Genomic DNA, 56533 nt, shown 5'->3' with positions numbered 1-56533 from the left:
CACGGGGTAGGTGACGTAGATCGACTCGCCCACCATCGCAGGGCGCTCCTCTCCCATGATCTCGATACGTAGCGCCACGCGGTACTGCACTCCGCCGTCGTCGCGCATCGTCGCCTGCGTGACGGTGGCGGCCAGGCGCACCTCAGCGCCGACCGGCACTGCCGACGTGAAACGCACCTTCTCCAGGCCGTAGTTGGCGCCACGACCGTGGTCCGTGATCACCATCAGCTGCTTCAGCAGGAACGGGACCAAGGACAGCGTCAGGTAGCCGTGCGCGATGGTCCCGCCGAACGGACCGTCTGCGGCGCGTTCCTCGTCGACGTGGATCCACTGGTGATCACTGGTGGCGTCGGCGAACGTGTTCACCCGGTCCTGCGTCATCTCCAACCAGGGCGTGGCACCCAGATCGAGGTCGTGGACCTGGGACAACTCGGCAACCGTGATCTCCAACATGGTGGACAGCCTGAGGCATGCTCCACCCCGGCGTCGCGACACCTCGACTGCGCTCACTGTGGATGCCCACACCTTGCTGGTCGAAGGCGCCGTCCCGTTCCCGAGGCACCGGGCTAGTTTCGACGGCATGCGGGTGGGGTGGATCGGCCTCGGGGAGATCGGCATGCCGATGGCTGAGCGACTCGGCGCCGACCACGAGCTCGTCGTCTGGAACCGGACGCCGGAGCGGATGGCCGGATTGGCCGCGGCCGGTGCCGGCACGGCAGGCTCGGCGGTTGAGCTCGCGGAACGGGTCGAGGTCGTGCTCACGTGCATCGACACGCCGGAGGGTCTGGACGAGGTCCTCTTCGGGGACCGCGGCATTGCCTCCGCGGCCCGTCCGCCCCGGCTCGTGATCGACCACTCGACGATGCATCCGGCCGTCTCCTGCGACCAGGCCAACCGGCTCGCCGAGGCGGGCATGGCGTTCGTCGATGCTCCCGTGTCCGGCGGGCCCCGCGGGGCGCGAGCGGGCACGCTCGCACTCTTCGTGGGCGGCATGACCGCGGACGTGGAGGTCGTGCGTCAGGTCGCGTCGTCCTACGCCGGGCGCATCACGCACCTCGGTCCGCTCGGCTCGGGTCAGGTCGGCAAGCTCTGCAACCAGGTCGTCAACTTCGCGACCATGGCGGCCATTGCGGAGGCAACCGCGCTGGGGGCGGCGTTCGGACTCGACGACGCGTTGCTCCCCGAGGCCATGTCGGGCGGCCTGGCGGACTCGCACATGCTGCAGGAGTACGCCAGGGGTCGCTCCGCAGGTGAGTCCACGAACATCACCGGGATCATCACCGGACTGCGTGGCATGTTGCTGGGCGATGACGACACACTGTCGGGAGGCCGCGTCGACATCCTCCTCAAGGACCTGGGTGCCGCCCTCGAGGTCGCCCGCGAGGTCGGGTCCCCCGCCCCATTGTCAGGTCTCCTCGACGGGCTCTACCGGATGCTTCTCAACGAGCAGCCGACTCGACCTCAGTGAGGATCGACCAGGCGTCGGTCTCCGCCTGCACCGGGTCCACGCCCCACGGCACCCCCGTCAGAGACAGGTGGTCGTAGTCGACCGCGTGCTCGGCGACCCGGGACACAAGCTCGCCGGGCCGACACACCACGCCGATCGCGTCGATCGCCGCGTCGGGAACCGCCGCAACCATCGCGTCCACGTCGCGCTCGCGGGCCGCCTCACGGATCCTGGCCTGGTCCGCGCCCCACCCGTGGAGCTCGAAAAGACGGTCGTAGACCTTCGACGCGGCGTACTGCGCGATGGCGTAGGCGAGCTGGCGGCGACCGAGCTCGACGTCGTGGGTGACCTTGCACATCAAGATGCCCATCATCGTGAGGTCACCCGGCGAGCGCCCTTCTGCGGCGGCAGCGGCGTCGACAGCCGGCCGTACGACCTCGCGCACGTAGTCGCCCGTGTACATCGGATGGCCGATGAGGCCGTCGGCCGACCTCCCGGCCACCGCGACCATGCGCGGGTTGACGCCGGCGATCCAGATCGGCAGGTGCTCCTGCAACGGAGGAGGCGTGTCCGTGGTCGGCTTGAGGTGGACGCGGTAGAAACGTCCCTCGTGGTCGACGGGCCCTTGATCCAGCCGCCACAGCTTCCGGATCACCTCGATGAGCTCTGCCATCCGTTCGGCGGGCGCCGTCCCGTCCACCCCGTGCCAGTTCTCCATCATCCCGCTGGTGCCGTTGCCCAGCCCGAGACGGAGCCTCCCGCCGGACATCTCGTCGAGGTCGCGTGCCTCGGCCGCCCAGATCAGGGGTGAACGTCCCACTCCGTAGGCGATGTTGGATCCGATGCGGACCCGCTTGGAGGCGAGGGCGAAGTTGGCCATCGCGATCGTGGCGGATCTGTTGTACAGCTCGCCCGTCCACACTCCGTCGAACCCGGCGGCGTCCGCGCGGGCGACGAGCTCGGCTGCCCGGCGGAACCGCTCGGTCCCCCGGCCCGAGCTCGCGACGTTGAGCCCCAGACTGGCCGTGATCCCGCTCATGCGCCGATCCCCTCGATTCCTGCGCTCACCCGTGCCCGGAGCTCGCCCTTCTGCACCTTGCCCATGGCACTCAGTGGCAGCGCGTCGACGACCTCCAGCCGCTCCGGCAGCTTCTGCCGCGATATCCCGCGCTCGGCCTCGAGGAAGCTGGTCAACGCCGCCAGGGTGACCGCAGTTCCCGGCTCCGGTACGACGAAGGCGCAGGCCCGTTCGCCGAGGCGGTCGTCGGGCATTCCGACCACTGCCACGTCCCGGACGAGAGGCGAGGCGAGCAGGTGCTCCTCGACCTCCCTGGCGCTGATGTTGACCCCGCCGCGGATGATGATGTCCTTGAGTCGGCCGGTGATGCGGATGTAGCCGTCGGCATCCATCTCGGCCAGATCACCGGCGAGGGAGAACCCGTCCGCGGTGAGCATGCTCGACGTCAGGTCGGGTTGGTTGAGGTAGCCGAGCATGTGCCCAGGACCTCGGTAGCCCACATCACCGGGTCCACGATCGGTGCGCGCGCCGTCCTGGTCGAAGAGCGCGACAGTCACGCCGTCGGGCGGCTGTCCGTCTGAGGTCAGCGACTTCTCCGGGGGGCTCCCGACCGGACAGTTGGTGGTCAGCTGGTTCTCGCTCCGCCCGTACTGGCTGAGGATCTCGCAGTCCGGCATCGCCACACGGGCCGCTTCGATCGACGGCGCCGGCACGGTCGTTCCCGATGCGACCCACAGGCGCATGCTGGACAGGTCTCCACCGTTCATGCTCTGGGCAGCAACCGTGGTGGTCAGGAAGGTCGTGGCAGTGACGGTGGTCGTGCATCCGCGGTCCTGGATCATCCGGACTGCTGCGCCCGGGTCCCATCGCTCCATCAGCGCTGTGCTGGCTCCGACGCGCAGGGGCACCAGGAAGTGGTTGAGGTAGCCGTTGCTGTGCACGACGGGGGTCGGACCGAAGGCGATGTCGCTCCGCGTCCAGCCGTGGGTGCGCTCGATCGCGCGGACGCTGAAACCGATCGTGTTGTACGTGTGGAAGCACCCCTTGGGCCTCGACTCCGTACCCGACGTGTGGATGATCACGTGGCCGTCATCGGCCGAGGGCAACAGGCCGAGCACGTCGACTCCGGGTGCGTCGACGCCGAGCTGGGGTTGGGACATCGCATCGAGCCGATGATCTCCGTCGTCGCTGCGGGCCAGGACGACGGTCTCGAGCGCGCCCGGCTCGACGACCAGGTCATGGAGCAGGGCGGCGTGGTCGAAGCCACGGTAGGAACCAGTCGCGATAGCGAGCCGCGCACCCGTGTTGTCCACGAGGTGGCGCAGCTCGTCGATCCTGTACGTCATCATCGCCGGCACGAGGATGCCCCCGATGCGCGTCACCGCGGCCATCGAGATCAGGAGCTCGGGCCAGTTGGGCAGCTGCACCACGACCCGGTCCCCAGCCGCGACCCCCAGACGGCGCAGGCTCAGCGCCAGCCGCCACGCCTGACCGCGCAGGTCTCCGAACGTGAGATCACCGGTGGGGTCTTGCACGAAGACCTCTTCACCTCGTGTCGACGCCCAGTGCTCGAGCTGGGACGACGGGGTCTCATCTCGCCAGAAGCCTCGTCGACGGAACTCCGCGACCTGCTCATTGCTGTAGAAGTCCTCGACCTGCGGCAGCGTGATCTCGTGGTCCGGCACCGGGCCAGACGACCACCGGTGTCGCACGCCGTAAAGACACGGCCAACCAGCCGGTGTCGAGCCCCACATCGGCGTGGTCACCGGCGCGGGACGCAGCCGACGGACCCTCCTAGGGTGCGGACATGAGCCCCATCGCGCCGCCTGCCTACGTCGACGTCGAAAGGTTGCCCGCCTTGCTCGAGGGCACGGTCGAGCCTGGCTTCATCGACCTCAACGGTCACATGAACATCCGCCACTACCTCGATGCCGGGGCCCAGAGCGCGGACATCATCTGCCGACGCATCGGCATCGACGACGACTACCGGGCCCGACGCCGCCTGGGGGTGTTCACCGCCGAGCACCACATCTCCTACTTCACCGAGATGCACGAAGGTGACCGGTTCACGGTGCACACGCTGTGGATCGACCGTTCGGAGCGCGCCGGCCACTTGGTGGCCATGGTCCTGGACCGCACCGACGAAGTCCTGTCCTGCGTCGTCGAGATCGCGCTCGTGCACGTCGGCATGGACTCACGCCGGCCCGCACCGTTTCCTGCAGACATCGCCGCAGTGATCGACTCCTGGATCGACGATGCTCGTCGCGTGAACTGGGACCTCCCACTGAGCGGAGCCATGGGAATCCGGCGGCCGGACGCTACTGCGCGCTGACGCGGGCTGACGCGCAGAGCCGCCCGTCAACCAGCATGGACACCTCGGACACCTGCAGGCTCCGCGCGGTGAACGTGGGACGCACGACGACCTCTGCAACTGATCCGAGCGGAGCCGGCCTCGTGTGCACCACGTGGATCGAGCTGGTGGCCAAGGTCGACCCGGCTGCGACTCGTGCGGCGGTGGCAGCGAGCTCGCACACGGCAAAGGACACGCCACCGTGCAGGAAGCCACGTGGGTTGACGTGCTGCTCGTCCACCACCAGCCGCGCGCCCGTCCGCTGCAGCTCGACCCCGAGCAGAGCGGCAAGGTCTCCGGACGGCCCCGCCGGCACATCGGCTGGCCGACGCTCGGCCCCCGCCGGGTCGAAGTCGATGCGTCGGCCGCGCTGCCTGGTCGATGCCACGAGCCTGCCCTGTGCGTCGGCGACGCCGCCCACGGCGAAGGAGCCGTGCTGCAGGCTGGTGCCGTCGGCGAACAGGCGACCGTCGCTCGGCAGCGCCCCCACCACGTCGAGCCACAGCTCGGTGCTGATGGACCAGGCGTCCGGTCCGAGCCCGGCCATCACGGCGTACCCCAGGACCTCGTCGATGAGCACGCCGAGCCCGCCCACCGCCGTGCGACCGTCGGGGCCGATGAGGTGCGGCCCCACCGCCATGTCGGCGGCCAGCCGCCATCCGTCCTGGGTCGGCGGCGTGATCCCGAGTCGTGCCCCCGGCGCATCATGGACGACCCGCACGCTGGAGGGTTCGACAGTGTGTGAGACAGGGGACGGCGCGTGCTGGTCGGGCATCGAAGCTGCTCCTCGATCGGGCTTGTAAACGATCGTTCCGCACACTAACGTCTTCAATGGTCAGGCCAAATGTTCTGGCGCCCATCGCCGAGAGGATCGCAGGTTCACATGGACGAGTTCACCGATGTCACGTACGAGGTCGAGAACGGTCTCGCATGGATCACCATCAACCGTCCCGAGCGCTACAACGCCTTCCGCGCGCGCACCGTCGACGAACTGGTGCTGAGCTTCAAGCGCGCCTGGGCCAGCGACGAGGTCGGGACCATCTGCCTGACCGGCGCCGGCGAGAAGGCGTTCTGCTCCGGCGGCGACCAGAAGCAGCGCATGGAGACCGGCGACTACGGCCCGTCCGTCAGTGGGCTGTTCGAGGTCGAAGCACTGCACCGCGTGATGCGCGACGTCCCGAAGCCGGTGATCGCGGCGGTCAACGGCATCGCGATCGGCGGCGGCCACGTGCTGCACGTCCTCGCCGACCTCACCATCGCGGCGGACACCGCCACCTTCGGCCAGAACGGTCCCCGCGTGGGCAGCTTCGATGCCGGCCTCGGTTCGGGCTACCTCGCCCGCGTCGTGGGCGAGAAGCGGGCCCGGGAGATCTGGTTCATGCTGCGGCGCCTGTCTGCCGAAGAGGCGCTGGACTGGGGGCTGGTCAACAAGGTCGTGCCGGCGGCGGAGCTGAAGTCGGCCGTGCGCGAGTGGGCGGACACCATGAACTCCTACTCCCCCACCGCGCTCAAGGTGCTCAAGCAGTCGTTCAACACCGACACCGAGCACCTGATCTCGATCGGCAACATGGCTTACACCACGCTGAAGATGTTCGGCGAGACCGCTGAGTCGAAGGAGGGCATCACCGCCTTCAACGAGAAGCGCCAGCCCGACTTCTCCGCCTACCGCGGCAACTGACGGACAGTGGCGGCCATGAGGCTCGACGCAGACCGTCGCGAGTTCGCTGCAGCCATCGCCGACTTCGCGGCCCGCGAGTGCGGTACGAAGGCCCAGCTCGACGAGCTGACGCTCGACGACACCCGGGCGCACAGCCCGGAGATCCTCGCCAAGCTCTCCGAACTCGGCTGGCTGGGTGTCTCGCTCCCGGAGGAGTACGGCGGAGGCGGGGCGGGGTTCGTCGACGAGTGCGTCTTCATCGAGGAGGCCCACCGGGGTCTGCTGCCCGGCCTGCTGGCGTACACGACGGGCCTCACGGCCGCCCAGACCTACTTGAAGTGGGGCAACGAGGAGCAGAAGAAGCTCATCTGCTCCAACCTCGCAGCTGGGCGGACCGAGGCCATCGCCCTGTCGGAGCCGGGCACCGGCTCCGACCTGGGCGCGGTCCGCACCAAGGCCGTCCGCGACGGTGACGCCTACGTGCTCGACGGGCAGAAGACCTGGATCTCGGTCGCGCACATCGCCGAGCACATGCTGGTGCTGGCGCGCGAGGACTCCTCCGGACCGAAGCACAGCGGCCTCACGCTGCTCATGGTGCCGACCGACACCCCGGGGATCGAGATGCGCGAGGTGCGGACCATGGAGGCTCGCACCTGCAACGACGTGTTCTTCACCGGCGCGCGTGTGCCGGTGGCCAACGTCGTCGGCACCGCAGGACAGGGCTGGAAGCAGCTGATGCGGGGATTGAGCGTCGAGCGCATGATCATCGCCGCCTTCTCGGTCGGGGCCGCTCAGCGCTCCCTCGACGACGCGGTGGCCTACATGAAGCAGCGCGACGCGTTCGGGCAGCCGATCAGTGACTTCCAGGCCCTGCGCCACCGCGTGGCCGACCTTGCCACCGACATCGCCACGACGCGTTCGTTCGTCTACGACGTCGCCCAGGCGATCGACGACGGTCACGAGGACGGCCTCGCAGCCGAGTCCGCGATGGCCAAGATGCGGGCGACGGAGGTGGCCAAGAACGCCGCCCTCGAGGGGATGCAGCTGATGGGCGGAGCCGGTTACGCCAGGGAGTACGGCATGGAGTTCCAGGTCCGCCGAGCGCTGGCCCCGCCGATCTTCGGCGGCACGAACGAGATCCAGCGCGAGATCATCGCGAAGTCCCTGTTCTGACCTCAGGCCCAGATGGGACCCGGTCGCCCGCCGTCGAGGCTGATGACCGAGCCGTTGGCGACGGCGGCGAGGGGTGAGGCCAGGAAGCAGACAAATGCGGCGACATCGTCCGCTGTCACCATACGCGCGAGCCCGTTCTGGGAGGCCTGCTCGAGGTATGCCGGGTCGTCAGCGACGCGCTCGGTGACGGTGAGACCGGGATGGACGCACGTGACACTCACGCCTTGGGGTCCGAGCTCATCGGCGAGGTTCTTCGTGATCGCGACGACCGCGATGTTGCGCACCGATCCCGTGATCGACCCGGTCGCGCGAGCGTTCATGCCGCTGACGTTGACCACGCGACCGCCACCGTCGAGCAGGTACGGCGCAGCCGCGCGCACCACGCGCACGTAGCCAAGCGCCTTGGTGTCGACCTGCCGCAGGAAGTCCTCGTCGTCGACTCCCTCGAGGCCGGCGACCTGGCTGGGCCGGGCGCGCGGCGCCGCTGCGTTGACGACCACGTCGAGACCGCCGAGCAGGTCGGCAGCCTCCGCCACGGCGGCTCGTACGGCGCCGTCGTCCGTCGTGTCGGCTCGGACGGCGACCGCCCCCGTGATACCGGCGCTGGCCAGGTCGAGGGCTGCGCTGTCACGGCCGAGCAGGGCCACCCGCGCCCCTTCCGCCGCCAGCGCCCGGCCGACCGCGAGGCCGATCCCGCGAGTTCCGCCAGTGACGAGCGCACGGGCGCCGTTGAGGCCGAGGTCCATGCCCCGACCCTAGAGCGTCGGCACGTAGGAGTACGACGACGAGCGCGACAGGGCGAACTCGAAGATCCCCGAACCCGGGACCCCGTCCCACTCAAAACGGGCCAGCCGGTCCGTCAGCGACGAGTCGAGCGTGCGCTGGGACACCGACCCGTCCAGTGGGTAGACCTCGCCCTCGACGTGGTCGACACCCTTGTCCTTGCCGTGGTGCCCCCCATAACCGCCACCGGCCATGTAGCCACCTCCAGCGGTGGCGTCGGTCTGGATGCGGTAGACCGCACCAGACGCAGTGGTGACCTCGACCACGCCCGACCCCAGGTCGAGCTGGTCGTCGAAGACCAGGTCGTGCCGGACGTCCGTGATGTCGTCGAGGTGACCTCCGGACTCCTCGGTGTGCATGACGGCGCCCTCGAGCATGATGCGGCTGCCGTCGCGCCGCTCGACGAGGAGGAAGCCGACCGAGCGGTCCGGGAACTGTGCCTGGTACCAGATGTGCAGGCCTTGTCCCCCGGCCATCGTCCGGACCCCGCGGGAGCGGTCCCGCTGTGAGTACCAGCCGCCGACCTCGGTCGCCGTCCCGTCGATGGTCACCGTGCCCTCGGCAAGGCCGGACTGGAACAGGTGGTCGAAGGACGTGGTGCCTCCGGCGGGATTCGCCACATCGACAGTGCCCGCCCAGTAGGGGGTACGAGCACGCCACGTCAGGTCGAACGTCATGCCCGTCGGGTTATCGGCCAGCCCGATCCGCCACGTGCGGTTGGGCTCGACGACCTCCCACGACAGTGGGCCGCACGAGGACCAGTCCGTGGCGGCGAGCTCGGTGTAGAAGCGCGCGTTGCGCTGCTCCTCGGGCGTCACGAGGATCGCGAACCCGTCGACCGTGCCGCGCACGGGGTGAAGCCCGCAGCCGATGAGGATCGACGGAGCCGTGGCGTCCACGGGGTGGAAGTTGACGACGAAGCGGTCGAAGAACGCCTCAGGCAGACCCGCTGCGTGGGGGGTGACGAGTGCGTCGTGGAAGTCGGTCTGGGTCATCGGTCCTCCGGGGGCGAGGGTGGTGCCGCAGGCAGCCCCGCGACGTGGTGGGCGGCATCGAGGAAGGACTGCACGAGCGCTTGGTCGGCGTAGTAAGGGTCGCCGACGCCGCGCACGGCCCGTCTCCGGCCGTACTCGTAGAGCACCGCGAGCTTCCACAGCGCCAACGCGGTGTACCAGGACAGGTCGGTGAGGTCCGCGCCGGTCCGGGCGGCATACCGCTCGGCCAGCTCGGCGCGCGTGGGCCACCCCTCTTCGAGCATGGCCGTCCCCAGCTCCTCGGTCGGCGTGAACGGGGTTCCCGGCTCCGGAACCGACGACAGGAAGTAGCCGAGATCGAACAGCGGGTCTCCCAGAGTCGCGAGCTCCCAGTCGAGCACTGCCTCGATGGTCCCGGGGTGGTCGGCGGAGAGGACCACGTTGCCGAGCCGGAAGTCGTTGTGGACGATCGACGCGCCGGACTCGGCAGGAACGCGCTCGGCCAGCCAGGAGTCGATCACGGCGAAGTGGGGTGGTGGTGCGCCGGCGTCGTCTGCGACGAGACGTCCCATGCGCTTGAGGTGACGCTCGTTGAAGCCCTCGGGACGACCCATGTCACCGAGGCCGAGACCTCGCCAGTCGACGGCGTGCAGGTCTGCGAGCGTGTCGACCAGTGACTCCCCCACCGACCTCCGCGTTGCAGGGGTGTCCAGCGGAGCGGGCATCTCGGTGGTCACGACCGGGCCCGACGCGAACGACATCACGTAGAGATGCACGTCGATCACCTCGTCCGCCTCCGCCGTCGCGAGGAGTCGCGCGACCGGGACAGCCGTGTCTGCGAGCCCGTCGATCAGGCGCGCCTCGCGCAGCATGTCGTGTGCACCGGGCGGTGTCGGCGGCGGTGGTGGACGACGTACGACGACGCGCGTGCCCGCGTCGTCCTCGACGAGGTACGTCAGGTTGGAGTGCCCGTCCCCGATCCGTCTGGTCGTCACAGGGCCTCGGGTGATCCCCCTGGCCTCGAGGAACGATCCGAGCCGTTCGAGGTCGGCGCTCGACCAGTCCCAGTCGCTCACTCGCCCGTGAACCTCGGCTCGCGCTTCTCCTTGAACGCCGCCAGCGCCTCCGGCATGTCGGTCGTGCGCGACATCAGCGCCTGACCACGGTTCTCGAGCTCGAGTGCGGCGGCGTACGAGGTGATCTCCTGGTTGCGCTGGATCGCGCGCTTCGACATGCGCACGCCTCCGGGCGAGTTGGTCGCGATCAGACGTGCCATGGACACGGCCTCCTCGAAGAGGTCATCGGTCGGCACCATCCGGTTCGCCAGACCGATGGCCACGGCCTCTTCGGCGCCGACGATCCGGGCTGTGTAGCCGATCTCGGCGGCGACTGCCGGCCCGAGCAGTCGCGTCAGGTGGTAGCTGGTGCCGAGCTCCCCGACCGAGAGGCCGACCTTGACGAACGCGGCGCTGAACTTGGCCGCCGGGTCGATGAGCCGGATGTCGGCCGCGAGAGCGAGGGCCATCCCACCACCGGTCGCAGGGCCGTGGATGGCCGCGATGACCGGGAACGGCAGGTGGCGGATCCCCTGGATGCCACCGGTGGCCGTCTCCTGGAACTTCAGGAACTCGCGCACGCCCATCTCGGTGATCCGGTGGATCTCGTCGAGGTCGAAGCCGGCGCAGAACGCGCGCGTGCCCGCCGCGGTGAGGATGAGAGCACGGAGCGGTGCGTCACGGAGCGCGAACGCGGCCTCGCCGTACTCGCTGAACATCCTGATGGTCTGCGAGTTCATCCGATCCGGGCGGTTGATCCGCAGCACCCCGATCGCACCGCCGTTGCCCTCAGCCTCGAGGACCTCGAAGGTCAGGGTCTCCAAGTCTGGAAAGTCGATCCCGGAAGCGTGCGTGGCTGGTGTGTCGACCATGGTCATCGGCTCTCACTCTCCCTTGAACACGGGTGCACGCTTCTCCTTGAAGGCCGCCAAGGCCTCGGGCATGTCGCTGCTGCGGGTCAGGAGAGCCTGTCCCCTGTTCTCCAGTTCGATGGCTGCAGCGAACGAGCCGACCTCCATGTTGGCCTGAAGGGCGCGCTTGGACAGCTGCACACCTCCTGGACTGTTGGACGAGATCTGCGCGGCCAGATCGAGCGCCTGCGCGAGTAGCTCACTTGGGTCGACGACTCGGTTGACGAGCCGGATGTGGGCCGCCTCGTCGGCGTCGACCATGCGGCCGGTGAACCCGAGGTCGCTCGCAACTGCAGGCCCGCACAGCCGCGACAGGAGCCACGACGTGCCGAGGTCGCCCGACGACAAGCCGATCTTCACGAAGGCGGTGTTGAACTTCGCCTCGGGAGCGGCCAGGCGGATGTCGCAGGCCAAGGCCAGCGCCAGGCCGCCACCCGTCGCAGCACCGTTGACCGCGGCGATGGTCGGGTGTCGCACGGTTCGGACGGCCAGAAGGGCGCGGGCTGCCCGCTCCTGCTGACTCAGCATGCCCATGGCGCCGAGGCCTGCGAGGAGGTCGGCGTCGGCAAGGTCGTACCCGGCGCAGAATGCGCGACCGGCACCCGTGAGCACGATGGCCCGGCAGCCGTCCTCGTCGTTGAGGTCGATCGCCATGCGCTCGAGCTCGTCGAACATGGTGTTGGTCATCGCGTTGTAGCGGTCCGGTCGGTTCAGCGTGACCACCACGACGCCGGGCGCCGACTCCTCCAGGATCAGCGTCTCGTAGGACCTGTCGAGCGCCTTCACACGTGTTCTCCTTCTGTCTGCCGGATCGCGCCGTCGCGCTCCAACTCGGTGATCCGGGTGGGCTCCACGCCCCACGCAGCCAGCACCTCGCGGGTGTGCTCGCCGGGGACGGGCGGCGGACGGTCGACCGACGCGGGAGTCCTGCTGAATCGCGGCGCGGGGGCAGGCTGGACGACGCCACCCACGTCGACGAACGACCTCCTCGCGACGTTGTGCTCGTCCGCGATCGCTTCGTCGGGGTCGAGCACCGGGGTCAGCGTGCTCTCGCGCCCGGCGGCCAGGCCGAGCCACTCTTCGCGGGTGCGGGTCCTGATGGCGTCCGCGAAGACCTTCTTCGTCATCGGCCAGGTAGCAGGGTCGTTGCGGTCCGGGAGGTCGGCGGTGTCGATGCCGAGGACGTCGACGAGCTCGTCGTAGAACCTCTGCTCCATGCCGGCGATGGCGACGAACTTGCCGTCAGCGGTCTCGTAGGCGTCGTAGAACGGCGCTCCAGTGTCCACGATGTTGGTGCCGCGTTCGTGCGACCACGCGCCCGTCGACCAGTATCCGTAGAACGCCGCCCCGAGGAGTGCGGAGCCGTCGCACATCGCCGCGTCGATGACCTGACCGCGTCCGGAGGTGCGCGCTTCCCATGCCGCGGCGAGGATCCCGAGCGCCAGCAGCATTCCGCCTCCCCCGAAGTCGCCCACGAGGCTCAACGGCGCTGTCGGGGCCTGACCCTCACGACCGAGAAGGGAGAGCACACCGCTGTGGGCGACGTAGTTGATGTCGTGCCCGACGACCTGGGACATCGGGCCGTCCTGGCCGAACCCGGTCATCCGGCCGTAGATCAGGCGTGGGTTGCGCGCCAGACAGACGTCCGGGCCGATGCCGAGGCGCTCGGCCACCCCGGGGCGAAAACCCTCGATGAGCGCGTCGGCGCCCTCGACGAGGTCGAGCACGAGGTCGCGACCGTCGGGGTGCTTGAGGTCCACTGCCACGGACTGGCGTCCACGGTGCAGCACCTCGGTGCGGAAGTCAGCGCTCGGACCGACCAGCGCCGACCCAGCAGCGCGGTCGACGCGGATCACGTCCGCACCCAGGTCGGCCAGCACCATGGCGCAGAACGGCCCCGGACCCAGTCCGGCGATCTCGACGACCTTCATGCCGGCGAGCGGGCCGGTGAATGAGCGTGCAGGTTGCGTCACATCACACCTCCGATGCGAGCCTAAGCGACCTGCCAATGGTCAGGCCAATACGTCGAAGCAGTCGCACTGGTGACCTCCACACCGGGTCGACCGGCACGGGTCTCAGAGGGCGATGAGCTCCTGGACTGCCCGGTCCGCGAGCTGCGAGACCGGCCCCTCCCCCACCACCTGGCCCGATCTGAGGGCGATGTAGCGGTCGGCGACCTTCTGGATCATGCCGATGTGCTGCTCCACGAGGAGGAGCGCGGCCCCGCGGGACTGGATCTCCTTGAGCGCCTCGACGATCGCGTCGATGATCACGGGTGCCAGACCTTCGGTGGGCTCGTCGAGCATCAGCAGAGCCGGCTCGCTCATCAGCGAGCGTGCGATGGCCAGCATCTGCTGCTCACCACCACTCAGCGATGTGCCCGGCCTGCCCTTGGCCCTGGCGAGGTTGGGGAACAGGTCGTAGACGGCTGCCAGGCTCCAGCTGCCCTTCCGGCCCGAGGCACGGCCGAGCTCGATGTTCTCCTCGACCGTGAGGTTGCCGAATATCCGCTTGCCCTGCGGAACCAGCGAGACGCCGCGCGACGTCGGCACGTGCGAGCGCCCCTTGAGAAGGGTGCCGGCCACGTAGATCTCGCCGGTGACCTGAGGGACACCGTAGACGGAGAGCAGGGTCGTGGACTTGCCCGCACCGTTGCGCCCGACGAGTCCCACGGTCTCGCCCTCGTCGATCGCGAACGAGACGTCCTGGAGGATCGTGGCGCCCGCGTAGGACGCGGAGACGTTGCGGAACTCGAGGATGGTGCTCATGCGGCGCTCCCCAGGTAGGCGCGGACGACGTCGGGATTGGTGCGCACCTCGGCAGGTGTACCGCTGGCGATGACCTTGCCGAGGTCCAGCACCGTGATCACGTCGCACGTCCGGAACACGCCTTCCACGTCGTGCTCGACCAGCATCGCGGCGACGTCACGCTCGGTGCAGAGTGCTCGCACGTGCTCGAGCATCTTGACCGACTCGTCGGCCACGAGCCCTGCGCACGGCTCGTCGAGGAGCACGACCCTCGGCCGGCCGATCAGCGCAATGGCGAGATCGACGGAGCGCTGCGTGCCGTAGGCGATCTCCGAGCACACCTGGTCGGCGACTTCGTCGAGGCCAAGGGTGGCGACGATCTCGTCCAGGTCGGGCTCGTCGTTCTTACGCGCAACCATCTCCAGCTGGGTGCGCACGGTCATTGACCCGAAGACGCTCGTGCGCTGGAAGGACCGGGCGACGCCGTTGCCTCGCCTCCATCGTGCGCTGCGACGGGTGATGTCGTCACCGTCCAGCGACACCGTCCCGGACGAGGGGCGCCGGCGCCCGGAGAGCGCGTCGATGAACGTCGACTTGCCGGCGCCGTTGGGGCCGATCACTCCGTGCACGACTCCCGGCTCGAGTGCGATGTCGACGTCGGTGAGCGCGGCGATCGCGCCGTACCTCACCGTGAGGCCCTTGCCTTCGAAGATGGTCATCGCCGCACCTTTCGGTAGATCCGCTGGACGGCGCCGGTGAGACCACCGGGCATGAAGATCAGCACGGCGATGAGCGCCATCCCGGTGAACATGTGGAGGTTGCCGCCGAAGTTCAGGTGGGCCTGGGCCCACACGAACAGCCCGGTGCCGACCAGCGGCCCTGCCACGCTCGCGGTGCCGCCGATGAGGACGGCGATGAGGGAGTCTCCTGCTCGGGTGAAGCCGAGGATGTCCGGCGAGATGTAGGCAGCGTTGATCGCGAAGAGTGCACCACCCAGGGACGCGACGGCACCGCTGAGCACGAACGCAGCCAGCCGGGGGCGGAACGTGTTGTAGCCGGAGAAGCGCATGCGCTCCTCGTTCTCGCGGATTCCTTCGAGCACGATGCCGAATCGGGACCGGCCAACCAGCCACAACCCGAGGGTGCAGACCATGAGGCTCACCCACACGATGGGCCAGAAGAGCCCGGGGTTCTGGATGTCGGCCGGAGTGAGCCCGAGGAAAGTCGAGTCGAAGGGCATGTTGATGAGCAGACCGTCGTGTGCTCCGGTGATCGGTCGGAACGACGTCTGGAGTGCGAGCTGGGACAGGGCCTGGGACAGCGCGAGCGTCAGCATGAGGAACCCCATGCCCGATGCCCGGACGACGAGCACCCCCATCAGCAGTGCCAGCAGCGTGCCCACGACGACCGCGAAGCCGACCGCCGCGGTGAGGCTCAGCTCCCACCGATTCACCCCGATGCCGACGCTGTAGGCGGCTCCACCGAAGAACGCGGTGTGGCCCAGGCTGATGAGTCCGAGGTGCCGTGCAAGGAATGCGATGCCGACACCGAGCAACGCCATGAGACCGGCTTCGAGGAAGAGGCTCATCGTGAAGGTGTCCTTCACGACGAAGGGAACAGCCAGGCCCAGCAGCAGCACGGCGATACCGAAGCCCAGCCCGACCAGCGTCCACCTGGGCTTCCGGCGCGCCTGGGCCGGGGCGATTGCGGCCGGCGCCGCATCGGGAATGGTGCTCACGCTCACGACACCCTCTTTCCGGCGAGACCCTGGGGCCGCCACAGCAACACGATGACCAGGGCGAGATAGGGCACGACGACCGCTACGGGCGGCGACCAGACAGTCGTGATGGTCTGGATCGTGCCGAGCCCCATCCCGGCCAGCATGGCGCCGCCGATGCTGCCGATGCCGCCGACCACGACGACGATCAGGACGATGATGAGGAAGGCGTTGCCCATGTTGGGGTCGAGGGACACGTACGGGGCGGCCAGGGTTCCGGCGAGACCGGCGAGGGCAGCGCCGAGGCTCACGACGATCAGGCTGACCCGGTCGACGTCGATGCCCATGATTCCGGCGGTCTCGATGTCCTGGCTGGCTGCCCGGATGTGCAGTCCTGTGCGCGTGTTCCTGAGCCAGAGGACGAGGCTGGCGGCCATCACGAGAGCGACGACGATGATGCCGAGCCTGTAGGTCGGGTAGTCAACGCCGAGCAGCGACGTCGTGCCGGCCAGGGCCGCTGGCGGATCGACGCTCAGGGTCCGCTCACCCCAGATCACGATCACCAGTCGCTCCGTGATCATCGCCAGTCCGAACGTGATGAGGCCGAGCTCGATGTGGGACCGGTTCTGCAGCGGCCGGAAGAACACCAGCTCCAGGACCACACCGATGACAGCCAGCGCCAACGGCACCAACAAGATGGCAACCCAGAAGTTGAACCGGTCGGACAGCGAGTAGGCCAGGTAGGCGCCGGACATGTACAGCGCACCGTGGGCGAAGTTGGTCACGCCCCGCAGTCCGTAGATCATGGCCAGCCCCGAGCTGAGCACCATCAGTAGTGATCCCAGCGCGATGCCGTTGAGCACTTGTGCAGCGTTCACGGCGGTCCTCCTCCGGACGTCAGTGGTCTGGTGCGGTGAAACGGACGGGCCGCCGCGGGATGGTCCCGAGCGGCGGCCCGTCCTCGATCACATGGAGCAGTCGGGGTTGGCCTCAGGCGTGGTGACGTCGGCCCCGGACCCGGTGATGATGTTGAACGCGAGGTCGTCGCCCTTGCCCTCGACCTGACCGAGGTAGGAGTTGCGCAGGAGCTGGTGGTCAGCGCCTCGCATGGTGACCTCTCCCTCGATGCTGTCGAACGTCAGGTCGTTGAGGGCCTCGGCAACAGCATCCGGCTCGATGCTCCCGGCCTCCCGGATGCCGGCGAACAGTGTCTCCGCCGCGAGGAAGTTGTCAGCTGCGACGTAGTAGGGCGTGGTGCCGTACTCCTCGGTCCACGCCTCCTTGAAGGCCGTGTTGAGCTCGTTGTCGCCGCTGGGGTCGTAGCCCACGTTGTTGTAGAAGCCGGCGATGCCGTCTCCCAGGACCGGGAAGAGCGGCTCGGACACCATGTTGAAGCCGAGCACGGTCTTCACCTGCGCCGGAAGGTTGAACTGAGTGGCCTGCTTGACGAAGGCGACCCCGTCAGCCCCGTACTCCACCGCGAACACCGCGTCGGCTCCGCTGTCCTTGATCTTCGTGATGTAGGACCCGAAGTCGGTGGTGTTGAGCGGGGCGAACTGGGTGGAGACGACCTCCTTGCCCTCGGCCTCGGCCGCCGCGGTGAACTTGTCCGCGGCCGTGTGGCCGGTGGCGTAGTCGACCGCCATGATCGCCCACTTGTCGCCCTCCATCTCCGAGATGGAGTCGGCCAGGGCGTTGATGTCCATGGCCGTCGACTGGACGACGTGGAACGCGTTGGGGACGCACTGCTCCCCGATGAGGGCGTCGTCCTTGCCGAGCCCGTTGAAGTCGAGTGCACCCATGCCGGCGAGCTGGGCGTTGAGTGCCGCGTGCTCGGGCGAGGTCATGATCGCGCCGAAGAACTTCGCGCCGTCCTGGCTGACCGCTTCCTTGGCGACGCGGATGGTGGTGGCCGGGTCGGCATCGGTGCCCTTCTCGATGATCTCGACCATGTGGCCGTCGACTCCGCCGTCCGCGTTCACCATCTTGGCGGCGAGCTTCCACGCGTTGGCGGCGTCGGTGCCGAACTGGGCCAGGGCACCGCTGGTCGGCGGGATCAGTGCGACCTTGATGGGCGCGTCGTCCGCGCTCCCCCCGTCCGCCGAGCCGTCGCTGGTACTCGCCGATCCGCAGGCAGCGAGCGTGGTCCCCATGGCAAGTGCGACCGCAGCGGCCGCGAGTCTGGTCTTCAATGCAATCCCCTACTCAGGACAGGTCCCCGGCGGGTCCGGGATGTGATGCGTGGCACAGATTGTGGTCTGATAGTTGGATCAAAAACGACCCTCATGTGAGGGGTTCGCCTCCCCCCAACGAGTGATGCTGATCACAGCCGATCAGTGATGGGCCGTCCGAGCCAGAGGCCGGGCCATCAGTGCCTGTCGACATCCCCAGTCGCTAGACGGGGTGCTCGGCCACCGCGTCGTCGACGGCGGTGGGTGAGCTGGTGGCACGGTTCTCGGCGGTCACGATCACCACGACGGCAGCGACCACGACAGCGCCGCCGACGGACACGGCCACGGTGATCGGTTCGCCGAGCACGAGCCACCCGAGGAGAACAGCGACCACGGGGTTGACGTAGGCGTGCGTTGCGGTAAGCGAGAGGGGGACGTGCGTGAGCAACCAGGCGAAGGCGAGGAAGCCCACGATCGAGCAGGCCACCACGAGGTACGCAAGCCCGAACCAGCCTCGCGCGGTGTAGTCGGTGCTCAGGTGCTCACCCGACGCGACCGCGAGCGACGCGCTACACAGGGCTGCGATGAGCTGTTGATAGGCGGCGATCGCGAAGATGTCGTCCGGCAGGCTCAACCTGCCCTGCAACCAGGCACCGATCGTCCAGGCGATGCTCGACCCCAGACACAGGACGACGCCGACCACAGGTAGCGCGCCACCCATGCCGCGCCCGAGCGCCACCAGCAGGACCAGTCCCGAGAATCCCACTGCCACGCCGACGACGGTCGCGCTGCTTGGCCGGTCGCCGGTGCAGGCACGAAGAATGACCGCCCAGGCCGGAACACTTGCCACGATCAGTGCGGCCACACCTGAGGGCAGGCCCTCGACCTGCGCAAGAGCCTGGAACCCGTTGCCGAGCCCGAGCAGGAGGACTCCGGTCACGACCAGTCCCACGAGCTGTAGCCGCGTGACCTTCAGACCACGCCAACCTCGTCGCACCAGCACGACGATGCTGAGGATCGTTCCCGCGAGCAGGAACCTCTGTGCCATCGCCTGGAACGGGTCGACCTCCTCGACCACCAGCCGGATGGCCAGGTAGACCGAACCCCAGAGCACCCACACTGCAGCGAGGCATGCGGCGACAGTCGCCCGACTGGTGCCTGGCGCCAGCGCGGGCATCCGAGGCCCTAGGCGAAGCGGGGCTGCCGCTTGGCGACGAAGGCGGCGATGCCCTCTGCGGCTTCGCCGTCCTCGAAGAGCCCCTGCTCCTGCTGCGCCTCGAACGCCATGCCGTCGACGAGCGACATCTCCGCTGCGGCGTCCACGCTGCGTACGACGGCGAGCTGGGCTGGCAGGGACGGACCGACCAGCTCGTCGGCGAGTGCGAGCGCGCCATCGAGCGCGTCACCCTCGACGAGGCGGTCGACGAGACCGATCTCGAGTGCCTCAGCCGCTCCGACCTGCCGGGCCGTGAGCATGATGTCGAGGGCGCGGCTGCGACCCACGAGCCTCGGGAGCCGCTGTGTTCCGCCGGCACCCGGAATGAGGCCGATCTTCACCTCGGGCAGTCCGAGCTTGGCCGATGGCCCCGCCACTCTCAGCGTGCAGGCCATCGCCAGCTCGAGCCCACCCCCGAGGGCGAGCCCGTCGACGGCGGCAACCGAGAGCCAGGGCGAAGCGGCCAGGCGGTCGTTCACTGCGCGCATCGCCCCGCCGTAGGCCAGGAACGAATCCGCGTCGATGGTCGAGAGGTGTTTGATGTCCGCGCCCGCTGCGAAGAAGCCCGTGATCGCTGATGAGATCACCATGACCTTCACGTCCCCCGCCGCCGCGGCGGCGTCAATGGCCTCGTCCAGCCCCTCGAGCAACGGGATTCCCAGCGCATTCGCGGGTGGGCGTTCCATCGTGACGACAACGACTCCTGACGAATGCGTGCGCCAGGTGACGACCTCGGACATGACTCTCCTCTCAACCGGATGTGCCCGACCGTAACGACGTTGCGCGAGCGGTCAACCGCGGTCGCACCCGCACAGTGGAGGAACCTCCTGCGAGCTCAGGGGCGACGCGGAAAACGGTCGAACTCGGGGGTGCGCTTGGCCTTGAAAGCCTCGCGGCCCTCCTGTGCTTCGTCCTGACCGTAGAACAGCAGGTTGGTCTCGTGGGCGAGCTGCTGGATGCCTGCGTAGCCGTCCTCGTGCGCGTGGAAACTGAGCTTCGACAGGTGCAGTGCCCACGGCGAGAGTGCGAGCATCTCGCGGCACCAGCGCAGCGTCTCGGCCTCGAGATCAGCGAGAGGCACGACGGTGTTGATCAGGCCCATGTCCATAGCCTGCTGTGCGTCGTACTGCCGGCACATGAACCAGATCTCCTTGGCCTTCTTGGGGCCGACGAGGTCGGACAGGATGCTTGAGCCGTAGCCGCCGTCGAACGACCCCACCTTGGGGCCTACCTGCCCGAAGCGCGCGTTGTCTGCAGCAATGGTGAGGTCGCAGACCAGGTGGAGGACGTGGCCGCCACCGATGGCCCAGCCCGCCACCATCGCAACGATGGGCTTCGGGCATCGGCGCATGGCGACGTGCAGGTCGGTGACGTGGAAGCGACCGGTCGCCTTCTCGTCGAGCTTGTAGCCGCTGTCGCCGCGCACCCGCTGGTCGCCGCCCGAGCAGAACGCCTTGTCGCCCGCGCCGGTCAGGATGATCACGCCGACGGATTCGTCCTCACGCGCCAGGGTCAGTGCCTGGCCGACCTCGACGAGCGTCTGCGGCCGGAAGGCGTTGTGCACCTCCGGCCGGTTGATCGTGATCTTCGCGATCCCGTCCTCGGTCGTGGAGTAGAGGATGTCCTCCCACTCACCGTGCTCCTGCCACACGCTCGTCTCAGTCATGGCACGCATGCTGTCACTTGGCACGAATCAGGACTCACTCAGGCCATGGTGAGGCCGCCGCTGACCGACAGCGTCTGCCCTGTCACGAAACCGGCGCCGTCGGAGGCGAAGAACGCGACTGCCGGACCGATGTCCGCGGGCGTCCCGAGTCGCTTCATCGGCACGGCGTTGGTCATGCCGGCGATCACCTTCTCGGCGTCACCGCCGCCAGCACCGTCGGCGAACTTGCGAAGTGCAGGGGTGTCGGTCGGGCCGGGGCAGACGGTGTTGGCGGTGACACCCTTGCGTGCGACCTCACGCGCCAGGGTCTTGGTGAACGCGATGATGCCGCCCTTCGCACCGGAGTAGACGGCCTCCATCGACGAACCCACCCGACCCGCGTCGGAGCCGATGTTGACGACCCGGCCGAAGCCACGCTCCATCATGCCGGGGACCACGGCGTGAATCACGCGGAGCGCTCCCTTGTAGTTGATGTCGAGGATGCGGTCCCAGAACTCCTCGGTGGTCTTCACGAACGGCATGAAGTCGTCCCAACCCGCGTTGTTCACGACGACCTCGATCGGGCCAAGCTCGCGCTCGATGGTCGCTACGGCCGCGTTCACCGACTCGGTGGACGTCACGTCGATCTCGACGGCGATCGCCTCACCGCCGGCCGCACTGATCTCCTTGGCGGTCTCCTCGGCCACGGCGAGGTTCAGGTCGGCGACCGCGACGCGGAAGCCCTCCTGCCCCAGCGTGGTGGCGATGCCCTTGCCGATGCCCTGGGCACCACCGGTGACGATGGCGACGCGGTTGCTCATGTTGTGTCCCTACTTCTCGATGTGACTGGAGTGGTTGGTCAGACGGCCGGCTGCCAAATGACTGGCCCGGCGACGATGGAGTGGCTGGTCAGCTTGCGCCCGAGGACCCCCTGGGCCTCGCGTGCAGCGTCGATGACCGCCTCGAGATCGAGCCCGGTCTCAACGCCCATCTCGTGGAACATGCTCACCAGGTCCTCGGTGGCGATGTTGCCCGTGGAGCCCTTCGGCACAGGGCAGCCGCCGAGCTCACCGAAGCTGGACTCGAAGCTGTTGCAGCCAGCCTCGAGCGCGGCGTATGCGTTCGCCAGTCCCTGGCCGCGCGTGTTGTGGAAGTGAGCCGTGACCTCGATGCCGGGAAGGCGCTCGATCGCTGCTGCGAAGAAGCGCGAGGAGTACGCCGGGTTGCACATGCCGGTCGTGTCGCCGAACCCGATCTCGGTGGCGCCCGCCTCGGCGAACTGCTCGGCCAGGTCCAGCACACGATCCATCGGCACCTTGCCCTCGAAGGGGCACCCGAAGGACGTCGCGATGACGGCGCAGAAGGTGAGGTCCTCGGCAACGATGCGCTTCCCCATGACCGCGACGTCGGCCATGGTCTCCTCGACCGTGCGGTTGATGTTGCGCTTGTTGTGGGTCTGGCTCGCCGACACGAAGAGGGTTGCCTCCTCGAACAGCTCGCGTACGTGCAGCGCGTTGTCCAGACCCCGGCTGTTGGGGATCAGGACCATGCGGGCCACATCCATCGGAACCTGGATCTGACGCAGGACGTTGACCCCGTCCGAGAGCTGCGGGATCACGTCAGGCCGCACGAAGCTCGCCACCTCGATCCGCTTGAACCCCGCCCTTCCGAGCGCGTTGATGAGTCGGACCTTCTCGTCCGTCGGGATGGTCTCCGGCTCGTTCTGGAAGCCGTCTCGAGGACCGACCTCACGGATGTGGACCCTTCGGGCGTCGTGGTCGACCGCGTTGGGGAACGTCTGGCTCATGATGTCTCCTGTTCGGCGAGGGCCCTCTCGAGCTCCTCGCGGTGTTCGGGGGCAGCGACCTCGACCAAGCGCAGAGCGCGCTCGGCCACGGTGCACCCTGTGAGCATGGCGACGCCGTGCTCGGTCACCACCGCATCGACGTCCACCCGAGCGGTGGTGACCACTCCGCTGCGAAGCGCCGGCACGATCGTCGACTCGGCGCGCTCGCCCGACCCGTTGGTCGAGCGAAGGGCGATGATCGAACGGCTCCCGGTCAACGACGCCGCTCGGCTGAAGTCGACCTGTCCGCCCACCGCGCCGATGTGGACTCCTCGGGCCAGCTCGGCGCCGACCTGTCCGAGCAGGTCCACCTCGATGGCCGAGTTCACCGACACGAGCGAGCGCAGCTGGGAAAGGACCATCGGCGAGTGCGTGTAGCTGGCCCCTCGGAAGTCGACGGCGAGGTCGGGGAGGCGCGCATAGCCCTGGGCACTGCACAGAGCGGCTCCGGTCACGGCCGTTCCCACGTCGATCTCCTTGCGCGACCCGGTCATCACGCCCTTCTCCACCAAGGCCAGCACGCCGTCGGTGATCATCCCGCTGTGGAACCCCAGGTCCTTGTGGCCCGACAGCGAATCCAGCACCGCTGCCGGCAGGCTCCCGACGCCGATCTGAATGGTGGCGCCGTCGTCGATGATCGACGCCACGTGGTCAGCGATGCTCAGGTCGACGCTGTCCGGAAGCCGTGACGGGGCCTCGCGAAGGGGACGGCTCGTGTGGACGACCGCCGCGAAGGCGGAAAGCGGCAGTCGCGGACCCCCACGCGTCACTGGCATCTGGTCGTTGACCTCGGCGATGAGGGTGCGCGTGAACGGGATGGCGTCGGCGACGTACTCGACACCGATCCCGAGGGTCACCATTCCATCGCCGTCGGGCGGCGACACCTGAAGAAGCCCGACGTCGTTGGGCAGGGCTCCGGTGGCGAACATGCGCGGGATCGCCGAGTAGTGGCACGGCACCACGTCGAGCCGACCATGGCGGCTCAGCTGTCGGAGCTGCCCCAACCCGCCGTAGGAAAGCACGGTGAGACCGTCCGGCAGGTCGCCGGACAGACGCTCATTCCAGGTCAGGCCCGAGAACGCGCGGATCGGACCGACCCGGTCGACGGCGTCGAGCACCTGGTTGACCAGCGCTTCGGGCTCAGCACTTCCCTGGCCCCACCAGACGCCGTCACCCGGGCGCAGGAAGTCTCCGACGTCGAACACGGCAGGACCTCAGACCCTCTGCACGATCGTCGCCGTGCCGAGGCCACCCCCGCAGCACATGGTCACGAGCCCGATCTCGACGTCGCGCCGCTCCATCTCGGCGAGCAGTGTCGCGAAGAGCCTGCTGCCCGAAGCGCCTACGGGATGACCGAGCGCGATGGCTCCGCCGTTGACGTTGACCCGGTCCATGTCTGGCTTGAGCTCGCGCTCCCAGGCGAGGACCACCGAGCTGAAGGCCTCGTTAACCTCGACGAGGTCGATGTCGTCCATCGTCATGCCGGTGCGCTCGAGGAGCTTGCGGGTCGCCGGGATGGGGCCGGTCAGCATGATGTCCGGGTCCACACCGACCGTGGTCTGGTCGAGGATGCGTGCGCGGCGAGTCAAGCCGTGTGCCTCGATTGCAGCGTCAGACGCGACGAGGACCCCGGCGGCGCCGTCCGTCAGCGGCGAGGAGCTCCCGGCCGTGACGTGGCCACCCTCGGATCTGAACACCGGCTTCAGCGCCGCAAGGCTCTCGGCCGTCGTACCGGGGCGGATGCCCTGGTCACTGTCACGACGCTCACCGTCGAGGTCGAGAGGGATCATCTCCCGATCGAAGCGGCCGGCCTCGACCGCGGCGGCAGCGAGAACGTGGGAACGGGCGGCGAACTCGTCCATCTCGCGACGGCCGATGCCCCACTGGTCGGCGATCCGTTCGGCGCTCTCGCCCATCGTCGGGAAGTCGTAGAGCTCGCGCAGCTCGGCGGGCCACGCCGCGCCGTAGAGCTTCTCGACCTCGACGACCGCCGTCATCGGGATCCGGCCCATGTTCTCCACACCGCCGGCCAGCACGACATCGTGGGTGCCGGACGCCACCAGCGCCGCCGCCATCTCGACCGCGGTCTGCGCGGATCCGCAGCGACGGTCGAGCACGGTGGCGGGGATCTCAGGCGGGTATCCCGCCTGAAGCCAGGCGTTGCGAGCCACGTTGCGCGACTGCTCGCCGAAGGGTGCCGTGCAGCCGACCACGAGGTCCTCGACGTCGTTCGGACTGATCGACGTCGCCTGCAGGAGCGCGCGGTAGACGTGGCCGAGCATCTCGTTGGGGTGGACGTCGCGGTACCACCCCTTCTCCGGGTGCGCCTTGCCCATCGGCGTACGCAGCGCCTCGACGATCCACGCCTCCCGGCCGGTCCCACCGAAGACGCCCATCAGATGACCGTCCCTCCGTCGACCGCGAGCACCTGTCCCGTGATGTAGGACGCCGCGTCCGAGGCGAAGAACACGAAGGTGGCCGCGATCTCCTCGGGGTCTGCCCAACGCCCGAGCGGGATGCGGGCGAGAGTCATCTCCGCGAGCTTCTCGTTGCTCCGGATGTTCTCGGTCATGTTCGTCGCCGCCAGGGGCGCGACGGCGTTCACCGTGACCTGCTTGCGCGCCAGCTCCTTCGCGAGCGACTTCGTGAGTCCGATGACGCCTGCCTTGGCGGCGCCATAGTTGACCTGACCGATGGTGCCGACCAGACCGGCAGCCGAGGTGACGTTGATGATCCGGCCCGACCCGTCCTGCGCCAGGAAGGGCAGCGCCGCCTGGCTGACGGTGAAGGTGCCGCCGAGGTGTACCCCGACCACGAACTCGAATGCCTCGGGCGTCATCTTCGAGAACATCGCAGGCGAGATCGCGCCTGCGTTGTTCACGACGATGTGGAGCGTGCCGCCGGCGAGGTCGGCCGCCTGGCTCGCCGCCTGGGCCGCGGCATCTGAGTCCCGGACATCCAGCGCCGCTGACGCTGCGACCCCACCGGCCGCGGTGATCCCCTCGGCCACCGCAGCAGCCGCGTCCTTGTCGAGGTCGGTCACCATGACCGAAGCGCCCGCGCGCGCGTAGGCACGAGCCACCGCGGCCCCGATCCCGTTGCCAGCGCCGGTCACGAGCGCAGCGCGGCCCCCGAGGGCGAAGGCGTCGGCCATCTCAGTAGCTCCTCGGCATGCCGAGAACGTGCGAGCCAAGGAAGTTGAGCACCATCTCCTGGCTGATCGGCGCGATGCGGGTCAGTCGCGCCTCCCGGAAGTAGCGGGCGACGTGGTACTCCTCGGAGTAGCCCATCCCACCGTGCGTCTGCAGCGCGCGGTCGGCCGCGTCGAAACCGGCGTCGGCGCAGAGGTACTTGGCCATGTTGGCCTCACGCGCGCACGGCAGGCCCTGGTCGTAGAGCCACGTGGCGCGTCGCAGAACGAGCTCAGCTGCGTCGAGCCGCGCCAGCGAGTCCGCAAGAGGGAACTGGATGCCCTGGTTCATGCCGATCGGCCGGCCGAACACCTCGCGCTCGTTGCCGTAGCGAACCGCTCGACGCAGCGCTGCGCGACCGATGCCGAGCGCCTCGGCGGCGACCAGGCACCGCTCGGGATTGAGGCCGTCGAGGATGTACTTGAACCCCTGGCCCTCCTCACCCACGCGGTGTTCCTCGGGGATGCGGAGATCGTCGATGAACAGCTCGTTGGAGGTCACCGCGTTTCGACCCATCTTCCTGATGGGCCTGATGTCGACGTGATCCCGATCGAGGTCGGTGAAGAAGAGCGTGAGGCCGTCGGTCTTCTTGGCCGAGTCCTCGTACTTGGCAGTGCGAGTGAGCAGAAGGATCTTCTCGGACTCGACGGCCTTCGAGATCCACACCTTCTTGCCGTTCACGACGTAGTCGGTGCCGTCGCGCTTGGCGAACGTCGTGATGCGGGTGGTGTCCAGCCCGGCGCCCGGCTCCGTCACGCCGAAGCAGACGTGCAGGTCACCCTTGGCGATGCGCGGCAGGTTCTCCTGCTTCATTGCGTTCGAGCCGTGCACGATCACCGGGTGCATGCCGAAGATGGACATGTGGATCGAGCTGGCGCCGTTCATCCCGGCTCCGGACGCGGCGACCTCCTCGAGCAGGAGAGCCGCCTCGGTGATCCCGAATCCGCTCCCGCCGTATTCCTCGGGGGTGGTGATTCCCAGCCAGCCCCCTTCGGCGAAGGCGTCGTAGAACTCGGTCGGGAACTCGTGGGCCTCGTCCTTCTCCATCCAGTACTGGTCGTCGAACTTTCCCGCGAGCTCCGCGACGGCGGAGCGAATGAGGGTCTGATCTTCCGAGAGCTCGAAGTCCACGGCGTTCCCTTCACTGTCATCCCTCGATTAGAGGGCTATTGGCTCGACTGTAACAAAAGGCCTGACCAAAAAACTAGCCAGTCACTCACCCCACGAGGGCGAGTCCTCGAGCGATGCGCTCGTTCCATTCAGCGGCCGTACCGGCGAGGTGCGCATCGAGCTGCGCCCTCTTGTAGAACAGGTGCAGGTCGTGCTCCCAGGTGTAGCCGATCGCTCCGTGCATCGTCAGGGCGGAGTCGGCCGCACGCGCGGCCGCCGCCGTCACCTGGGACTTGACAGCTGCGGCGTGCAACGACGCCTCCCCGAGACCGGCCTCGAGCGAGGCCGCCGCGTAGTAGACCGCACTGCGGCTCGCCTCCACGTCGACCTCGATCGTGGCCGCCGCGTGCTTCATGGCCTGGAACGACCCGATCGGGACGCCGAACTGGCGACGCTGGAGGCTGTAGCCGACAGCCAGCTCGAGCATCCGTTCCATGGCTCCGAGGGCGTCGGCAGCGAGCAGGACGGCGCACAGGTCGACGCTGCTGGCGATGGCTCGCTCGGCGTCCGCGTCCAGCTTTATCGACGAGGTGGCATCGAGTGTCAAGTCGGCGACGGTCCTCGTCCGGTCGAGGAGCTGCCTGTCGCTGCGGGAGACGCTGTCGTCGACCTCCACGCGCCGCAGCTCTAGACCTGCCTGGGTGCTCACGGCGACAACGAAGGCTGACACCTCGGAACCGGCTAGGACGCGCGGCACAGTGCCGGTGAGTGCACCGTCGGGTGAGACGTCGAGCTCGACGGGTGCCGGGGGTGCCTCGGCCGGGCACAGCCACGCGGCGGTCCGATCCGGCATCGCACCCAGGGCCGGAACTGCCAGCATCGTCGCGAGCCACGAGCTGTTCGGGGCGACAGCGCGGCCCAGCGCCTCAGCGGTCAGGGCGAGCTCGACCACCCCGCCACCTTGGCCACCGAGCTCCTCGGCGACGCCGACGCCGAGCCAGCCATCGGCGGCCATCCGGTCCGCGAAGGCACGGCGGTCGCCACCGTCGGACCACTCACGCACGCGGTCAAGGGGCGCGACGTCGGTCAGCCATTCGCGCAGTGTGTCCCGATATGCCTCTTGCTCCTCGGCGAGCTTCCACTCCATTGCTGAGCCTTTCGACTGATAGTTTAGGTATGACCAAATACCTCAGGATTGCGGGGAACCATGTCTGAGCAGGCTCACTCGGATTCCGGGACGCTGCGCGTCCCGGTGCAGCTCGCCCCCATGCAGGTTCCCAAGGCCTCGGACGTCCTGGCTGACGACCTCCGCGAGCGCATCCTGAGGAGCGAGTTTCCCGAGGGCACGGCGCTCCCGCCCGAGCGGGAGCTGGTGACGCAGACGGGAATGAGCCGGACCACGGTCCGCGAGGCGCTGCGCATCCTCGAGGTCCAGGGCCTCGTCCGCATCAAGACGGGGCGTGCCGGTGGGGCCTTCGTGCAGAAGCCGGGCGAGGAGTCGATCGCGAGCACGGTCAGCCTGCTGATCCGTGGACGCAAGATCCGGATGGCGTCGCTGCTCGACACGCGCGAGGCCATCGAACCCGCATGCGCCCAGCTGGCCGCGGTCCATCGCCAGGACGCTGACATCGAGGCCCTGGACCGTGCCAACGAGGCCATCGCCGCCGATGGTTCCTTGTCCGACTTCCTGCAGGCCAACGTCGATTGGCACGTAGCAGTCGCCGTCGCGAGCCACAACGAGCTCCTCAACGGCTTCATGCTCGCGCTGTCGCGAGCGATCTACACCTCCACCGACAACCAGGGCTTCGTCGACGCCGAGGTCCGCCGCACGACCGTCCAGGCACACAAGAGCATCACCGAGGCCATCAAGGCCCAGGATGCGGCCGCCGCCGTGCGACGCATGCAGCGCCATGTCCATGCCTACGCCGAGGCCGTCAAGGAGGTCGACGTCCGAACCTCCATCGACGTCGACACCGACACCGACGACTGACCAGCTCACCGAGACCTCACCGGAGTCCCTTCACCTGGAGGCGGATCTCCTCCACGGCCTGCGGGTTCTCGGCACCGCTCAGGTCACCGGGGTCTGCGTCGAGGACGGCAGCCCTGATCGCTCGACGCAGGATCTTCGCGGAGCGGGTCTTGGGGAGGTGTGCCACCCGGACGACCTGGCTGGGCGCGAACGGCTTGCCGACCTCCGACGCGACGCGAGCGCGGACGCGATCCGCCACCACAGGGGCGTCCTCATCGCCGCGACCCACGTAGAACACCCAGACAGCCTCGCCCTTGGTCGGATCGGGAATCCCCACCACGGCGGACTCCGCCACCGCGTCGTCGACGGCGACTACTGACTCGATCTCGGCAGGGGCGACCCGCTTTCCAGCCACGTTCATGACGTCGTCCGACCGCCCCAGGATGAACCAGTTGCCCTCGGCGTCGACCAGCGCGTAGTCACCGTGCCTCCAGAGTCCCGGGAACGTCGACCAGTAGGACTCGAGGTAGCGCGATCCTTGCTCGTCGTCGTTCCAGATGCCTCGAGTCATGGCCGGCCAGGGCTGACGGCACACGAGCTCACCGATCTCACCACGGATGGGAAGTGCCGCGTCGTCGACGACGTCGACGTCCATCCCCAGTGCAGGTCCACCGAGCGAACAACTGGCGATCTCCTCGACGGGATACGGGCACAGGAAGGAGCCGCCGACCTCGGTGCCGCCCGAGAAGTTGATGATCGGGACGCGCCCGTCGAAGACGTCGCGCGCCAGCCACTCGTAGGACTCCGGGTCCCAGGGTTCTCCGGTCGAGCCGATGATCCGCACCGACGACAGGTCCCCGGCCGCCGTGGCGCCCGCAGAACGAAGTGTGCGCGCCAGGGTGGGGCTCACGCCCAGCATCGTGATCCGGTGCCGCTCGACGAGCTGCCACAGCCGTGTGGCGTCGGGCATGTCCGGAGAGCCTTCGTAGAGAAGGAGCGTCCCGCCCGTGCCGTGTGTGCCGAGGATCGACAGGGGTCCCATGATCCAGCCCATGTCGGTGATCCAGCAGAACGTCCGGCCCGGCCCCATCTCGAAGCCGTAGGCCACTTCGCAGGCGGTCTTGGTGACGAAGCCGGCGTGGGTGTGGACAGCGCCTTTGGGCTTGCCTGTGGTGCCGGATGTGTACGCCAGCAGCAGGACGTCCGAGGCACTGGTCGGCTCCACCACCGGATCGGGCTCTCCCGCCAGCATCGTCTCCCACGCCACCTCACCCGGAGCGAGCTGCCCGCGCTCGCCGACGTTGTCGATCACGACGACGGTCTCCACCGAAGGGCACGAGGCCAGCGCCTCGCGCAGCTGGGGCAGCATCGGCGTCTTGCGACTACGGCGCACTGTGCCGTCCGCCGTGATCACCGCCTTGGTTCCGGCGTCCTGGATGCGCGAGGCGATCGCACCCGGAGCGAAGCCGGAGAAGAGTGGGACCAGCATCGCCCCGATGCTGGCGACGGCGTACACGGCAGTGACGGCGTCGACCGTCATCGGGACGTAGAGAGCGACTGCGTCACCCTTGCCCACGCCCAGAGCGCGCAACCCACGGCGCAGCCGGGCCACCTGGTCGGCAAGCTCAGCGTATGTCACCGTCCGGGTCGTGCCGTCTTCCGACTCGTGCACGACCGCCGCCTGGTCGGGAGTGCGCTGGACCCACTTGCCCAAGCAAGCATCCGCGACGTTGAGCCCGCCTCCGACGAACCACCGGGGGTGCTCGATGCCCCGCGAGACATCGACGACGTCCGAGTACGGGGTGTGAAACGGGATCTCTAGATGGGTCACGACCGCGTCCCAAAAGGCTCCGATGTCCGCGACAGATGCAGCGCGCAGCGCATCCACGTCGTCCACCTCGAACCGCTCCATCAGCCGGGTGATGTTGGCGTAGGCGAGGTAGTCCTCACCAGGTTTCCACACATACGTCATGACGTGCTCCCCCGCGGCATGCCGAGGATCCGCTCGGCGACGATGTTGCGCTGGATGAAGGTCGACCCTCCGGCGATGGCCGTCCCGCGCGACTGGTTGGCCAGCCGGAGCCAGGCAGCTGTCTCCGAGAGCTCGTCGTCGAGGTCGAAGAGCCCTCCTAGCGGCTCCAGCGACAGCCTGAAGTCGGCGAGGTCCTCGACGAGGGGACAGAAGTAGAGCTTGCCGATCGAGGTCACCGGACCGGGCGGCCCACCCGCGTCCGCTCCAGTGATCACGCGCATGGAGATCGCCCGATGGACGAGCGCACGTGACCACAGGTCAGCGACCTGCTGGCGGACATGTGGATCAGCGCCGAGCGGGCGGCCAGTGGCATCCTTGCGCGATCGGATGTCACCGATGATGTCGCGAACTGCCTTGGTGGTATTGACCCGGCCGGTCGCGATGGCGACGCGCTCGAAGCCGAGCGTGCCCATCGCCACCTTCCATCCGCCGTCGACATCCCCCACCACTGCGCTGTCGGGCACGAACACGTCGTCGAGGAAGACCTCGTTGAACTCTGCCTCGCCGAGCATGTGGCGCAGTGGTCGCACCGTGATGCCTTCGCTGTCCATCGGCAGGAGGAAGAACGTGATCCCGTGGTGTCTCGCCTTCTCGGGATCGTCGCCGCCCGTGCGCGCCAGCAGAATCGCGTGCGCGGCGATCTGGGCCCTGCTCGTCCAGATCTTCTGTCCGGTCACGCGGTAGCCGCCTTCGACCTTGGTCGCCTTCGTGCGCAGCGAGGCGAGATCGGACCCCGAGTCAGGCTCGGAGAAGAGCTGGCACCAGATCTCGTCACCCGTGAGGATCGGGCGCAGGAGCTTGTCCTTCTGCTCGGGCGTTCCGTAGTGCGCGATGGTCGGGCCGCAGAAGTCCTCGCCGATGATGTTGAGTCGCTCCGGCGCTCCGGCGCGGTCGCACTCCTCCGAGAACACGGCGCGCAACCGCTCGTCGAGGCCTTGGCCCCCGTAGTCCTGCGACCACGTGAGTCCGGCATAGCCGGCGTCGAAGAGGTGCCGCTGCCACTCCTGCCAGAAGGGGACCCGCTCGACCATGTCGTCAGGCTGCGGCCAGGCGAGTGATGGGAGCGTCTTCTCCAGCCACTCCCTGACCTTCGTGCGGAACTCGGCCTCGTCGGGTGCGTCGTGGAGATCCACTACACCGTCACCTCCGCCGGCTCGGATCCCGCGAGCTTGCGAGCGATGTCGGCGCGCAGCACATGCTTCTGGATCTTGCCGGTGGCCGTCGTGGGGAGGGACTCGACCACCTCGAGGCGCTCAGGCACCTTCTGGATGGCCAACCCTTCACCGAGAAGGTAGTCGCGGACCTCGTCGAGCGTGAGGGCGGCATGACCGGAGGAGGGGACGAGGTACGCGCAGACCTTCTCGCCCATGCGCTCGTCCGGCATCCCCACGACCGCGATCTCGCCGACCGCTTTGTGGGCGGTGAGCAGGTCCTCGACCTGACGGACGGAGATGTTGAGACCGCCCCGGATCACGATGTCCTTCAGGCGCCCGGTGACCCGGACATAGCCATCCTCGTCCATGGTTCCGAGGTCGCCGGACCTGTGGAACCCGTCAGCCGTGTAGTTGGCGGCGGTCTCCTGCGGCTGGCCGATGTACTCCAGGCAGTTCATCGCGCCGCGGTAGGCGATGTCGCCCTCGCCTCCCCTGGGCACCTCTAGCCCGTCGAGGTCGACGATCCGCACCTCCTGGAGCGGGAGCGCGCTGCCGTCCGAGGTGACCGAGCGTTCAGGATCGTCCTCGAGGGTGCACATCGTGGTGGTGATGTTCTCGGTGCGGCCGTACAGGCTGAGTACCTGCATGTCCGGGAACGCGGCGCGTGCGTTTCTCACGAAGCTCGCGGGGATCGGTGCGCCCGCAGAGGTCCAGAACCGCATCGTGCTCGCGTCGTGGACCGCCGGGTCGTAGACGTTGAGCACCATCTGGAGGAACGTCGTCGCACTGACGCAGCCGGTGCAACCGAACTTCGCAATCCGCTCAAGCCCTTCCCTCGGCTCCCACTGCTCCATCAGGTGCGAGGCTGCGCCGTGGATGAGGGGCAGGATGAAGCTGGTCACGAGGCCGGTGGTGTGGGTCACGGGCGATGGGCCGAACTGCACGTCGTCCGAGGTGTACGCCCACCCCTTCCCGAGCAGTCGCGCTCCGCATGCCATCGTGTTGAACGTGTGCAGGCAGCCTTTCGGTCGCGAGGTCGTTCCGGAGCTGAAGACGATGACGAACGAGTCGTCAGGGCCCGCGCCGGACCCGATCTCCTGCTCGGCGGCACTCGGCCCGTCGCCGTCCTCGAGCGCGACGGGTATGTCGCCGAAGGAGGTCGCGCCCGACGGCACGGTCTCGCCGCGTACGACGATGACCTCGCGCAGATCGGTGCCGACGCGGAGGTCGAGGAACATCTGCGCGTGGTCGAAGCCGCGGTAGGTATCAGTCGTGAAGGCGACCTTCACGCCGGCGGCCGCGAGGATGTAGCCGACCTCGTCGCGGCGGTAGATCGGCATGATCGGGACGATCACGGCGCCGATGCGCGCCAGCGCGGCGGAGATGACGAAGAACTCGGTCCAGCTCGGGATCTGCACGGCGACACGGTCTCCCTGCGTGACGCCCCGTCGTACCAGGCCCAGGGCGAGAGCGAGCGCGCGGTCGTGGAGCTCGCGATAGGTGATCGAGGTCGTCGAGTCGGTCCCGAACACCTTGTCTGGCTGCTGCGCGTACTGATCGCGCACGGCGTCGAACAGCGTCTGGTCCTGCCACAGGCCCTGCTCGTAGTAGCGGACGATCTCCTCGTCGCCGTAGCGGTCGCGCACCGTGGCGAGGGCCATCGGGTTCCTCCTCGTGGCAGTGGTCACTTTCGGTACTGACGTTACAATGGTCAGACCGAATCGACAACGGTCAGTCGTCGCGAGCCCCGATGGTGAGTCGGAGGTACTGCGAGATCGCCTCGGCGCGGTTCTCGACCCGAAGCTTCCGGAGGACCTGCTTCACGTGTGACTTGACCGTCTGGGTGCCGATGACGAGTCTCTGCGCGATCCTGTCGTTGGTCGCTCCCGTGGCCATGAGCGCGAGGACTTCGAGCTCACGCGTGGTGAGAAGCTCCTCCAGGACGCGCGGTCGCTCCGCCACCACCGGGTGGACAGGGCGACTTGCTGCCAGCGCAGTCGTGCGCTCCCTGGTGGAGAGCTCGATCTCGGAGGAAGCGAGGTCGTCGAGCACGTTCTCGACGGATTTCATGGCACGCATGACCTCGGCACGCTGGTCGCGGAGCCTCCCGAGCAGCACTGCACGCTCGAAGACCTGGGCGAACCCCAGTGCGAAGGACCAGAGAATGTCCCGGTCGAGCTCGCCGACGGCGGCCTCACGGTTGTCGGCGTGCAGGAGGCCGATGACCCGGTCGCCGGCAACGACCGGCGCCGCCACGAAGGACTCCATCCCAGCGAGGTCCGCGAGTGGCCGGTAGGCACGTGGGTCGGCCGCAGCGTCGAGCACGAGTGCAGGCTCACCCCGACGCACCATCTCGCTCTCGAGCATCATGTGCGAGAGCAGGATCCTCGGCACGTCGTCCATCCATACGCGGAAGGAGCGCTCGATGCTCCGCGCCGACCGTGCGTAGCTGTGGGTGGGGCGCCAGACGTCCTCGTCCACCTGGGAGAGCATCACCCGCTCGAACCCGCACGACTCTGCTGCCGCCTCGCATGCTCCGGAGAGCAGTTGATCCTGGTCGGTCACCCGTCTAAGCCGCGACAGACCTCGGTCGAGCTCGTCCATGCGGACGAGTCGCTCGTGGTTGAGGTGGTCGTGGATCCCGAACCGGACGGTGTGCAGATCGTGCAGCGCATGGCTCATCGCTGCCACTCGCGTCCTGCTCATGGCGATGTCCGCAGCACTGAGGCTCTCCCGCATCAGGCCTCCCAGGATCGCGAGCTGCCCGTCGAGCGTGCGAAGGTCCGAGGACGGCAGGTCGACAAGACTCTCGAGATCCTCCGCATCCGCGACTTGATCGAGGAGGTCGACTCCGGCCCGGAGCGTCGTCGTGCCCTGCGCGACCAGCTCTCGACGTCGCCTCGCGGCGACGGCTGACGTGGACTCCACCACCACTCCTCACGCTCGTGGCACGTCACTGTAACTGAAACGGTCTGACCATTCCACGGTTGCCGTCAACGATCGTTCTCAGCCAGTGCTAGCGTCCCGATGTGCCCGAACCCGGCGTCGTACGCCCCACCGACCAGTTCTCGGCGCGTGACCGACAGATCCTCGACGCGGCCGGCCACGCATTCCACGAGCGCGGCTTCCACGGCGTCGGCATGGATGAGCTCGGACAGCGCGCCGGGCTGAGCGGGCCGTCGCTCTACCGGCACTTCTCCGGCAAGGACGAGATCCTGGCGACCCTGCTCAACGGCGCCATGGACGAGCTCACGGCTGCCACCCGCCCGGCACCTGGGGAGGCTCGACCCGAGCTCGAGCAAGCCGTCGACCACCATGTCCGCTTCGCGCTGGAGCAGGCCCACCTCATCACGCTCTACCAACGGGAAGTGCGGAACCTCGTCGAGCCGTGGGCCAGCATGTTCGCGCGGCGCATGGGCGACTACACGCGGGCGTGGGAAGAGCTGCTCGCTGCACGCCGACCCGACGACTCGCCGGAGACAGTGGCGGCCACCACCCAGGCGTGCCTGGGGCTGGTCTTCTCCGTCTCCGGCTGGCCGGGACGCGCCCGTCGTGTGGGCGACCCCGACGACGTCGTCGCTCTCGTGTGGCGCCTCGTCGAACGCGGCGTGGCGAGCTGAGGGGCCGAGACCTCCTACTTCGACCGGAAGTCCCACATCGCGTTGGCGATACGTCGGTACTGCAGCTCGTCCGACCCTTCGGTGATGCGGTAACGGCGGTGGTGTCGGTAGATGTGCTCGAACGGGTAGTGGCGGCTGTACCCCACTCCCCCGTGCACCTGCATCGCCCGGTCGGCTGCATCGCACGCGAGGCGGTTCCCCCGGACGTTGACCATCGACACCTTGTCGCTCACCGCGGTCTTGCCGTGGACGTCCATCTCCCACGCGGTCTTGAGGATGGTGTTGCGCACGAGCTCGGCCTCAGTCTGGAGCTCGACGAGCTGCCACTGCACGCCCTGGTAGTCGCGCATCTTCTGCCCGAACAGACGGCGCTCGTCGGTGTACTCCCGGGCCTTGTCGATGCAGAACTGGGCCGCACCGAGGGACGACGCTGCCTGCCGGATGCGGTTCTCGTGGACGAACAGCTGGGCACAGTCGAGGCCGCGACCCTCCTCCCCCACCATCGCGGAAGCAGGGACGCGCACGCCGTCGAGGCGCACCTCCGCGTGGTCGGTGGGCATGTTGAACGTCCACCAGTAGAACGGGACCTCGAAGCCGGGTGCGTCGGTCGGGACGATGAACGCCGAGATTCCTTCTGCCTTGCCGTCCTCACCGCCGGTGCGGGCGAACACGAGGTCGATCTCGGAGACGTCCACGACGCTGTTCCACCGCTTCGCACCGGTGATGATCCAGTCGTCGCCGTCACGGACCGCGCGGGTCTCGAGCCAGGTGGCGTCGCTACCGTGGTTCGGCTCGGTGAGGCCGAAGGCGATCTCCATGTCACCAGCGAGGTAGCGCTCGAGGTACTGCTCCTTCTGCTCCGGGGTGCCGTACTCGTGGAGCACCAGCGCCAGCGGGACGTTGGCGACCATCGAGGCCTCGTGGCTCAGCTCGGCGTGCAGGCCGGGCCCGCGGTGCGCGAGGTGCTCTCGGATGACCGCCATGGCGACGTTGGTTCCGTCCTGGCCACCGAGCTCCTTGGGCAACGGGTACCGGTAGAAGCCAGCCTTGTCGGCGAGCTTGCGAGCCTCGGTGATGAGCTCACGCCAGCGCGCCGTCGGGATGCCGCCGCGCTCCACGTCCGTGCGCGAGAACTCACGCCGGTGGTCGAAGTACTCGGGGTTGGCCTGCTCGATCGGCACGATCTCCGTGTCGATGAAGTGGTCCAGATCTGCGAGGAACGTCGTGACGTCCTCGGGAATCGACATGTCCATGTGTCGCAACGTAGGTCGACCACCAGATGTCCCTCGCCCGCCTCCTCTCGAGGCGATGTGGAGTTCTCCACCTCGTTGTTCCCGCTGGCTCGCGGGGGCACGGACGCCGTGGGTTCATGGGCGCATGCTGAAGATGACGAGTGTCGATGACCTGCGTGACCGGGTCGGCCAGGTGCTGGGAACGAGCGCGTGGCACGAAGTGACGCAGGCGAAGATCCAGGCTTTCGCCGACGCGACCGAGGACTGGGAGCGGCTGCACGTCGATCCCGAGCGCGCTGCCAGCACCCCGTGGGGCGTGACGATCGCGCACGGCCTCTACACCCTGGGGCTGGGTCCGAAGTTCCAGTACGAGATCTTCGAGATGTCCGGCCACTCTCTCGCGCTCAACTACGGCTACGACAAGGTCCGCTGGCTCACCCCGGTGACGGTGGGCTCGCGACTCCGGATGACGCAGGAGCTCCTCGCAGCCGAACCGATCGAGGGCGGGTCGAAGTTCCGCACCCGGCAGACCTTCGAGCTCGAGGGGCACGAGAAGCCGGCCTGCGTCGCTGAGTCCCTGTTCGCCTACTTCGACTGAGGAGACCACCATGCGCGCTGTCGTCGTCGAGTCGCTCGACGGTCCACGTTCCGCCACCTTGAAGGACCTCCCCGAGCCCGAAGGAGCCCACCGCCGAGCCGAGGGGCGTCGTGTGCTGGTCGAGGTGCACGCGGTGGGCCTCTCCTTCATCGACCCGTTGCAGACCCGCGGCCTCTACCAAGCCGGAGTTCCGGCGCCGTACGTCTGCGGCAGCGAGCTCGCCGGCGAGGTGCTCGAGGCGCCCGACGACTCGTGGGTGAAGCCCGGCGACCGGGTGTCGGGCATCGTGTGGCAAGGCGCCATGGCCGAGCACGCCCTGGCGATCGACGACTTCCTCGTCCGCATCCCCGACTCGATGTCGTACGTCGAGGGGGCGGCGGTGTACATGAACTACGCGACTGCCTGGTACGCCCTCGACCGCGCCGGGGCCTCGTCTGGCGAGACCGTGCTGGTGAGCGGCGCAGCGGGTGGAGTGGGCAGCTGCCTGCTCGATCTCGGGCCGGCGTTCGGTGTCGACACCATCGCCCTGGTCTCGTCCGCCGACAAGGCCGGCTACGCGAAGGCGTCGGGGGCGACACACGTCGTTCGCACTGATGGCACCGGCGGTCCTTGGCTCGAGCAGGTTCGCGAGCTGACCAGCGGGCGTGGCGTAGAGGTCTTCGTCGACCAGGTGGGCGCCGACCTGTTCCTCGACCTGGTGCGATCGCTGCGCATCGGCGGTCGCGGCGTGATCGTCGGATTCGCCGGCGGCAGCATCCCGGAGATCAAGGTCAACCGGCTCCTGCTCCGCAATCTGACCCTGACTGGCATCACGATGGACGTCATGGAGACCGAGCACCCCGGAACCCTGAAGCGGGTACGAGACGGGGTGCAGACCCTGCTCGACTCGGGACGCATCCACCCGCGGATCGGGGCCACATACCCGCTCGAAAAGGCCGCCGATGCCCTCGCCTCGCTAGAGGAGCGCACCGCCGTTGGCAAGGTCGTCGTCGAGATCACCTGATCGCAAGTGTCAGAAACTGACACTTGCCGAGGTAGAGTCGCGCCGTGACCACACGTCGCAACAGCGCCAGCGTGCTCGCCGCCTCCGAGCGCGTCGCCTGGTACCTGATCGAGGTGGGCAACTTCTCCGCGCCGGTCTCGCAGATCGCCACTGCGATCGACGTGAACGAGCGGACCTTCTACCGGTACTTCCCCACCAAACCCGACGCCCTCAGACCGCTCTTCGACTGGGGAGCCGCTCTCCTCGCTGATCGGATCGCCGAGCGCACCGACCTCTCGGTCAAGGACGCGGCTCTGGACGCCTTCGCCGAGATCGTCGACGGACAGCACGCGAGGCGGACCCGACTCCTGTTCCCCCTGGTGTTCGCCGACACGTCCCTGCGTGCCGTGCTCCTCGCGGTCTACCACGATGCCGAGGCCGAGCTGCGGGGTGCGCTGTCACGACGCACCGGCCTCGAGCCCGGCTCACTGGCCCTCCATGGAGCCGCGGCGAGGATCGTGATGTCGACACGTCTCGCCCTCGAGCTGCACGTCGAGCAGGGCCTCGACCCAGTCAGCTCGCTCCGAGAGCTCCTGACCCCCCTGCCCGACCAGTTGGTGGGGGACATCTCAACGGAAGAGGAATCACCCGCATGACAAGACTGCAGGGCCGCACGGCCTTCATCACCGGCGCAGCGTCCGGCATCGGCAAGGCGCAGGCACTGCGCTTCGGAGCCGAAGGTGCGCGTGTCGCCGCAGCCGATCTCGACGTCGACGGCGCCACGCGCACCGCGGAGGAGATCGTCACCGCCGGAGGTACCGCCATCGGCGTGGCTGTTGACATCACCGACATCGCCAGCGTGGAGGCCGCCGTTTCCACGGCGATCGCCGAGTTCGGAGTCATCGACACCCTGAGCAACACCGCCGGGATGTTCGACGGCTACGAGCAGCTCCTCGAGACGACGAGGGGTGCCTTCGACAAGGTCCTCGACGTCAACCTCGACGGGATGTTCAACGTGAGCAAGGCGCTCGTCCCCCACTTCATCGAGCACGGCAAGGGAGTCATCGTCAACATCGCGTCAGGCGCCGGACTACGTGGCGGCGGCGGAGGCATCGCCTACACGACGTCCAAGCACGGCGTCGTCGGGTTCACCCGCCAGCTGTCAGCGACGTACGGTCCGCTGGGAGTCCGCGTCAATGCGGTCGCGCCTGGGCTGATCGACACCCCTATGGTGGCCGCGTTCTCCGAGGGCGAAGCAGCCCAGACCATGCTCCGCAGCAACCCCGGACAGCGGCTCGGCCGTCCCGACGACATCGCAAGTGCCGCCCTGTTCCTGGTCAGCGACGAAGCCGACTTCATCCACGCCGCAACGCTGCCTGTCGACGGTGGCATGGTCGACACCTTCTGATCGCGCTGGTCATCCGACGTCGAGGGCCCGGTGGCCGGCCGCCAGGACCCGGTCGAGCCCCTCAGCCGCGACCACCAGCTTCGGGTCCGGCGTGTCCCGCTTGCGCTCTCGCTTCCAGATGACGGCGATCGTGGCCGCCACCTTGAAGTGGGCGACGCCGAGGAACCAGTCCAGGTCGCGGGTCGCGTCGTCGACGTCCAACGGCGCGGCTCCGTGACTCATCCGCGCGTGGACGTAGGTCGTGCGCAGCTCGTCGACGCTCGGCATGAGACGCCCGGCCTCGAGATCGTCCGCGGACCGATCAGGGTGGAAGACGTGGGACGGGGACGTGTGCATCAGGACCCACGCCAGGTCAGGCCGCGGGTCACCGACGGACCAGATCTCCCAGTCGATCACCGCTTCGAGCCGCGGGCCGACGAAGAGCGCGTTCGCGGCGCGGTAGTCCCCGTGGACGAGGCGCGGGGCGATGTCCCGCGGAATGCGCTCGGCCAGCCGCATGGCCAGGTCGTCGTGACCGACGCCGATGTCGGCGTCGACGGTTGCGAAGAGGGTCCGCCACCGGTCCAGCTCATGCGCCGCGCCGTGAACAGGCTCGTCCTCGAGCCCGAGCTGGGCAGGCGTACGTGACTGGAGCAGCGCCAGCGCCCGGGTGAGCTCGTGCTCACGCGCGGCTGCCTCGCGGGCGGACGGAGGCTCGTCCGAGACGTCGAGGAGCGGCTCGTAGGCCTGGCCGGGCCGCAGCTCCATCGCGAACATGGGGGGCACCTCCGGTGGCTGTCCCGCGTCCCGCACGAGCACGCGCGGCACGGGGAAGCCGTCAAGCCCGGCGAGCGAGTCGAGCACCCGTGCTTGCCGCAGGACGTCGCGGTTGCGGACGGGCTCGAGCCCGGGCGGCGCGAACTTCAGGACGACGTGCTGGGCCGTCCCCTCAGCCCGCAGCCGGGCGGCGTACGTCAGGCTGGACACCCCGCCCTCGAGTCGCCGGATCGTGTCCACGTCGGCGTCTGGCCAGGTCAGCCGCGCAGCTTCGGTGGCTCGCTGGGCAACCTCGTCGTCGGTGATGTCTCGGGCAGGCACCCCGACACTGTCGCGTTGCGAGGTCGCCGCGGCAAAGGACATGGGCACAAGCAGTGGAGAGACCGACAGGTCCACATGCGACGACCCCTGCGGACCCAACCGCGCCCGGGTAGAACCGATCCATGAGCTACGACGACGCCTCATGGCGTGACAGGTTCCGACTCGACGGCAAGGTGGCCGTGGTGACGGGCGCGTCGAGCGGCCTGGGTGTCGCCATCGCCCAGGGCCTCGCTGCCTCGGGTGCCTCGGTCGTGATCGGCGCCCGACGGACCGACATGCTCGAGACCACGCGCTCGCTCGTCGAAGATGCGGGCGGACGGTGCATCGCCGTCGAGACCGACGTGACGAAGGTCGACGACTGCGACCGACTCGTCGCAGCGGCGGTCGACGAGCTCGGCGGGTGTGACGTCCTCATCAACAACGCCGGCATCGGCGGTGACTACAACCCGGCCACCGAAGACCCGCCGGACCACTTCCGCCACGTCGTCGACGTCAACCTGATGGGGTCCTACTGGATGGCCCAGGCAGCAGGCCGCGTCATGCCACCCGGGAGCTCGATCGTGAACTTCTCGTCGGTCATGGCCCTCACCACGGCACGGATGCCCGCGACGGGCTACAGCGCAGCGAAGGCTGGAGTGCTCGGTATGACGCGCGACCTAGCCGCGCAGTGGGGCGGGCGCGGGATCCGGGTGAACGCGATCCTCCCCGGCGTCTTCCTCACCGAGGCGACTGCCAACTACAGCCCCAACTACCAGCGCAAGCTCATCGACGCGCGTGTGCCGATCGGTCGCCTCGGCGACCCGATCGAGATCGCCAGCACCGTGACCTTCCTGGCGAGCGACGCATCGGCGTACGTCACCGGCGTCGGCATCCCGGTCGACGGCGGCGTGCTGCTGCTCTGAGGATCAGACCGGAAGGTGCACCATCATTCCGCCGTCGACCGGGATCACCTGACCGGTGATGAACGAGGACCGCTCGGACGCCAGGAACAGGTAGGCCTCCGCCAGTTCCTCGGGGCGTCCGAATCGACGCAACGGCGTGTTGGCCCGCACTGCAGTCGCGCGCTCCTCGGGGAACCGCGCCAGTGCCCGCTCGGTCGCGGTCACTCCGGGTGCCACGCAGTTGCAGCGGACACCCTGGGGGCCGTACTGCGTGGCGACATAGCGAGTCAGTGCCTCTACGCCCGCCTTCGCGATGCCGTATGACGCCCAGGCATCGTCGGCCGCACGCGCCTGCGTCGACGACGTCATCACGACCGCGCCCTTCGACTCGACGAGCAAGGGGATCGCTCGAGCGGTGAGGTGATGAGTGGCCCTGAGGTTGACGTCGAGGGACAGGTCCCACGTCTTGCGGACGCTCTCCTCGACCTTCGCCTCCGTCCCGACGAAGACCCCTGCAATGTTGACCAGCGCGTCGAGCCGCCCGTGGCGATCACCGAGGTCGGCGACGAGATGGTCGATCGCGTCCTCGTCACGGAGATCGAGCACGGCCGCCTCTCCCCCGATCTCTCCGGCCAGCGCCTCGACCGGACCCGTGTCGCGATCCACCAGCACGGTCGTCGCCCCCTCGGCGGCGAAGAGGCGCGCGGTGGCACTGCCGATGCCACCCCCAGCCCCGGTGATCACGACTACCTTGCCCACGAACTCTCGGTCTCTGGTCACGCGGCGACAGTAGGCGCGGCGACCGCAGCGCTGCTGCCTGCGGACCGGTGACCATGTGGACTGCCACAGTCGACGTGCATCGGCTCGGCTGACAGGCCCGGGCGATGCTCCTACCGTCGGCCTGGTGACCGATCGCCACCTCGACGAACGGATCCGGACCGCCGAGCTCGGGGCTTATCTCGCGCATGGCCGTGCCGTGACGGATCGGGTGATCGAGGTCGGAGACCGGCACCAGCGCATGCAGGTCCGCGTCACCGAAGCCACCGGCGAGGGTGTGCCCGTCGTCTTCCTGCACGGCATCGCGTCGGCCTCGGTCCTGTTCGCCCCACTGGTCGGCGCACTTCCACGCCGCCGGGTCTTCGTCGTCGACTGGCCCGGACACGGCTTGTCCGGTCCGATCCGTGTCGATACAGCGCCTGGGTGGCTCCGCGAGCAGGCGGGCCGCATTCTGATCGACGTGCTCGACGTGCTCGGCGTTCAGGAGGTCGACGTCGTGGGGCACTCCCTCGGAGCGCAGTTCGGTCTCTACGCAGCCATCGACCATCCCGACCGCGTACGACGCCTCGTCACCCTCGGCGCGCCGGGTGCCGGCCTGCCGGGAACCCGCCCCGTTCCGGTGATGCGTGCGATGTCCACGCCGTTGCTCGGCCGGTTGGCCCTGTCGTTGCCTATGTCGGACTCGCAGTTCCGCCGCGCATCAGCGATGGCCTTGGGCCCGGGGATCATCGAGCGTCAAGCACCCGAGGTGTACGAGGCCGCGCGGCTGGTGGCCGGACGACGGGGCAACGCAACGGGCACCGCGTCGTACTTCCGGGCGCTGCTGCGCCGCGGTCGGGTCCGTCCGGGGGTCGCCCTCGGGGTGGACGAGCTCGCCCGCATCGCGGCACCGGTCCTGCTGGTGTGGGGTGAGCTGGACGTGTTCCTCACCCCGTCAGAAGCAGCAGCCTCGATCAGGGCACTTCGCCAGCACCGGCTCGTCACCCTTCAAGCAGGACACGGGCCCTGGCTGGACGATCCCACGCTCGTCGCCGAGGAGGTGTCGAGCCATCTCGGATGAGGGAGGTCCGGTCATGCGAGGAACGAACCTCCCCCACCGATGGATCAGGAGTCGTTCGCCTGGTCCAGGTAGATGGTCTTGACGGACTGGAACGCCACCAGACCCTCAGGGCCGAGCTCACGACCCATGCCACTTGCACGCACACCGCCGAAGGGCGAGAACGGGTCGTTGGAGTAGTGGTTGACGCCGATCGTTCCGGTCCGGATGCGCCGGGCGAACTGCTCACCCCGATCGGGGTCCGCGGTCCACACCGAGCCACCGAGCCCGTAGTCGGTGTCGTTCGCGATGGCGACAGCGTCGTCCTCGTCGTCGTAGGGGATGACGGCCAACACCGGGCCGAAGATCTCCTCCTGGGCGATCGTGGCCTTGCGGTCCACGTCGGCGAACACCGTCGGCTGGACGAACCAGCCGGCGTCACGGTCAGCCGGGCGACCGCCGCCGACCACGAGCCGTGCTCCGTCCGACAGTCCCTTCTCGATGTAGCCCTCGACGCGGTGACGCTGCCGTTCGGAGACGAGGGGGCCCACCTGGGTCGTCTCGACGAGCGGATCCCCCACCACGAGGGACCCGGCGAGCCCGGCAACGGTGTCCACCACCTCGTCGTAGCGGGCGCGCGGTGCGAGCACCCGGGTCCCGAGCCAGCAGATCTGACCGTTGTTGAGAAGCGTGGCGCCGAAGAAGGACTCGATGGTGTCGCCCAGGTTGGCGTCGTCGAGCACGATCGCGGCGGACTTGCCGCCGAGCTCGAGGGTCACTGGACGGAGCAGACGACCGCAGGTCTGTGCGATGGCCCGACCGGCGGCAGTGGATCCGGTGAAGGACACCTTGTCGATGCCGGGGTGCTCCACGAGGTAGGCGCCGACCTCCCGTCCGGCAGGCACCACGTTGAGCACGCCGGCAGGGAGACCGGCCTCCGCCGCGGCCTCGGCCATCAGGAACGCGTCCAGGACCGTCTCCGGCGCCGGCTTGAGCACCACGGTGCACCCCGCCGCCAGCGCGGGGGCGAGCTTGAGGAACGTGATCGCCTGCGGCACGTTCCACGGCACGATGGCGGCCACCACGCCGATCGGCTCACGCGTCACGACCGCCTGCTTGCCGAGCATGCCCTGCCGACGCTCCTCCTGGCCGGCCTCGACGAGGCCGGCGTAGTAGCGCAGGAGCACAGCAGGGAAGCCCGCCTCGAACTGTTGCGCGAGCCAGATCGGCATGCCGTTCTGGATCGTGACGCGTCGAGCGGTCTCACCGCCGCGCTCCTCGAGCGCCACGGCGAAGCGCTCCAGCACCTCGGTACGGCGCGAGGGCGACCAGTGCGCCCACCCCTCGGGGTCGTCGAACGCGTCCCGTGCGGCACTGACGGCGGCGTCGATGTCCGCCTCCGATGCCTCCGGGACGCTCCCGATCAGCTGCTCGTCCGTGGGCGAGTGCACCTGGATGCGTTGGTCGGTCGCGGGGGCGTTCCAGGTGCCTCCGACGTAGAGCCGGTCGTAGTCGATCGTGGTCATGTCAGCTCCTCCGGTCATTCGTGGACGAGGACGACCTTGACGGCCTCCCCGCGTGCTTGGGCCGCCACCGCGTCGTTGATCTTGGCGAACGGCATGGTCGTGACGAGTCGGTCGAAGGGGAAGCGCCCTGCCAGGTGCAGCTCGACCAGCTCGGGCAGGAATGTGTCCGGGTCGCTGTCGCCCTCGACGATCCCCATGAAGCGCAGGCCGCGCGCCTGCATCTCGATGAGCCCCATCGTGAGGGTCGCCTCCGGGTTGGACGGCACGCCGACCATCCCCAGAGTGCCGAGCTGCGCGAGCGAAGCGATGACCTCGGTGACGACGGGGTCAGCGGCCGTGGTGTCGAGGGCGTAGTCGACGCCCTGCGGCAGGATCGCCCTCACCTGCTCCGACACCGGACCGGCCGAGGGGTCGATGACATGGGTCGCCCCCAGCTCCAATGCCAGCTGCCGACGGGCTGCGACCGGCTCGACGACGACGATCGTGCCGACCTCGCGAACGACGGCGCCCATCACGCCGGAGAGGCCGACGGAGCCGCCGCCGGTGACGAGGAGCGACGACCCGGGACGGCAGGCCATCGACCGCATCACGGCGCCTGCACCCGTCTGGATCCCGCATCCGAGCGGGCCGGCGATGGCCAGGTCGATCCCTTCGGGGAGCTTCACGACATTCCGCTCCCGCGCGATCGCGTGGGTTCCGAACGTGGACTGCCCGAAGAAGTACGACCCGTAGCTGTTGCCGTCCTTGGTCAGGGTGCTCGACCCGTCGGGCCTGCCGCCGCTGAAGTTGCGGGGCATGAACTCCGCACAGTAGGACGGGGTGCCATTCGTGCACGGACCGCACGACCCGCAGGTGTTGAACGTGGCGCCGACGCGATCGCCGACCCCCACCTTGGTGACGCCCGAACCCACGGCGACGACCGTCCCGCTCCCCTCGTGGCCCACGACGCCCGGGAACGGGAACGGCAGGTGGCCGTGCTGGACGGCGAGGTCGGTGTGACAGAGCCCGACGCCGGCGATCTCGATCACCACCTCGTCCGGGGCGGGGTCGTCGAGCGTCAGCTCCTGCAGGACGAAGTCCTGGCCCAGCCCTTCTAGCACCGCTGCTGTGATCTGCATGGTTGATCCATCTCCTTGTCGGGACGAGGTCCTCAGCCGTTGGTGGCGGGGACGACCACTCGGACACCTGCGCAGGCGTCCGAGACGATGAGCTGGCACGACAGCCGTGATCGGTCGCAGGCGCCCTCGAGGAACTCGACGAGGTCGACTTCCTCGTCGATCGGCTCGTCGAACAGCGATGCGGCCTCGGGGTCGACGAATACGTGGCACGTGGCGCACGAGCAGCTGCCCCCGCACTCGGCCACGATGCCGGGCAGGTTGTTGCGTACCGAGCCGTCCATGACGGACTGGCCCGTGGGAACGTCCACTGTCTCCTCACGCCCGTCCGGGAGGACGTAGGTGATCTGGGGCATGGGGCTTCCTTTCTTAGGCGAGCGCGAGCTCGCGCAGGGACACGTCGCGGTCCGCCCACCGCCGAGGGTCGACCGGAGTGGCGGACGCGAGCATCCGGCGGGCCGCCATGAAGTCGGCGTTGGCGTTGGCGGTCTCGACGGCCACGGGGATGCCATCGCGGTGGTGCAGCAGCGCGATCGAGGCACCGCCTGGAGCGCCCCGGAGCGAGGTCTCGTAAGGCTGCTCCACGATCCCGGCGATCTTGATCTTGAGGTCGAGCTGGTCGGACCAGAACCACGGGACCTCGCAGGTGGTCGGTTCGGCGCCCGTCAGCATCGCCACCGCCTGCCGTGCCTGCTCCATCGCGCTGGGAATGCTCTCCAGGCGCATGGGCGGGCCGCCGTGTCGCGGGCGGACCGTGACGTCCCCGATCGCCAGGACGCCCGGAGCTGAGGTGCGGGCACCGGCGTCGACCACGATCCCACCAGCGCTCCCGCACTCGATCCCGGCCGCTGACGCGAGCTCGTCGCAGGGCACGGCACCGACGCCCACGACCACGAGGTCGGCCGCGACGCAGGAGTCGTCATCGAGGTAGACGCGCCGGACGCGACCCTGGTCGCCCTCGATCGCGATGACCTCGGTTCCCGTCAGGATCCGGGTACCCCGTTCGCGGTGGCGTGACTCGAGCACATCGCCGAACGTGGGGCTGGCCACCCGGGCCAGCAACCGGTTCTCACGCTCCAGGACGGACACAGGGAGTCCACGGGAGCGGGCCACCGAGGCGACCTCCAGCCCGACGTACCCCCCGCCGACCACGACCATCCCGGAGCCGGCGAGAACTGCCTCGCGCAGGAGCTCGGCGTCGTCGAGCGTGCGCAACGACAGCACACCGCGGAGGTGGGCGCCGGGCACCGCGAGCTGACGCGGCCGGGCTCCCGTCGCCAGCACCACGGTGTCGTACGAAAGGACCCGGCCCAGGTCGGTGGTGACGGTGAACGCCTTGGGGTCGAGCTCCGTCACCGTCTCCGCGAGGCACATGGTGATGCCTTGCTCGTCGTAGAACCCGGCCTCGCGGAGCCACGTGTCGGGCCCGACGAGTGGGTCCCCGAACTTCTTCGACAACGGCGGGCGGTGGTACGGCAGGTGCCGCTCGGCTCCGACGACGACGATCTCGCCCTGATGTCCCGCCTGCCTCAGCAGGCTGACGAAGGTGCTGGCAGCCGTCCCGCCGCCGACGACCAGGACCCGCCCAGCCGTCGGGGCGCTCATCGGAGCTCCAACCTCAGCGGGAGCTTGCGAAGGCCGCCCACGAAGTTGGTCTGCACCATCTTGCGCGGACCGGTGAGCTCGAGACCGCCCAGGCGAGGCAGGAGCTCCTCGAGCATGACGCGGAGCTCGAGCTTGGCCAGGTGCTGCCCGATGCACATGTGAGGCCCGTACCCGAAGGCGATGTGCCGGTTGGGCTTGCGGTCGAAGTGGAACTCGTCCGGGGCGTCGAACACGTCCGTGTCCCGGTTCGCCGACTGATACATCAGCGCGAGCCGGTCCCCCGCCTTGATCGTCTGGCCGCGGAGCTCGTAGTCCTCCAGAGCACGTCGCGTGAACTGCTTCACCGGCGAGGCCCAGCGCAGTCCCTCGTTGACGAGGTCCGGGATCCGCTCCGGCTCCTGCTGCACGGCGGCAAGCTGGTCGGGGTGCTGCGCGAGCGCCTCGAGGATGCTCGCGAGGGTGCTCGAGGTCGTGTCGTGGCCGGCGGTGGCGATGGCGATGAACCAGCCGTAGGCAACCTCCTTCGGGAAGTACTCGCCGCTCTCGGGGTGCTTGGCCACCGCGACGATCGTGGCGAGGTCGTCGCGGGGCGCGGCCCGGCGCGCCTCGACCAGCGCGTCGAAGTAGGCGTAGAAGTCCTGGATCGCTGCCGACCACTGCTGAGCCGCGGCCTCGGGCGTGAGTGGCTCGACGTCCGCGCGCTGCGCGTCGGGATCGTCGGTCCCGAAGAACTCCTGGGTCAACGCCATCATCCGGGGCTCGTCCTCGGCGGGGACGCCCAAGAGCGTCATGATGACGTGGAGCGGGTAGGTCAGGCAGAAGTCCTTGACCGCGTCGATGTCGTTGTCGCCGACGCTGAGCTGGTTCGCGATGGCCTCGCGCGCCAGACCCCGGATCTCGTCCTCCCACTTCTTCAGGACCGCGGGACGAAACCACTCTGCGGCGATGTCCTTCACCACGGTGTGCTCGGGCGGGTCGAGGTAGGTCAGCGTCTCGAGGATGCGGAGACTGCCACCGGTCAATGACTTGGTGAACTCGTCGCCGGCCTGGTTCTGGAGGATCGGGTTGTGCGAGCCTGGCTCGTCGCCTCCACCACTGGTGAAGATGTGGGGCTGCCGCTCGACCTCCATGATGTCGGCATGCTTGACGACCAGCCACACGGGGTCGTACCCCTCGACCGCGACCTGGGCGAGCGGCGCGTTGTCCCGCATCCACCGGTACGCCTCGAAGAGTGGCCCGTCGTCCTTGTGCCCCTCCGGCAGGACGATCCGTCGTGCGATCTCCTGCGGGACGTCGGTGGTCTCCGTGGGTGCAGTCAGCGTCATGAGCGTTCTCCCGATGTGTGATGCCGGTCACTTGGACTGGTCCATCGTCGCGACGTGACGCCCGTCACTCATCTCCCGCCAGGGAGAGATTCCTACCCCCGGCCCTGCTCCCAGTGCTGTCGATACATCGCGCCGGCCTGGACGCGGTTGTCGGCTCCCAGCTTTCGCAGCACGTTCTTGACGTGGGTCTTCGCAGTTCCCTCGGTGACGTAGAGGCGTTCGGCGATCTGGGCGTTGCTGAGCCCGGCCGAGATGAGCGCGAGAACCTCTTCCTCGCGGCGCGTGACCGAGTCGGCCCAGCGAGGAGCCGGGCTCCTGGAGTCGGCGATCTGAGGGTCCGCAACAACGCTCGGCAGATCGCGCGACACGAGGTCTCTCAGCGCACTGGCTTGCTCCCCGATGTGCTGGCGTAGCACAGCGAGCTCCTCGAGCATCGCGACCCTGTCGAGTGCCAGGCTCACCCCCTCCGCGAAGAGCTGGAGGATGCCGCGGTCGAGCTCGTCGACCGCGTCGTTCTCCACGTTCTGGTCTGCATGGACGAAGCCGACGACGCTGCCACGGCGAACGACCGGTGCTGCGACGTAGGAGTGCGAGTGCATGACCGCCTGGATGTCGAGGTGGACCCGCGGATTGTCCAGCGCGTTGCGCACGAGCATGGGCTGACGGTGCATGACCATCTCACCCTCGAGCAGGCTCCTGGTGTGCCAGTACGGCGGCTCGCCCGCGGCCATGACGGCGCGCGCCTCTTCCGGACCATTGACCGTGCGGAACGACACCGGGACCCAGCGTCCGTGGTCGACCCACGAGAACAGCACCCGGTTGAAGCCCAGCTTGGCGACCTCTTGGGGGATCTTGTCCGCCAGCTCCCGCGAGCTGTCGGCAGATTGAAGAGCTCGCAGCGCCCCGTGCAGGCGATCCGCCGATTCCCTCCGCCGCACGACCTCGGCCGAGTGGAGCCTCAGCGCGACAGCGCGCAGCTCCATCAGCACCGGGGCGGCACGGCCTCCTCGAGAAGGGCCCTGCACCACCCAGTCGGCGACGGCGCGATCTGCCGCGTCGAGGCGCTCGACGAGCCCGTCCCCGGACCTCGAGAACTCGCTCGATCCCAGGAGGGAGTCCGCGCACCGCAGGACTCGTTCGGCCTCAGCCCGGAGCTGTTCAGCCGTCATGTCTCGCCGCCGGGCCCGGCATCTCCACCACGACCTTTCCGAGCGCCTCCCGGCCGTCGAGTATCTCGAGTGCCTCGTGGGCCCGGGCGAAGGGGAGTCGGTGGCCGATGTGGGGCGTCACCCGACCGGCGATCGCCTCGAGCTCGGTGGTCAGCTCCTCGGCGAATCCGGGGAAGCGCTGTTGCCAGGGCTCCAGCGCGACCCCGACGACGCTGAGGTCCCGCAGCAGCAGGCGATTCACCTTGACCTCGGGGATCTCGCCGTCGGCGAAACCGACGACCATGAGTCGCCCACCGACGTCGAGGGCGCGTAGCGAGTCGGTGAACCGTCGGCCACCCACCGGGTCCACCACGATGGAGACCCCGCGGCCGTGCGTGACCTCGCGGGTCCGGGCGAGCCAGTCGTCGGAGGTCAGGACGACCTCATCAGCGCCGCACGCGCGCGCGACCTCGGCCTTCTGCTCGCTCGAGACCACGGCGACGACCGGCTTCCCCCGGCCGGCCAGGAGGTCGAGCGTTGCCGTGCCGACGCCGCCGGCCGCCCCGTGCACAAGGACTGATTCACCGTCCTCGAACCCAGCGCGGTGGAGGGTGAACCACGCGGTGACGTAGTTGAGGTAGAACGCTGCCCCCTGCGCCCAATCCATCGAGTCAGGGATCCGCACGGTGTGGCGTGGAATGCCGACCACACGTTCGGCCATCGCGCCCCACACGCTCAGACCTGCGACCCGGTCACCCTCGCGGAAGCGCGATCCGGAAGGCGCTTCGAGGACCACGCCCGCGTACTCACCTCCGACGACATAGGGCGCCTCCGCCCCATGCTGGTAGAGGCCTCTGCTCTGGAGGAGGTCGGGGAAGGAGACTGCCGCGGCATGAACCTCCACGACGAGACGCTCCCCCTCGGCCCAGGGGTGTGCCTCGCTCGGCTCTGGCACCTCGGCCAGGCGAGCGGCGGCGGGACCGTCCTTCGATGGCAGGAGCAGCCCGCGCATCAGGTCCGGTCCTTCTCTGCGTGGACGTTCACGCCGAGTGTTCCTCGCCCTCGGCGGCGTCGTCGTGGCCATCGAACGGCGGGATGGCTGGGTGCCCCTCGAGCCGCAGCACGAGCAGCGCCGTCTGGGCGCTCAGCTGGTCGTTGGAGTTGCTGGCCACGTCCAGGCCGGTGAGGTCGTGGATCTTCCCCATCCGGAGCCGCACGGTGTTCTCGTGGATGCCCAGCCGAGCCGCAGATTCACGCACCGAGCGCCCCGTGTCGAAGAAGCACTGAAGAGTCTTGAGCAGGTCGCTCGACCCTGGCACGTCGCCCAACAGGGCGCCGAGGACGTCGTCGACGTAGCGGCGTACGGCGCCCACATCTCCGTTGGCCACCAACAGCCTGGCCGGACCGAGGTCGTCCACGGCGATGACCCTGTCCCCACCGCGCGCGAAGCGGTCGACGCAGAGCACCACCTCGCGTGTCTCCCGGTAGGAGCGCTGAAGGGCATCGGCCCGGGTAACCGCGGACACGCCGACGATGGCGTCGGGCTCGCCGAGGTCACGCACGACCCTTCGCATCGCGTTCTTGACGTGCTGGACGAGCGAGACGTGGGGCTCGTCGGCGAGCGCCTCGACCAGCAGGATGGTCCCCTCGCGCCCACGCGCGCCCAGCACCTCGACGCCGAGCTCGCGGGCGACCAGGTCAGAGATCGTCTGCTCGTCGCGCGGGTCGTCGACCGCAGCGTCGGCGAGGTACACGAGGACCCGGTCCGCGTCGACGCGTACGCCGAGGTAGTCGGCGGCAGCGGTGACGTCTTCGTCGCGGTTCGAGCCGCGCACGAGCTGGCGCGCCAGCGCCGCCCGGGCGTTCCACGAGGCACTCGCGAGCCTGCGCTGGACGGCGTACTCCCCCGCGAGGTGGAAGGCCGTGCGATGGGTCAGCCATGCCGCCTCGGGGGCCAGCCTGCTGGAGACCTCCGCCACGACCAGCCACGCAAACAACCTGTTATCCCTGGCGACGGGGACGAGGAGGTGTCGCCGAGCGATTCCGCGAGCAGGTCGTGCCGGGATCAGGACCGGTTCCAGCGACGCCAGGTCGACCGGACCATGCTCCTCCAGCAGGAGGTCGACGTCGGGTGCCTTGAACTCCGATCCACGGACCTGCGCGGAGCGGGCGACCACCCTGCGCCGCGGGTCGATCAGCCAGATCGGGTTGCTGGAGCGATCGGCCGCCGCCTGCACGAGGGCAGCGATGCCACCCCCCGAGGCGCAGACACCCGCGAGGCCGAGCTCGATGCTGAGCCGGTGGGACAGCTCCGCGTTGCGTCGCTCCAGCTCGGACACAGGTCCTTCCACGGCTGCGGTCATGCGGTGGCTTCGCCTTCGAGCTTGGAGGCGATCTCGGCCCTCAGGACGTGCTTCTGGATCTTGCCCGTCGCGGTCATCGGGAACGCCGGGACGATCTCGAGGCGCTCGGGAAGCTTCTGGGTCGCGACCTTGTGCTCCTTGAGGTAGGCGGTGATGTCGTCCAAGGTCATGTTCGACGTGTCGTCCGCGAGCACCACGTAGGCGCAGACCTTTTCGCCGAGTCGCTCGTCGGGCATGCCGACGACCGCAACATTGGTGATCGACGGGTGCCGCAGCAGGTGTTCCTCCACCTCCCGCGCGCTGATGTTCATACCGCCGCGAATGACGATGTCCTTGATTCGTCCGGTGACCCGAACGAAGCCGTCGTCGTCCATCCGCCCCAGGTCGCCCGACCTCGAGTAGCCCTCGGGGGTGAAGAGAGCGGTCGTCTCGGCGTCGTTGAGGTAGTACTCGATCATGTGGCTGGGACCCTTGTAGCTGATGTCGCCCTCCTCCCCACGAGGCAGCTCGTAGCCGTCGGGACCGACCACCTTGACGGTGGCGCCCTCGAGGGCCGAACCGTCGGAGGTGGCCGAACGCTCGGCCGGGTCGCCGACGGTGCACATGGTGGTCAGGAAGTTCTCCGACCGGCCGTAGAGGCTCAGGGTCTGGCACCCCGCGAAGAGCTCGCGCGACTTCTCGACCACGGAACCGGGGATCGGAGATCCCGCGCAGACCCACAGCCTGAGGCTGCTCGCGTCGTGCTTCTCGGGGTCGTAGGCGCCCATCAGCATCTGGAGGAAGGGTGTGGCCGTCACGGACGCCGTGCATCCGTGCTCCTTGATGCGGAGCAGTGCCTCGTTGGGCTCGAAGGCCTCCATCAGGTAAGACTTGGCACCCACGAGCAGCGGCAGGATCACGCTCGTGACCAGGCCGGTGCTGTGGGTGATCGGCGAGGGGCCGAACTGAACGTCGGAGCTCTTGTAGTCCAGGCTCTTGCGGATCGCCTCGGAGCTCGAACGGATCGTGTTGAAGGTGTGGTAGCAGCCCTTGGGCCTCGAGGTCGTGCCGGACGTGTAGACGATGAGGAACCCGTCGTCGGGAGAGCTGTCCGCACCGGCTTCGGCGGCGAGGTCGCCGAGGTCTCCGTCGACCTCGATCGCTGCCAGCGGCGTGGCGACGGCGGGATCCAGTTCTCCCCCCCGGGCGACGTAGACCGCTCGCACATCGGGGCACTCGGGAAGAAGTGCGGTCATCATCGCCAGGTGGTCGAAGCCGCGGAACTCGCCGCACGTGACGATCGCCGAGGCGCCCGAGTGCCTTACGACGTAGCCGACCTCGTCGTCGCGGTAGATCGGCATGATCGGCACCAGGATCGCGCCGATGCGCGACGCCGCGGCGGCCACCAGCGGGAACTCGGTCCAGTTCGGGAGCTGGACCGCGATGCGATCACCCTTCTCGATGCCTCCACGCTTGAGGCCCACAGCGATCCGGAGGGCACGCTCCTCGAACTCGCGATAGGTGCAGGCGGTCGTCGAGTCGAAGACGAACGTGTCGTCCGGCTGCTCGGCGGCGCGCGAGGCGACCAGCTCGTTGAAGCTCGAGGTCTGCCAGAAGCCGGCGTCGTAGAACGCCTGGATCTCTGCGTCCGTGTAACGGTCGTGGACGGTCTTGCTCGGAGCGGCCATGGAGAACCTTTCGTCGGCGCCTGCAGTCACGGTGAGGCGAAGGTCACATGTGCGCACATTAGAATGGTATGACCGTTTATTTCAAGGGCGCTTTCCTGCAAGTTCGCGCAAGGACCTCAACGCTCGACGAGCGCCAGACGCGCATTCTCGAGCTCCCCTTCGGTCATTCCATGTGCCAGCAGCCACTCCTGCGCACCGCCCTGCTCGTGGAGGACCTCGAGGAACTGCTCCATCCCGGCGGCTCGCGGCCGTTGCTCCTCCCACGTCGTGGTCAGCAGGCGCTCGCGATAGGGCTCCGCCTCGACCAGCCGAGCCAGGATCGCGGCTACCGAGGCGTCGCTCAGCACGTAGTCGTCCACCACGTCCTGGTCCGCGACGCCGAGGATCCCGAGCACCAGCGCCGCCACGACACCGGTCCGGTCCTTGCCTGCGGCGCAGTGGAAGAGCACGGGCTGTGACGAGGGATCGAGGACGCGACGGACGGCACCCACGACCGTCTCCGGCCGAGCGGTCAGGTACGCCGCGTAGCGAGCGTGCCAGGACGACTCGACGTCCGCCACGATCGGCCAGCGCTCGTGCGCGATCCCCAGCGCAGCCCAGTCGACCAGCTCGAAGGCGGCCTCGGCACCGCGACGCAGGTCGACGACCGTCCTCAGCCCGAGCTCGCGGGCCAGGTGCCCGCCTTCGTGCTCGGCGAAGCCTGGGTAGTCGCTGCGGAAGATCCGTCCCGATCGGACCTGCCCACCATCAGCCGTGGCCAGCCCGCCGAGGTCGCGCACGTTGTGGGATCCGGGAAGCTGGTGGATGCGGGACGCCATGTCTCCGAGGCTTCCTGAGAAGGCAGACGGTGACCACTCGTCATGTCCCCGGACCATGTCGAAGTCCCCATCACAACTGGCGGTGAGCGGGTCCGGCGTTCCAGCCAGTTGAACTCCCCGCTGGCAAGCGCGCGTCACCCGGCCACCGTTGACCTCATGCCCTCCACCGACACGACGGTGCCCACGCAGGCGCGGCAGGCGGCCCGACGCCTGCTCGACGCAGCCGCCGCCGATCAACCCTGTCCGCCCGTGCGTGACCTCATCGGCGTCGACGACACCGGCCTCGCCTACTCCGTTCAGCAGCTCGTCAACGCCGAGCGGGTCGCGCGAGGGTCGCGAGCCGTGGGCCGGAAGATCGGGCTCACCTCCCCTGCGGTCCAGCAGCAGCTCGGCGTCGACCAGCCCGACTTCGGCGTGCTGTTCGACGACATGGCGTTCGCCGACGGCGACACCGTGCCGTTCGGCCGCCTGCTCCAGCCCAAGGTCGAGGGGGAGATCGCGTTCGTGCTCGTCGACGACCTCGCCGAGGGCTCACTCGAGCTGCCGCAGGTGCGTGCCGCCGTGGCGTACGCCGTGCCAGCAGTGGAGATCGTGGACAGCCGGGTCCAGGGCTGGGACATCACCTTCGCCGACACCGTGTCCGACAACGCGTCGAGCGGCCTGTACGTCCTGGGCGAGTCGCGAGCATCGCTCGAAGCATTCGAGCCGGCGGAGGCAGAGATGACGCTAGAGGTCGACGGGTCCGAGGTGTCGAGTGGGAACGGCCGAGCCTGTCTGGGCGATCCGCTCCTCGCACTGCAGTGGCTGGCCCGGACCGCGAGAGACCTGGGCGATCCCCTGCTGGCCGGACAGGTGGTGCTCTCCGGGGCGCTGGGCCCGATGGTCGCCGTGTCGGCAGGAAGCGCCGTCCGCGTCCGCATCCGTGGGCTCGGCGAGGTGGCGTTCACGTTCAGCGGGGAGTCCGAGTGAGCACCCGCACCAAGGTCGCCATCATCGGGTCGGGAAACATCGGCACGGACCTCATGATCAAGGTGGTGAGGCACTCGGACGTGCTCGAGATGGCTGCGATGGTGGGAATCGACGCACGGTCCGACGGGCTCGCCCGCGCTTCGCGCCTGGGAGTGCCGACCACCCACGAGGGCGTGGACGGGCTGGTCGAGATGGCTGGCTTCGACGACATCGAGATCGT

The 56533-nt window shown here is 68.6% G+C and carries 57 protein-coding genes (2 of these 57 cut by a window edge); 15 read left to right on the top strand and 42 right to left on the bottom strand.

Annotation, left to right across the window (positions count from 1 at the left end):
- Positions 1-453 carry the 5' portion of a MaoC family dehydratase gene (locus tag J2X46_RS16255; RefSeq protein ID WP_310252360.1) on the bottom strand. Its footprint begins 6 nt before the window's first position, so 453 of the gene's 459 nt are visible here — the first part of the coding sequence; it begins with the start codon at positions 451-453; the stop codon falls past the left edge of the window.
- 127 nt (positions 454-580) lie between these two features.
- Here J2X46_RS16255 and J2X46_RS16250 point away from each other — a divergent pair, with 127 nt between their 5' ends.
- Complete coding sequence (locus tag J2X46_RS16250) at positions 581-1468, top strand: NAD(P)-dependent oxidoreductase (protein WP_310252358.1); 888 nt, start codon at positions 581-583, stop codon at positions 1466-1468.
- On the opposite strand, the gene J2X46_RS16245 is transcribed toward J2X46_RS16250, so the two are convergent.
- Both J2X46_RS16245 and J2X46_RS16240 read right to left on the bottom strand, forming a co-directional pair.
- Entirely contained in the window at positions 1440-2486 is a 1047-nt protein-coding gene (locus J2X46_RS16245) for an LLM class flavin-dependent oxidoreductase (protein ID WP_310252356.1), read from the bottom strand. The two genes, J2X46_RS16250 and J2X46_RS16245, sit on opposite strands and share 29 nt — an antisense overlap.
- Positions 2483-4150, bottom strand: a complete 1668-nt coding sequence (locus tag J2X46_RS16240) for an AMP-binding protein (RefSeq protein ID WP_310252354.1) — start codon at positions 4148-4150, stop codon at positions 2483-2485. The genes J2X46_RS16245 and J2X46_RS16240 overlap by 4 nt, the downstream gene beginning before the upstream one ends.
- Before the next feature lie 122 nt (positions 4151-4272).
- Here J2X46_RS16240 and J2X46_RS16235 point away from each other — a divergent pair, with 122 nt between their 5' ends.
- Positions 4273-4797, top strand: a complete 525-nt coding sequence (locus J2X46_RS16235) for a thioesterase family protein (RefSeq protein WP_310252352.1) — start codon at positions 4273-4275, stop codon at positions 4795-4797.
- Here J2X46_RS16235 and J2X46_RS16230 read toward each other — a convergent pair.
- The gene (locus J2X46_RS16230) at positions 4784-5536 is read right to left on the bottom strand and encodes a hotdog fold thioesterase (protein ID WP_310252351.1); all 753 of its coding nucleotides are present in this window, start codon (positions 5534-5536) and stop codon (positions 4784-4786) included. The two genes, J2X46_RS16235 and J2X46_RS16230, sit on opposite strands and share 14 nt — an antisense overlap.
- Before the next feature lie 162 nt (positions 5537-5698).
- Here J2X46_RS16230 and J2X46_RS16225 point away from each other — a divergent pair, with 162 nt between their 5' ends.
- A complete protein-coding gene (locus tag J2X46_RS16225; RefSeq protein WP_310252349.1) occupies positions 5699-6493 on the top strand; it encodes an enoyl-CoA hydratase-related protein in 795 nt (264 codons plus the stop codon).
- Positions 6494-6508: 15 nt separating this feature from the next.
- Positions 6509-7645: an acyl-CoA dehydrogenase family protein gene (locus J2X46_RS16220; protein ID WP_310252347.1), complete on the top strand. Its 1137-nt coding sequence runs from the start codon at positions 6509-6511 to the stop codon at positions 7643-7645.
- Between the two features lie 2 nt (positions 7646-7647).
- Here the strand turns inward: J2X46_RS16220 and J2X46_RS16215 are convergent, their stop codons facing one another.
- From J2X46_RS16215 to J2X46_RS16115, 21 genes are all read right to left on the bottom strand, one after another.
- Positions 7648-8391: an SDR family oxidoreductase gene (locus J2X46_RS16215; RefSeq protein ID WP_310252346.1), complete on the bottom strand. Its 744-nt coding sequence runs from the start codon at positions 8389-8391 to the stop codon at positions 7648-7650.
- Positions 8392-8400: 9 nt separating this feature from the next.
- Positions 8401-9423, bottom strand: a complete 1023-nt coding sequence (locus tag J2X46_RS16210; RefSeq protein ID WP_310252345.1) for a hypothetical protein — start codon at positions 9421-9423, stop codon at positions 8401-8403.
- Positions 9420-10478 carry a phosphotransferase family protein gene (locus J2X46_RS16205; protein WP_310252344.1) on the bottom strand — a complete coding sequence of 353 codons (1059 nt, stop codon included), beginning with the start codon at positions 10476-10478 and terminating at the stop codon, positions 9420-9422. Before J2X46_RS16205 ends, J2X46_RS16210 begins: the two co-directional genes overlap by 4 nt.
- Positions 10475-11281: an enoyl-CoA hydratase-related protein gene (locus tag J2X46_RS16200; protein WP_310252342.1), complete on the bottom strand. Its 807-nt coding sequence runs from the start codon at positions 11279-11281 to the stop codon at positions 10475-10477. The genes J2X46_RS16205 and J2X46_RS16200 overlap by 4 nt, the downstream gene beginning before the upstream one ends.
- A gap of 60 nt (positions 11282-11341) precedes the next feature.
- Positions 11342-12154 carry an enoyl-CoA hydratase-related protein gene (locus J2X46_RS16195; protein ID WP_310252340.1) on the bottom strand — a complete coding sequence of 271 codons (813 nt, stop codon included), beginning with the start codon at positions 12152-12154 and terminating at the stop codon, positions 11342-11344.
- A complete protein-coding gene (locus J2X46_RS16190; RefSeq protein WP_310252339.1) occupies positions 12151-13341 on the bottom strand; it encodes a CaiB/BaiF CoA-transferase family protein in 1191 nt (396 codons plus the stop codon). The genes J2X46_RS16195 and J2X46_RS16190 overlap by 4 nt, the downstream gene beginning before the upstream one ends.
- A gap of 102 nt (positions 13342-13443) precedes the next feature.
- Positions 13444-14136 (bottom strand): ABC transporter ATP-binding protein, encoded by a 693-nt coding sequence (locus J2X46_RS16185; protein ID WP_310252337.1) that lies wholly within the window; start codon positions 14134-14136, stop codon positions 13444-13446.
- Positions 14133-14834, bottom strand: a complete 702-nt coding sequence (locus tag J2X46_RS16180) for an ATP-binding cassette domain-containing protein (RefSeq protein WP_310252335.1) — start codon at positions 14832-14834, stop codon at positions 14133-14135. The genes J2X46_RS16185 and J2X46_RS16180 overlap by 4 nt, the downstream gene beginning before the upstream one ends.
- On the bottom strand, positions 14831-15853 hold the full coding sequence (locus J2X46_RS16175; RefSeq protein ID WP_310252333.1) for a branched-chain amino acid ABC transporter permease: 1023 nt from the start codon (positions 15851-15853) through the stop codon (positions 14831-14833). Before J2X46_RS16175 ends, J2X46_RS16180 begins: the two co-directional genes overlap by 4 nt.
- A 2-nt stretch (positions 15854-15855) precedes the next feature.
- Positions 15856-16695: a branched-chain amino acid ABC transporter permease gene (locus J2X46_RS16170; protein WP_310252331.1), complete on the bottom strand. Its 840-nt coding sequence runs from the start codon at positions 16693-16695 to the stop codon at positions 15856-15858.
- A 102-nt stretch (positions 16696-16797) separates the two neighbouring features.
- Positions 16798-18024 carry an ABC transporter substrate-binding protein gene (locus tag J2X46_RS16165; RefSeq protein ID WP_310252329.1) on the bottom strand — a complete coding sequence of 409 codons (1227 nt, stop codon included), beginning with the start codon at positions 18022-18024 and terminating at the stop codon, positions 16798-16800.
- Between the two features lie 202 nt (positions 18025-18226).
- Positions 18227-19123: an EamA family transporter gene (locus J2X46_RS16160; protein ID WP_310252327.1), complete on the bottom strand. Its 897-nt coding sequence runs from the start codon at positions 19121-19123 to the stop codon at positions 18227-18229.
- Between the two features lie 65 nt (positions 19124-19188).
- On the bottom strand, positions 19189-19959 hold the full coding sequence (locus J2X46_RS16155; RefSeq protein ID WP_310252325.1) for an enoyl-CoA hydratase-related protein: 771 nt from the start codon (positions 19957-19959) through the stop codon (positions 19189-19191).
- 95 nt (positions 19960-20054) lie between these two features.
- Positions 20055-20885, bottom strand: coding sequence for a 1,4-dihydroxy-2-naphthoyl-CoA synthase (gene menB / locus J2X46_RS16150; protein ID WP_310252323.1), 831 nt, complete (start codon positions 20883-20885; stop codon positions 20055-20057).
- Between the two features lie 38 nt (positions 20886-20923).
- Positions 20924-21685: an SDR family NAD(P)-dependent oxidoreductase gene (locus J2X46_RS16145; RefSeq protein ID WP_310252320.1), complete on the bottom strand. Its 762-nt coding sequence runs from the start codon at positions 21683-21685 to the stop codon at positions 20924-20926.
- Between the two features lie 38 nt (positions 21686-21723).
- On the bottom strand, positions 21724-22671 hold the full coding sequence (locus tag J2X46_RS16140) for a hydroxymethylglutaryl-CoA lyase (RefSeq protein WP_310252318.1): 948 nt from the start codon (positions 22669-22671) through the stop codon (positions 21724-21726).
- Positions 22668-23828, bottom strand: a complete 1161-nt coding sequence (locus tag J2X46_RS16135) for an acetyl-CoA hydrolase/transferase C-terminal domain-containing protein (protein ID WP_310252316.1) — start codon at positions 23826-23828, stop codon at positions 22668-22670. Before J2X46_RS16135 ends, J2X46_RS16140 begins: the two co-directional genes overlap by 4 nt.
- A gap of 96 nt (positions 23829-23924) precedes the next feature.
- Positions 23925-25106, bottom strand: a complete 1182-nt coding sequence (locus tag J2X46_RS16130) for a thiolase family protein (RefSeq protein ID WP_310252314.1) — start codon at positions 25104-25106, stop codon at positions 23925-23927.
- Positions 25106-25864: an SDR family oxidoreductase gene (locus J2X46_RS16125; RefSeq protein ID WP_310252313.1), complete on the bottom strand. Its 759-nt coding sequence runs from the start codon at positions 25862-25864 to the stop codon at positions 25106-25108. The genes J2X46_RS16130 and J2X46_RS16125 overlap by 1 nt, the downstream gene beginning before the upstream one ends.
- Before the next feature lies 1 nt (position 25865).
- Complete coding sequence (locus tag J2X46_RS16120; protein ID WP_310252312.1) at positions 25866-27032, bottom strand: acyl-CoA dehydrogenase family protein; 1167 nt, start codon at positions 27030-27032, stop codon at positions 25866-25868.
- Positions 27033-27117: 85 nt separating this feature from the next.
- Positions 27118-28158, bottom strand: coding sequence for an acyl-CoA dehydrogenase family protein (locus tag J2X46_RS16115; protein WP_310252310.1), 1041 nt, complete (start codon positions 28156-28158; stop codon positions 27118-27120).
- A 60-nt stretch (positions 28159-28218) separates the two neighbouring features.
- On the opposite strand from J2X46_RS16115, the gene J2X46_RS16110 reads away from it, so the two are divergent.
- Positions 28219-29001 carry an FCD domain-containing protein gene (locus J2X46_RS16110; RefSeq protein WP_310252308.1) on the top strand — a complete coding sequence of 261 codons (783 nt, stop codon included), beginning with the start codon at positions 28219-28221 and terminating at the stop codon, positions 28999-29001.
- A gap of 16 nt (positions 29002-29017) precedes the next feature.
- Here J2X46_RS16110 and J2X46_RS16105 read toward each other — a convergent pair whose 3' ends face one another.
- From J2X46_RS16105 to J2X46_RS16090, 4 genes are all read right to left on the bottom strand, one after another.
- Complete coding sequence (locus J2X46_RS16105; protein ID WP_310252307.1) at positions 29018-30952, bottom strand: AMP-binding protein; 1935 nt, start codon at positions 30950-30952, stop codon at positions 29018-29020.
- A complete protein-coding gene (locus J2X46_RS16100) occupies positions 30949-32145 on the bottom strand; it encodes an acyl-CoA dehydrogenase family protein (protein WP_310252305.1) in 1197 nt (398 codons plus the stop codon). The genes J2X46_RS16105 and J2X46_RS16100 overlap by 4 nt, the downstream gene beginning before the upstream one ends.
- Positions 32145-33827, bottom strand: a complete 1683-nt coding sequence (locus tag J2X46_RS16095) for an AMP-binding protein (RefSeq protein WP_310252304.1) — start codon at positions 33825-33827, stop codon at positions 32145-32147. The genes J2X46_RS16100 and J2X46_RS16095 overlap by 1 nt, the downstream gene beginning before the upstream one ends.
- Positions 33828-33897: 70 nt before the next feature.
- Positions 33898-34770 (bottom strand): LuxR C-terminal-related transcriptional regulator, encoded by an 873-nt coding sequence (locus J2X46_RS16090; RefSeq protein WP_310252302.1) that lies wholly within the window; start codon positions 34768-34770, stop codon positions 33898-33900.
- 15 nt (positions 34771-34785) lie between these two features.
- On the opposite strand from J2X46_RS16090, the gene J2X46_RS16085 reads away from it, so the two are divergent.
- Together J2X46_RS16085 and J2X46_RS16080 are read left to right on the top strand one after the other, a co-directional pair.
- On the top strand, positions 34786-35082 hold the full coding sequence (locus J2X46_RS16085) for a hypothetical protein (protein ID WP_310252300.1): 297 nt from the start codon (positions 34786-34788) through the stop codon (positions 35080-35082).
- 113 nt (positions 35083-35195) lie between these two features.
- Entirely contained in the window at positions 35196-35786 is a 591-nt protein-coding gene (locus J2X46_RS16080; protein ID WP_310252298.1) for a TetR/AcrR family transcriptional regulator, read from the top strand.
- Between the two features lie 14 nt (positions 35787-35800).
- Here the strand turns inward: J2X46_RS16080 and J2X46_RS16075 are convergent, their stop codons facing one another.
- Positions 35801-37039: an acyl-CoA dehydrogenase family protein gene (locus J2X46_RS16075; protein WP_310252295.1), complete on the bottom strand. Its 1239-nt coding sequence runs from the start codon at positions 37037-37039 to the stop codon at positions 35801-35803.
- Between the two features lie 133 nt (positions 37040-37172).
- Between J2X46_RS16075 and J2X46_RS16070 the strand changes: the two genes are divergently transcribed.
- From J2X46_RS16070 to J2X46_RS16055, 4 genes are read left to right on the top strand one after another with little or no spacing between them, the layout of a single operon-like run.
- Positions 37173-37616: a MaoC family dehydratase gene (locus tag J2X46_RS16070; protein ID WP_310252293.1), complete on the top strand. Its 444-nt coding sequence runs from the start codon at positions 37173-37175 to the stop codon at positions 37614-37616.
- Between the two features lie 10 nt (positions 37617-37626).
- Entirely contained in the window at positions 37627-38619 is a 993-nt protein-coding gene (locus tag J2X46_RS16065) for an NADPH:quinone oxidoreductase family protein (protein WP_310252290.1), read from the top strand.
- Positions 38620-38663: 44 nt separating this feature from the next.
- Positions 38664-39254, top strand: coding sequence for a hypothetical protein (locus J2X46_RS16060; protein WP_310252289.1), 591 nt, complete (start codon positions 38664-38666; stop codon positions 39252-39254).
- Positions 39251-40006, top strand: coding sequence for an SDR family NAD(P)-dependent oxidoreductase (locus J2X46_RS16055; protein WP_310252288.1), 756 nt, complete (start codon positions 39251-39253; stop codon positions 40004-40006). Before J2X46_RS16060 ends, J2X46_RS16055 begins: the two co-directional genes overlap by 4 nt.
- Before the next feature lie 9 nt (positions 40007-40015).
- Here the strand turns inward: J2X46_RS16055 and J2X46_RS16050 are convergent, their stop codons facing one another.
- Positions 40016-41083 carry a phosphotransferase family protein gene (locus J2X46_RS16050; protein ID WP_310252287.1) on the bottom strand — a complete coding sequence of 356 codons (1068 nt, stop codon included), beginning with the start codon at positions 41081-41083 and terminating at the stop codon, positions 40016-40018.
- Between the two features lie 122 nt (positions 41084-41205).
- Here J2X46_RS16050 and J2X46_RS16045 point away from each other — a divergent pair, with 122 nt between their 5' ends.
- Positions 41206-41985, top strand: a complete 780-nt coding sequence (locus tag J2X46_RS16045) for an SDR family oxidoreductase (protein WP_310252286.1) — start codon at positions 41206-41208, stop codon at positions 41983-41985.
- Positions 41986-41988: 3 nt separating this feature from the next.
- On the opposite strand, the gene J2X46_RS16040 is transcribed toward J2X46_RS16045, so the two are convergent.
- Entirely contained in the window at positions 41989-42744 is a 756-nt protein-coding gene (locus J2X46_RS16040; protein WP_310252285.1) for an SDR family oxidoreductase, read from the bottom strand.
- A 124-nt stretch (positions 42745-42868) separates the two neighbouring features.
- Here J2X46_RS16040 and J2X46_RS16035 point away from each other — a divergent pair, with 124 nt between their 5' ends.
- The gene (locus J2X46_RS16035; protein ID WP_310252283.1) at positions 42869-43801 is read left to right on the top strand and encodes an alpha/beta hydrolase; all 933 of its coding nucleotides are present in this window, start codon (positions 42869-42871) and stop codon (positions 43799-43801) included.
- Between the two features lie 44 nt (positions 43802-43845).
- On the opposite strand, the gene J2X46_RS16030 is transcribed toward J2X46_RS16035, so the two are convergent.
- From J2X46_RS16030 to J2X46_RS15985, 10 genes are all read right to left on the bottom strand, one after another.
- On the bottom strand, positions 43846-45303 hold the full coding sequence (locus J2X46_RS16030) for an aldehyde dehydrogenase (RefSeq protein ID WP_310252281.1): 1458 nt from the start codon (positions 45301-45303) through the stop codon (positions 43846-43848).
- Positions 45304-45317: 14 nt separating this feature from the next.
- Entirely contained in the window at positions 45318-46421 is a 1104-nt protein-coding gene (locus J2X46_RS16025) for an NAD(P)-dependent alcohol dehydrogenase (protein WP_310252280.1), read from the bottom strand.
- A gap of 32 nt (positions 46422-46453) precedes the next feature.
- On the bottom strand, positions 46454-46774 hold the full coding sequence (locus tag J2X46_RS16020; RefSeq protein ID WP_310252279.1) for a 2Fe-2S iron-sulfur cluster-binding protein: 321 nt from the start codon (positions 46772-46774) through the stop codon (positions 46454-46456).
- Between the two features lie 13 nt (positions 46775-46787).
- A complete protein-coding gene (locus J2X46_RS16015; protein ID WP_310252278.1) occupies positions 46788-48023 on the bottom strand; it encodes an FAD-dependent oxidoreductase in 1236 nt (411 codons plus the stop codon).
- Entirely contained in the window at positions 48020-49348 is a 1329-nt protein-coding gene (locus J2X46_RS16010; RefSeq protein WP_310252277.1) for a cytochrome P450, read from the bottom strand. The genes J2X46_RS16015 and J2X46_RS16010 overlap by 4 nt, the downstream gene beginning before the upstream one ends.
- A 92-nt stretch (positions 49349-49440) precedes the next feature.
- The gene (locus tag J2X46_RS16005; protein ID WP_310252968.1) at positions 49441-50331 is read right to left on the bottom strand and encodes a LuxR C-terminal-related transcriptional regulator; all 891 of its coding nucleotides are present in this window, start codon (positions 50329-50331) and stop codon (positions 49441-49443) included.
- 175 nt (positions 50332-50506) lie between these two features.
- Complete coding sequence (locus tag J2X46_RS16000) at positions 50507-51508, bottom strand: NADPH:quinone oxidoreductase family protein (RefSeq protein ID WP_310252276.1); 1002 nt, start codon at positions 51506-51508, stop codon at positions 50507-50509.
- A gap of 28 nt (positions 51509-51536) precedes the next feature.
- A complete protein-coding gene (locus J2X46_RS15995) occupies positions 51537-52859 on the bottom strand; it encodes a helix-turn-helix domain-containing protein (RefSeq protein WP_310252275.1) in 1323 nt (440 codons plus the stop codon).
- Positions 52856-54526 (bottom strand): AMP-binding protein, encoded by a 1671-nt coding sequence (locus tag J2X46_RS15990; RefSeq protein WP_310252273.1) that lies wholly within the window; start codon positions 54524-54526, stop codon positions 52856-52858. Before J2X46_RS15990 ends, J2X46_RS15995 begins: the two co-directional genes overlap by 4 nt.
- Positions 54527-54642: 116 nt before the next feature.
- Positions 54643-55344, bottom strand: coding sequence for a tyrosine-protein phosphatase (locus J2X46_RS15985; RefSeq protein ID WP_310252270.1), 702 nt, complete (start codon positions 55342-55344; stop codon positions 54643-54645).
- A 156-nt stretch (positions 55345-55500) separates the two neighbouring features.
- Between J2X46_RS15985 and J2X46_RS15980 the strand changes: the two genes are divergently transcribed.
- On the top strand, positions 55501-56313 hold the full coding sequence (locus J2X46_RS15980; RefSeq protein ID WP_310252268.1) for a fumarylacetoacetate hydrolase family protein: 813 nt from the start codon (positions 55501-55503) through the stop codon (positions 56311-56313).
- Positions 56310-56533, top strand: partial view of an acetaldehyde dehydrogenase (acetylating) gene (locus J2X46_RS15975; protein ID WP_310252266.1) — the beginning only. Its footprint extends 736 nt past the window's final position; only the first 224 of its 960 coding nucleotides appear in the window; its start codon is at positions 56310-56312; its stop codon lies beyond the right edge, outside the window. Before J2X46_RS15980 ends, J2X46_RS15975 begins: the two co-directional genes overlap by 4 nt.

The sequence above is a fragment of the Nocardioides sp. BE266 genome (assembly GCF_031457855.1).
In the GTDB taxonomy this organism is placed as follows: Bacteria; Actinomycetota; Actinomycetes; order Propionibacteriales; family Nocardioidaceae; genus Nocardioides.
Note: the sequence above shows the minus strand (reverse complement) of the source record. Positions and strands in the feature narration are given on the sequence as shown.

Bases quoted from the DNA above. Each gene is read 5' to 3' on its own strand.
- J2X46_RS16000 (WP_310252276.1), bottom strand. From the start codon at position 51,508: ATGCGCGGGCTGCTCCTGCCATCGAAGGACGGTCCCGCCGCCGCTCGC.
- J2X46_RS16015 (WP_310252278.1), bottom strand. From the start codon at position 48,023: ATGAGCGCCCCGACGGCTGGGCGGGTCCTGGTCGTCGGCGGCGGGACG.
- J2X46_RS16220 (WP_310252347.1), top strand. From the start codon at position 6,509: ATGAGGCTCGACGCAGACCGTCGCGAGTTCGCTGCAGCCATCGCCGAC.
- J2X46_RS16055 (WP_310252288.1), top strand. From the start codon at position 39,251: ATGACAAGACTGCAGGGCCGCACGGCCTTCATCACCGGCGCAGCGTCC.
- J2X46_RS16090 (WP_310252302.1), bottom strand. From the start codon at position 34,770: ATGGACGAGCTCGACCGAGGTCTGTCGCGGCTTAGACGGGTGACCGAC.
- J2X46_RS16020 (WP_310252279.1), bottom strand. From the start codon at position 46,774: ATGCCCCAGATCACCTACGTCCTCCCGGACGGGCGTGAGGAGACAGTG.
- J2X46_RS16030 (WP_310252281.1), bottom strand. From the start codon at position 45,303: ATGACCACGATCGACTACGACCGGCTCTACGTCGGAGGCACCTGGAAC.
- J2X46_RS16125 (WP_310252313.1), bottom strand. From the start codon at position 25,864: ATGGCCGACGCCTTCGCCCTCGGGGGCCGCGCTGCGCTCGTGACCGGC.
- J2X46_RS16115 (WP_310252310.1), bottom strand. From the start codon at position 28,158: ATGGAGTGGAAGCTCGCCGAGGAGCAAGAGGCATATCGGGACACACTG.
- J2X46_RS15985 (WP_310252270.1), bottom strand. From the start codon at position 55,344: ATGGCGTCCCGCATCCACCAGCTTCCCGGATCCCACAACGTGCGCGAC.
- J2X46_RS16005 (WP_310252968.1), bottom strand. From the start codon at position 50,331: ATGGAGCTGCGCGCTGTCGCGCTGAGGCTCCACTCGGCCGAGGTCGTG.
- J2X46_RS16180 (WP_310252335.1), bottom strand. From the start codon at position 14,834: ATGACCATCTTCGAAGGCAAGGGCCTCACGGTGAGGTACGGCGCGATC.
- menB (WP_310252323.1), bottom strand. From the start codon at position 20,885: ATGACTGAGACGAGCGTGTGGCAGGAGCACGGTGAGTGGGAGGACATC.
- J2X46_RS16130 (WP_310252314.1), bottom strand. From the start codon at position 25,106: ATGGGCGTCTTCGGTGGGACCGGCCGGGAGGCGTGGATCGTCGAGGCG.
- J2X46_RS16105 (WP_310252307.1), bottom strand. From the start codon at position 30,952: ATGACGTATGTGTGGAAACCTGGTGAGGACTACCTCGCCTACGCCAAC.
- J2X46_RS16070 (WP_310252293.1), top strand. From the start codon at position 37,173: ATGACGAGTGTCGATGACCTGCGTGACCGGGTCGGCCAGGTGCTGGGA.
- J2X46_RS16250 (WP_310252358.1), top strand. From the start codon at position 581: ATGCGGGTGGGGTGGATCGGCCTCGGGGAGATCGGCATGCCGATGGCT.
- J2X46_RS16185 (WP_310252337.1), bottom strand. From the start codon at position 14,136: ATGAGCACCATCCTCGAGTTCCGCAACGTCTCCGCGTCCTACGCGGGC.
- J2X46_RS16245 (WP_310252356.1), bottom strand. From the start codon at position 2,486: ATGAGCGGGATCACGGCCAGTCTGGGGCTCAACGTCGCGAGCTCGGGC.
- J2X46_RS15990 (WP_310252273.1), bottom strand. From the start codon at position 54,526: ATGGCCGCTCCGAGCAAGACCGTCCACGACCGTTACACGGACGCAGAG.
- J2X46_RS16235 (WP_310252352.1), top strand. From the start codon at position 4,273: ATGAGCCCCATCGCGCCGCCTGCCTACGTCGACGTCGAAAGGTTGCCC.
- J2X46_RS16215 (WP_310252346.1), bottom strand. From the start codon at position 8,391: ATGGACCTCGGCCTCAACGGCGCCCGTGCGCTCGTCACTGGCGGAACT.
- J2X46_RS16065 (WP_310252290.1), top strand. From the start codon at position 37,627: ATGCGCGCTGTCGTCGTCGAGTCGCTCGACGGTCCACGTTCCGCCACC.
- J2X46_RS16155 (WP_310252325.1), bottom strand. From the start codon at position 19,959: ATGTCCGAGGTCGTCACCTGGCGCACGCATTCGTCAGGAGTCGTTGTC.
- J2X46_RS16145 (WP_310252320.1), bottom strand. From the start codon at position 21,685: ATGAGCAACCGCGTCGCCATCGTCACCGGTGGTGCCCAGGGCATCGGC.
- J2X46_RS16095 (WP_310252304.1), bottom strand. From the start codon at position 33,827: ATGGCCCTCGCCACGGTGCGCGACCGCTACGGCGACGAGGAGATCGTC.
- J2X46_RS15995 (WP_310252275.1), bottom strand. From the start codon at position 52,859: ATGACCGCAGCCGTGGAAGGACCTGTGTCCGAGCTGGAGCGACGCAAC.
- J2X46_RS16225 (WP_310252349.1), top strand. From the start codon at position 5,699: ATGGACGAGTTCACCGATGTCACGTACGAGGTCGAGAACGGTCTCGCA.
- J2X46_RS16110 (WP_310252308.1), top strand. From the start codon at position 28,219: ATGTCTGAGCAGGCTCACTCGGATTCCGGGACGCTGCGCGTCCCGGTG.
- J2X46_RS16210 (WP_310252345.1), bottom strand. From the start codon at position 9,423: ATGACCCAGACCGACTTCCACGACGCACTCGTCACCCCCCACGCAGCG.
- J2X46_RS16045 (WP_310252286.1), top strand. From the start codon at position 41,206: ATGAGCTACGACGACGCCTCATGGCGTGACAGGTTCCGACTCGACGGC.
- J2X46_RS16025 (WP_310252280.1), bottom strand. From the start codon at position 46,421: ATGCAGATCACAGCAGCGGTGCTAGAAGGGCTGGGCCAGGACTTCGTC.
- J2X46_RS16010 (WP_310252277.1), bottom strand. From the start codon at position 49,348: ATGACGCTGACTGCACCCACGGAGACCACCGACGTCCCGCAGGAGATC.
- J2X46_RS15980 (WP_310252268.1), top strand. From the start codon at position 55,501: ATGCCCTCCACCGACACGACGGTGCCCACGCAGGCGCGGCAGGCGGCC.
- J2X46_RS16075 (WP_310252295.1), bottom strand. From the start codon at position 37,039: ATGGACATGTCGATTCCCGAGGACGTCACGACGTTCCTCGCAGATCTG.
- J2X46_RS16140 (WP_310252318.1), bottom strand. From the start codon at position 22,671: ATGAGCCAGACGTTCCCCAACGCGGTCGACCACGACGCCCGAAGGGTC.